Below are 55,413 nucleotides of genomic sequence, written 5' to 3' on the forward strand. Positions count from 1 at the left end.
CCAGTCCGACGAGGCTGATCTTGACCGCCCGGATGCCGATCGCGCTGGATTCCAGGGCGGTGTCCACGCTGTCGGCGATCGTCGCCGGCTACGAGGCCGTCCTGCGGCTGATTCACCCCGTCGCCATCGGCCACGTGGGTTGGGTCGCCGCCGCCGGGCTCATCGGCTTCGCGGGCAACGAGGTCGTCGCCGTCTACCGGATCCGCACCGGCCGCCGGATCGGCTCGGCCGCCCTCGTCGCCGACGGCCTGCACGCTCGCACCGACGGATTCACCTCGCTCGCAGTGCTTTTCGGGGCGGCCGGCGTCGCGCTCGGCTACCCGCTGGCCGACCCGATCGTCGGCCTGATCATCACGGTGGCGATCCTGGCGGTGCTGCGCGGTGCCGTGCGCGACATCTTCCGCCGGCTCATGGACGCGGTGGACCCCGCGCTCGTCGACACGGCGGAAGCGACGCTGGCCGCCCGCCCCGGCGTCCGCAGCGTGCGCAGCATCCGGATGCGCTGGATCGGGCACCGCCTGCACGCCGACGCCGAACTCGACATCGACCCCGGCATCAGCCTCCAGGACGCGCACCGCATCGCCCACGACGCCGAGCACCAGCTGACCCACGCCGTGCCGCGGCTCGACAGCGCCCTGGTGCACGCCTACCCGGCGCACCACCCCTAGGCGTCGATCACCAGGCGACCGCCGTTGGCCCGCGAGACGCAGACCAGCATTTCGCCGTCGCCCTCCGCGGCGCGGCCGCGGCGATCGACCTCCCCGGCAAGCACTTTCACCTTGCAGGTGCCGCAGAAGCCTTGCTGGCAGGAGTACGCGGTCGTCGGGTCGCCGTCCAGCATGACGTCCAGCGCCGACCGGTTCGCAGGCACGCTCAGCACGCGCCGTGAACGGGCAAGCTCCAGCTCGAAGGGGACGCCGTCGACGACGGGCGGCGGCCCGAACCGCTCGTAATGCAGTGGCGCGTCGGCGTGTTGGTCGCGCATCGTGCGCACCGACTCCAGCATCGCGGTCGGGCCGCACACGTAGACGGCCGTCGACGGCCCGGCATCGGCGAGCAGCTCGGAGGCGTCGGGAATGCGGCCACGCTCGTCGTCGGCCCACACGCTGACCCGGTCGGGCGCCACCGCCAATACCTCGTCGAGCAGCGGCATGTACTCCCGGCTGCGGCCGGCATACACGGCACGCCAATCGATTCCGCGCTGCTGGGCGAGTGAGATCATGGGCAGGATCGGAGTCACGCCGATGCCGCCGATCACGAACAGCACCTCGCGCTCGTCGGTGACCAGATAGAACGCGTTGCGGGGCCCCTCGAATTCGATCGTGTCGCCCACGTCGAAGGTGTCGTGCATTTCGATCGAGCCCCCGCCACCGTCGGCGATCCGGCGTACCGCGATCCGGTAGTCGGTGCGCCGCCCGGGCGGACCGCACAGTGAGTACTGGCGGCGGCGGCCCGACGCCAGCCGAATGTCGATGTGCGCGCCGGGAGTCCACGACGGCAGCAATCCACCCTGCGCGTCGCCCAGCGTCAGCGCGACGACGTCGGGCGTGAGGAGTTCGCGCTTGGTGACCACCGCGGTGGTGGTCCGCCGCACCGGCACCACCCGCGAGGGGTCCCAGCGCGACGCCGACGCCAAGCCCCCGAAGAGGGTGCCCACTCCCCACAACGCCGTGTAGAGGCGGTCGCGCTTGCGACGACCGTACAAGTCGGCGGGTCTGCTGCCCCAAATCGTCTGTGCCACAACAAGTCCTACGTCTGACCAATGGTGCTCTGATCGACCCATTCGCTCGTGAGCCGGGCGATGACCTCGGGATGGGAGGACACCACCCAGTGCCCGCCCTCGATGTCGACGACCCTGCCGTTGGGCGGTATCGAGCCGGTGAACCGCTGCAGGGGCGGCGAGACGAAGTAGTCCCAGCGCGCCACCAAGACCTGCACGGGGACCTTGGTCTGCGGCAGCTCCTTCCCGGGCGCCAGGAACGGCCCGGGCATGTTGGCGCGGTACAGGTTCAGCCCGTTGACGTAGTCGCGGGTCGACCGGGTGGTCGCCGCGCGCCGCCGACCGGCCCGGCGTGGCCGGCCGATCAGTTCGACCGCCGCGAAGACCGCAACGGTCGCCCGGGACCAGATCGCCAACTCCGGCACGCCCGGGCACAGAAAGAACCAGATGTAGGTGGAGGCGAGCGCCTGTTTGAGGACGTCGAACACGCCGCGGGGTGAGCGGGCGGACCGCAGGAACTTGCCCGCGTAGTTCAGGTGCGGACCGGAGATCGACGTGAACGAGGCGACCTTGCCCATCACCGACTCGTCGGTGACCGCGGCCCAGGCCTGGATGGAACCCCAGTCGTGGGCGATCAGGTGGACCTCGTTCACCCCGAGGCTGTCGATCACCGCGCCGATGTCCGAAATCAGTTGCGGCAGGCGGTATGCCGCGCGCTTCGCCGGCTTGGACGAATCGCCGGCGCCCCGGACGTCGAAGGCCACGAAGTTGTAGCGCCCACCCAGGGCGTCGGCGACGCCGTCCCACACGTGGTGGTTGTCGGGGTAGCCATGGATCGCCAGAATCGTCGGGCGCCCCGGGTCGATCGGCGAGTGGGCGTGGACGGCCAGCGACACGCCGTCGGACGCGATCACGGTGTTGGACTGAGTCATTCGTGTGCCCCCGACGTTCAGTGCGCCGCGCGGGCCGCGGGCGAGCGGGCCAGGTAGTCGACCGCGCGGCCCACCCCGCCGAGCTTGGACGGGTGGAAACTCGGCGTGTAATAGGCGCCGATGACCCGCAGGAACTGGAACGGCCCGGGCACCAGGCCGCGGCGCGCCGCGCTGAAGTAGTCGCGCCAGCGGGGTTTGGTGCCCGGCGGCAGGTACGGGTCGACCGAGTACATGAACCGCACGCCGCGGACGAACAGCCACAGCAGCGCCGGCGTGATCAGCAGCTGGGTGCGCACCTGGCGCCAGTAGCCGCCGCGCAGGTGCTTCATGGTGTCGAACGCGACCGCCTTGTGTTCGACCTCTTCGGCCCCGTGCCAGCGCAGCAGGTCGAGCATCACCGGGTCGGTGCCGAAGGCGTCGTGCTGCGGGGTGTCCAGGATCCACTCGCCCAGGATGGCGGTGTAGTGCTCGAGCGCGGCCACCATCGACACCCGCTCGAGCAGCCAGCTCTGCCGTCGCCGCCAACCCCACCCGGGCCGGTCCCCGATGAGCTGGGAGAAGAGCCAGGCCATCTGGTCGGTGAACGGCGTGACGTCGACGCCCTTGGCCGCGAAGTGATCCAGCACCCCGGAATGAGCCTGGGAGTGCATGGCCTCCTGGCTGATGAAGCCCTGCACGTCCAGCCGCAGCTGGTCGTCCTTGATCAGCGGCAACGCGTTCTTGAACGCGTCGACGATGAACTCCTCGCCTGCGGGCAGCAGCAGGTGCAGCACGTTGCAGAAATGGGTGGTGAAGGGCTCGTTGGGCACGTAGTAGAACGGCAGCGTCGCCCAGTCGAACTCGACGTCGCGCGCCTGCAGGACGATCCGCTCGTGGTCGAGCGAGGCGTCATGCGGGCCCGTCGCCTGGTCGTCGACGGTGAACATGGAAGAACCCCCTTGGGAAACTAGGCGCTGCGTTGCGCCTCGGCCTCAGCCTCGGTGATCAGGCGCTCACTGCGCAAGAACCGGACGAGATTCTCGACCGTGTCGGTGAGCGACGGCTCACGCAGGCCGACCGAGGCCAGCGCACGCGCACTCCGGTATTGGGAGTTGCCGTAGCGCTTGTCCCGCATCGCCGCGATCTTGTCGGCCGACCGGGTGAGGAAGTCGACCAGCGGGTAGATCGGGTCCCGCGTCGTGCAGCGGCGGTTCATCTCGGCGGCGAATGCCGGGATGTCGTGGTAGTCGAAGCGATAGCCGTAGCGCTCGGAGAGGACGCGGGTGATGTCCATCAGGTTGTAGTAGTCGTCCGCGGTCATGTTGAACACGGTGCCCTCGTCTGCCGGCAGGTCCATCAGCGCGACGATGTGGTCGGCGATCAGGTCCGCAGGCAGCAGGCTGAGCTGGTTGAGCGCGTTGGCGGCGATGCCGTGTTCGATCATGAACGCCACGGTGCGCACCAGGATGTCGTCGCCGCTGCCGAAGCCCGCGCTGGTCGGCGAGATCAGCGAGGGCCGGAAGATGCGCACGTCGAGCCCCTGCCGCTGGGCGGCGAAGGCCAGCTGCTCGGCCACCCACTTGGTCTGCGAGTAGCCGAAGTCCAGGGCGTTCATCTCCAGGTTGGCGTCGGACTCCCCGACCACCGGCTTGACGCTCCACCCGTAGATGAAGGTGCTCGAGACCAGGTGGAAGGTCTTGCGGTGCGCCGTCATCGCCAGCCGCAGCAGCTCGTGCGTCCCGATCACATTGGCCGGGCGCAGGGCGTCGTAGGTCCGAACGTAGTTGACCAGGGCGCCGTTGTGCAGGATGGCGTCGACGCTCTCGGCCAGGCGCCGGAACCCCTCCTCGCCGATGCCGAGCTGCGGCTCGGCGAGGTCGCCGCAGACCACGCGCACCCGCGCCCGGACCTCGGCTTCGAGGGCCGGCGTCCACAGCCGGGCCCGGCGCAGGGACGCGACGATCCGGTCCAGCCCGTGCGCGGGATCCGTGGCGCGGATCAGCGCGTGGACCGTGAGGGACGTCCGGCCGAGCAGGCTGGCGACCAGGAACGGCCCCAGGAAGCCGGTCGCGCCCGTCAGCAGGATGTCGCCGGGGGCCCCCGACCGCGCCGGCGGCAACGCCGGCAGGGGCAGCTGGGCGTCGGCCCGCATCCGCGCGACCTCGTAGGCCTCGTACTCGGTCGAAATCTGGTCCAGCGCCTGACGCAGCGCATCGAGCGGCTGGCCGGACCCCTCGCCGAATTGCCGCATCAGGCGGAAGAATTCGGCCACCGTGAGCCGCTGGAGCAGGCGCGTGTTGACCTCCTCGACCAGCTCCCCCGCGCCATGCTCTTCCAGCAGGGCCTGCAGGTCGGCGCGCAGCTCGGCGAGCGCCAGCGAGTCGATGCCGAGGTCCGCGAAGGAGCAGTCCTCTTCGCCGGTGAGGTCGTAGCTCTCGATCAGGTTGCGGAACCGGTCCAGCGGGCCCGGGTCGGTCTGCGCCCATTCGTGGGCCTGGTGCGTGTAGCTCGCCAGGACGGGCAGCTCGCCGTCCAGCCAAAGCTGACGCGTCGAGGACCGCCGGATCTTGCCCGAGGTGGTCTTGGGGATGCTGTGCGGCGGCACGAACACGATGGTGTGCGGGTCGATGTGGCCATGCCGGCGGATGGCCCGCGCCAGCGCCTTGCCGTCCGGCAGCGCTCCCGCGTCACGGACCTCGGCCACCACGGCCAGCACCTCCTGGTCGTCGCGCTCCACCGCGAACGCGGCCACGCAGCCGCCGCGCACCTGCGGGGCAGACCGCTCCACGATGCCCTCGATGTCGGAGGGGTAGCAGTTGACGCCGCGCACGATGATCAGGTCCTTGCTGCGGCCGCAGACGAACAGCTCGCCCTCGTAGAGGAAGCCGAGGTCGCCGGTTCGCAGGTAGGTGCGCTCGGTGTCGCCGGCGATGCGGGCCGCGAACGCCTCCGCGGTGACGTCGGGGCGGTTCCAGTAGCCGCCGCCCTTGGACGGGCCATCCAGCCAGACCTCGCCGACCCGGCCCTCCCCGAGGGCCTCGCCGGCCTCGGGGTCGACGATGCGGACCACGTTGCCGTCGATCGGCTTGCCGCAGCTGACCACCGGGGCCTGGTTGCTGTTCTCCGGCTGGGCCTTCTCGACCCGCGCGAGGTTCCTCTCCAGCGCACGCTTGTTCAGCGCCAGCGTCTGGCGGCCGCGAAGCGAAACGATCAGGGTGTTCTCGGCCATGCCGTACGCGCCGGTAAGGGCGTTGGGTTCCAGGCCGTAGGGCGCGAACCGCTGCCGGAAGCGCGCAAACGTGCTGGCGCGCAACGGTTCCGCGCCGACGACGATGTTCTCCAGGCTGCTCAGGTCGATCCCGGCGAGCTCGGATGTGGGCAGCTTGTCCTCGCGCAGGCACAACTCGAGGGCGAAGTTGGGCACCGGCGTGTGGGTCGCGCGCACGTCACTGATGAGCCGCAGCCACGACGACGGCCGCTTGAGGAAGTCCAGCGGTGACATGGCGTGCGTGGTGCCGCCGACCAGCAGGATGAACAAGTAGGCGGAGATCAGGCCCATGTCATGGTGCTGTGGGAGCCAGCTGACCAGCACCTCGCCACCCGCGAAGGCCGAGGCGTTGGCGATGACGTTGGCGTGGCTGACCACCACGCCCTTCGGGTCGCTGGTGGATCCGGAGGTGTACTGCAGGAAGAGCACCGGCTCCGGGGTGTCGGGAACGTGGGCGCCGCCGAACTCCTGCGTGCCGTCGGTGCCGAACCAGGGCAGCTCCGGGGGCCGCTGGGCCTCCGCCCACGGCGAGCCGCCGTCAAGGTGGTTGAGCAGCATGCGGTAGTCGTACTCGAACTGTTTGGTCGACAGCACCGCCTTGGCCTGGCAGTCGCGGGCGATGAAGCTGAGCTTGGCCAGACCCGACTCGAACGACATCGGCAGCGGCGGGCTGACCGGCACGGCGATCACCCCGATCCGAGCGCAGGCGTAGAACGCCGCGACCATCTCCAGGCCGGGCGGGTAGACGAGCAACGCTCGATCGCCCGGCCGCAGCCCGGCTTCGGTCGACAGGTACGCGGCCAGCTCGCGCGTCCGCTCGGAGAAGCTCCGATAGGTGTAGTGCTCCAGCTCGCGGCCTTCGTCGTCGACGAAGCGGAAGAGGGTCTTGTCGGGTGTTTGGGCTTCGCGCATGTGCAGATGGTCAATGAGCGTCTCCATCGCAGGAGCCACCCCCTTCCGGGTCAACTATGAGCGATAAGAACTTTTCGGATCAATTGATAACGCCCAATGTAACGCCGTTGATGGATGTTGAGCAAAGCGTGCAAGGCATTTCCGGAGACCGCACATTAATCTCACAGGATGGACTTAACTACCGGCACCCGTCGACAATCATGGGATCCGCATCTACGGACTTCAGTATTCACGTTTATGGGTTGAACAGCGCATTTATCGCCCGGGCCTTGTCGCATCCGTGCGGATACTGAGGTACGTATTTCTCAGCATCATGATTTCTCCTGAGATGACTTCGGCCGAATCCGGGGTGCATTTCGTATTCGCACCGCAAAGGCCATAGCAACCCCAATATCGAGCTTCGCATTCCCGGCGGCGAGTGAGATGCGCCACGGGAGCCGTCTCGCCGCTGCTGACCTACTGAGCTACGGAGTCAGCTCGGCTGGGCAACCCGGATGCGGGGGCCGGCCCGGGCCACCAACCGGGTGATCCCGACGAAGCGTTCGCCGTCGATGATCGGCGAGAGCGGCTCCCCCTCGGCCTCGATGGTCATTTCGCGGCCGTTCACGTCGCGAACCCCGGGACCCCGCAGCGTGCCATTGGTGAGTGCCGCGGGCAGCTGGACCACGATCCGCGAGGGCCGTATCTCGCCGGCCTGGAAATGCAGCGCGCCGGGATTCTCGGCCTTCGGGAAGAGCCGGAACGGTCCCCCGATCCGCAGGTCGATCGCTCCCGCGTGCAGCACGCGGTGCGTCCGCGACGGGACCTCCTCGCCGTCGATGACGACCCGGGCACGCGTTGGGGTGAACAGCACCGACGAGTAACTGGACGCCCGCGAACGGCCGACCTTGGACGCGAGGTAATCGCGGAACGAACGGCCGATCACCCGGGCGACCTCTGTACGGCCGTGGTCGGGCTTTCCGTAATACATGTCGTAGAACCGGTTGCCGACGCCGCCGGCGGCGAGTCCGAAACACAGGCGATGAAACGCCGCGCCGTCCGCGGTCTCGCCGTCGAGTTGCAGGGTGTCCAAACGCATTTCGGGCGGGGGCCGGTTCGCCTCGGCGGCTGCCACCAGGGCGCGGACGATGGCGTCGGGCCGCCCGCGCACCCGCGCCTTGCGCGCGACGGCGTTGACGCTGCCGCCGTTGGACGGCACGAACGTCGGCCAGCGTTCCGGATCGGCTTCGCAGCGCTCGATTTCGTTGATCAACCAGTGCAGCGCGCCGTCGCCGCCGTCGCCCACGAGGTGCGTGACCCGCGGGTGGAGCCCGTCCAGGGTCTTGCCCAGCTCCTCGGTCGAGGCGGTTTCGTGGACCTCGCCCCACGGACCGACGATGCGGCGCAGCTCGGCGACGCGGTCACCGCGCGCGCCGCGATTCCTGCGCGCGAGCGGATTGACGATGACCCCTAAATACATCCGCGGCGTCGGAGTTCCACCGGCCATCCCACGCACGATACCTGCGGCGTTCGGGTGGGAGGCATCACGTAGTTAGGGTGGGCTGCATGCCTGGTTGGACCGCAGCAGACCTGCCCTCCTTCGCCGGACGCACCGTCGTGATCACCGGCGCCAACGCCGGACTGGGGGAAGTGACCGCCCGCGAATTGGCCCGGGCCGGCGCCCGCGTCGTGCTGGCCGTTCGCGACACCGAGAAGGGCAAGGCCGCCGCGGATCGGATGCGCGGTGACGTCGACGTCCGCCACCTCGACCTGCAGGACCTGGGCTCGGTGCGGCGCTTCGCCGACGAGATGACGGCGGTGGACGTGCTGGTCAACAACGCCGGCATCATGGCCACCAAACACGCGGTGACCGCCGACGGCTTCGAGGGCCAGATCGGCACCAACCACCTCGGCCATTTCGCGCTGACCAACCTGTTGCTGCCCAAGCTGACCGACCGGGTGGTGACGGTGTCCTCGCTGATGCACCACTTCGGCTACGTCAGCCTCAAGGACCTGAACTGGCGCTCCCGCCCGTATTCGGCGTGGCTGGCCTACAGCCAGTCGAAGCTGGCCAACCTGCTGTTCACCAAGGAGCTGCAGCGGCGCCTGGACGCCGTCGGTTCTCCACTGCGCGCGCTGGCCGCCCACCCCGGCTGGTCGCACACCAACCTGCAGGGCAACTCCGGACGCAAGCTGGGCGACGCGGCGGTGTTGGCCGTCGACCGCATCGTGTCCACCGACGCCGATTTCGGGGCCAGGCAGACGCTGTACGCGGTCTCGCAGGATCTGCCCGGCGACACCTTCGTCGGCCCGCGCTTCGGTCTGTATGGCCGCACCCAGCCGACCTGGCGTAACTGGCCGGCCAAGCGGGCGGGCACCGCCGCGGCGCTGTGGGACCTTTCCGAGCAGCTCACCGGCACCGCTTTCCCGCTATGAGAATGCTCGACGGGCGGTTTGCCGCAGCCCGACTAGATTGGTGGCATGTCGAGGGCTGATATTGCGGCGATCCTTGCCCTCCTTGCCGCGCTGGCGTCGGCGATCGGCAACGTGGTCCGCCAGCGATCCGCGCAGGAGGTCACCGACAAACCCGTCGGCCACCTCGCGCTGTTCGGCATGCTGTTGCGCGACAGGCGTTGGTGGATGGGCGGTCTCGGCGACATCGCCAGCTACGTGTTGCTGGCCGCCGCCCTGGACAAGGGCTCCGTGCTGTTGGTGATGTCGCTTCAGGTGACGTCGCTGCTGTTCGCGCTGCCGATCTATGCGCGGATGAGCCGACACCCGGTCACGCGCGGGGAGTGGACGTGGGCGGTGTTGCTGACCGCGGCGTTGGTGGTCGTCATCGCGGTCGGCCAGCCGGCGGGCGGCCAGGAGCGCGCCGCGGCCCACGTATGGCTGATCGTGGCCCTGGCCATGGCCCCGCCCCTGCTGTTGGCGATGGCCGGCGCCCGGGTCTGGTCGGACCGCCCGGTGGCGGCGTTGTTGCTCGCGGCGGTCGCCGGTTCGTTGCTGGCCGTCTTCGCGGTGTTGATGAAAGGCGTCGTCGACATCCTCGAACACAACCCCGACCAGTTGTGGACCAGGCCCGAGGTGTACGGCTGGGTGTTCTGCGGGGCGGCCGGGATGGTGATCCACCAGTCGGCGTACCGCGCCGGCGCCTTGACCGCGTCGTTGCCGACGATCATCGCCGCCAAGCCCATCGTGGGTGCGGTCCTCGGGATCACCGTGCTCGGTGAGACGTTGGACGCGCACGGTTTCGACTGGGTCGTGTTGGCGGTGGCCGCGGCGCTGGTGATCATCGCAACGGTGGGCCTGGCTCGCGGCGAGGCCGCCACGGTGTCGGCGGGCGCCGGGCGCGACGTGCGGATCGAGGACGAGCCGAAAGCCGTGAAGCCCGCGCTCTGATGAGGTATCCCGATCGACAACCTGTTATGCGGGAGTCTGGAACCTCGACGGCTGCAGCTGCATACCAAGCTGGGGCAGTTCAAATCGTGACGGTTTGATTAGCTGATGGCCATGCCCGACATTCACGATTTTGCTACCCTCTTCCGCGGCAACGTCCGCGCTCAGCTCAATTGGGCTCGACTCTTGGAGCTTGGGTCTCCCGTTACTCAGATTGTTACGGCAGATCGAAGCATGCTCGGCGGCCTGCGCACCGTCTGGTACTTCAACTCGTTGGGTGACCCTGTCGATTGGTTCACCGAGGGAGCACACCGGAAATCGGTCTATCAAGTAATCGAGTTGCAAGCACAGTGGCCGCAGGAACGCCTTCAGCGGATCGCCTACTTCCGCCAACGTATACGCGAGGCGGTCGATCCGCATGTTGTGCTTCTACCTACCTACAGGTTGCGCGATGGGTTACTCCTACTCGATGCTACGCACCGCGTAGTTGCGGGTCTTCTTGAGTCTGCAGATATTCGGGCGCTGATCATGACGGTAGAGGGGCCCCTCTCGTCAGACTTGCTGCCAGATCTCCACCTTAGTTAGATCACGGTGTGACAACACAAGGGCCGGGCCAGGGCGACAACATCTGCCCCGCAGACGCTAGCGATTGGATCGGGCCTTCCGATCTGTTCCAAGCCTTCGCGGACCGTTTGAAATTCGAGCACGATATCATAGGCCATCGTATGGGGTGGCTGATGACGCTAAACGGATTTTTAGTCGGTGCGGCCGCACTTGTCTTGAGTAATCACACCAACGTGCATGAACCGGCGCTAACCGCTACCCTGCTTTCAATCTGCCTCGCCGGAGCGGTGAGCAATATCTCCTGTTGCTACTCGAATTACTGGTCGGACGTCACAATTAGAGAGGCCGCCTCGGGCCTCGACGAAGCGCTACGGATGGTTAATCGAAGAAATGGTGATCTGACAGATCGAGTAACAGAAGTCAGCCTCGAAGCATACGGCCGTATCTTTGGACGCGACCCCGCAGCATTTCGCCGGAAGAATCGGTTTCACTATTGGGATCTTTTACATCCTTGGTTTCTTCTTCCGCTTCTCTTCGTTGTAGCTTTCTGCATTGCAGCTACCTTTATGGAAAAGATTACCGGCGCAAGTTTCCGCTGGTGGTATCTGGCGCTGCCCGATTTTGTCACAGCGCTATTCATCGCACTCGGTACCCTCGCCGTTACTCGCTACGAGGCGGATAAGAAGAAGCATGCATCCCACGCATAGTCTATCGAGTGCACAGACTACGCCGTTGGTCGCCAACGCGGACTCGCTGTCGACGGAGAGACCGCTTTAGGGCGACTCGAACCCAGCGGGCATCAAATTTGGAGTTCGATCCCGCATTGTTAAAGGGAAGAGCCGAGAAAGACTGTCTTCAGGTCATGCTCCAGGTACAACTTGCAGATCCGTGCTCCCGACCAAGACCATCCTGCTGTGTTTTGAATTGTGCCTCACACAGCTGACAATCAGGTTCCATCTGTGAGTGCCTACCCGAGCTAGGCAACGTTCACTACGTTGGCCGACCGGCAGGAGCCGCCAATACGCACTGCCGGTTGGGTGGTTCGACAGGCTCAACGTAGGCAAAGCTCTGCGGGGGCACTCCGGATGGCAGAAGCTCTTGGAGGGGCATTGGCACCTCAAGGCGAACCACATTTCCAATACGTATTCCGGACCCAACGCTGCTGCCCGCGTAGTACCGGTCAAAGTCAGCGCGGTCTATGCCACCGACGCTGGCGAACTGGCGCCATAGGTCGCGTGGCGGCGCAGTAATAGTTGCGTCTATCTCGAAGCAGCCGACTATTCGTTGAACTGGCGCTGTGGCATACACCCAGACGACGGACACGTCGCAAGCCAGCGGTCGCTTACGAAACTCGACTCTCTTCCGGCCATCCATAATGCCCTCCGCATATCGCGGGTGGACAGACATAACTACCTGTCTGCCAGTTGCTGGTGAACCCATTGTGTGCCAGCCTCCTTCACCTTCTGTACGGTTTGCGGCGGTGCCTTCAACACGTGGTTGGACATTAGCTCGGCCAGTGTCCACGGTGGATCGATCACCCGATCCTGGCGGAACAAGATAACGAGTACCTGCGATCGGTGTCCGGCGAGGGCCTCAATATCGCTCGCACTGTAGACCGTCCGGCCTCCGACCAGGTTCATCACTTCATCGGGTTCAGATGTGCGGTGGGTGTCCTCCGCAACTCCGATCACCTCGACAGTCTGAAACCCAGACCGGTAGAAGAGGATTACGTCTCCTTGGTTCATCTGCTTTGTTGATGCGTTACATAGGTAAGCCTTTCGTAGGGCGTTTCCCCAGGGACGAGTCATCTGACCCGTAATGCCGGGTAGTGCAAGCTGCCCACCAACTCCGGTGGAAGCGCACTCAGGGAACAGTTGGTTGTGCCAATGGTCCTGGATCGGTATGACAAATACCGATGCCGCGGTCGAGACCGCTGGCGGTCCATAGTGGACGTGGAAATCAAGTGGGCTAAGTGAGGCATCTTGCGGCCGGAGAACCTTGACAAGCACGACTTCACCTTTCGGTGATCGACCGCCGTCGAAGTACCCAAACAGGCCGAGGAAATCGATCAATCGTTGGTGACGACCCCAAACCTCCACGTAGGCACTCGCCACTCTGTGATCGTGGTGCGATTGCAGGACAGCCTTGAGGAGAAGCTCACCATAATGGTTACCTGAATATGCTGGTGCCACTTTGAATGTCGAGATCTTGGTGACCGGTCGGATGAAGTTGTAGGCGCAGTCGTGTTCGGTGATCTTCAAAAGAGCGATGGCCGCGTAGGTTCCGTCTTGTTCCTCGACGACGTAACATTCGCGGTTCGTTGAGTCCGCTTGCACCTTGGCAATCCAATCGCCGAACTCTGGATAATCGTCTCGGATACTCTCAAAAATTTCTTGGTCCAGATCCAGTGCGTAGGATGGCACTTCCCTAACCCGAGGCGGAGGAGGGGCAACAGCCGGCGGCTCGAAGCCTTCGAGCATTGCCGCAGCATCCGCAAGCGTTAAGACCCGGTCACCAACGCCAATACGCTTGGCCCTTCGCCGGAGGCGGCCATCGTCACTTACGAGAAAATTGACAGCGTTCGAGTACAGCGCCGCTAAGATCCGGCGATCGCGATGATCGTTGCTGTCCGGCACGACCGCGCCAAGCTCGGTGTCGATATGCGAATTGATCGGGGATTCGGCCAGCACCTCAAACTTGTTTAGTTCCGCCATCCGCTGTTGGACACGGGCGCCGTCCTGGCCTTCTGCCAGTTCGTCTCGACTCGCGGGATGGACGAAGATGCGGTGGCCCTGCTTCATAGCCAGGCGCATGAAGGTGGAGGCAGGAGCCATGCCCGCTTCCAATTGGCCAGCGAATGGCTCTAACGCGATGAAAGCATTCGTATCCAATAGAAAGCGCGTCGGCGAGGCCGTACTACCTGCACCACCCCCATCCGCCACGTTCGGAATTATCGCCTTTTAATTGGCCCCTTCACATGCTGACACGGTCCATAGTCGTGGAGTTTTTGCCGATACTGAGAAAAGCGAGCTTTGCCTGCCGATTCCCGATCCCGACCATCGTAGGCTGCTGTCGCGGCTGAGCCCTGCCGGACTACTGGTATGCAGATCCTCAGCGACTTCGGTGGCCTTCGCCAGCGCCGGTGGTTGATCAGACATGGCCCGCGATCATATCGAGCCTGCGTCGAGATCCTGTCGGGGCTGAATCCGCGGGACGGTGCAGAGGAGGCCCAGCCCGAACAACCGCTCTATCACCGGAGGTTCATGGTCGAAGACCACCGGAGTTGTCTTCGACGTGCCTGCGAGAGACCACCCAGCTCTGTCGTTACGGTTCAGCATGTGAGTGAGCCCACCGAGCCGGAGCCAGGACAAGGACAAGGACAAGGACAAGGACAAGGACAAGGACAAGGACAAGGACAAGGACACACAGCGAGCGCGACGCTGAGCGTCAACGTCAGCTTCAGCGCGTCGGTTTCGGTACGTGACTACATGTCCGCCCAGCATCTATGGAACGCGCGGCGAGAAGCGTGGTTATGCCGGAAACGCGAAGACACGCTGCTGAGTCAGGTCGGCGCAGACCGGCCCCACCGATCACACGCCGTGACGACTGTGCTGTCGTCAGTCGCGTTCTTGGAGGCGGTTGCAAATGAAGTTTGGCAGGACGCCGCTGACAGCAAGCCCGGCGAGCACACGCCTTATACCGAAGGCATCCCCGAGAAGGCCCTCGCGACGATGCGCGAGCTTTGGAACGGCAAGGAGAATGCCGAACGTATGCTGTCGATATTGAGCAAATTCCAGGTGGCGTTGGTGTGCGGCGGACACACCAGAATGGACAAAGGCGCCGAGCCGTTCCAAAGCGCCGACGTGTTAATCGGACTGCGAAACACCTTGGTGCATTTCAAACCTCGCTGGTGGCACGATGACAACAGCGGTGAGGGCAAATTCTTCACCAGCCTGCGGGACAAACTTGCTGGGCGGGAGAATCGTCAGCCACCGACTCAGCCATGGTTCCCGAACCGAGTTCTCGGAGCCGGGTGCGCCGATTGGGCCTGTGAATCGGTTATCGCCTTTGCGCGGGAGTGGCACGGTCGGATGGGCTTGGCATTCGACTTTGACGAGCGCTATCTGATGCCCTCAGACCCATTCGAGGTCCCGTAAAAATGTCAATGTCCAGTGCCCGCCAGCAGGAAGGAACCAGGTCCTTAGGAATGTCAATCGCGCCTGGCTTAGAAAGCGAGGCAAGTCACCGAGGCCTTCGGGGCGTCTTGGATGTGAAACCTACCTGCGCGTGAATTGCTTTGCTGGTCAACGGCCGCCAGAAGCCACTTTGGCTACTACTTTTAAGTCTTGGCCTTACCGACGGCGTTTCAGTACTCTAATACCCTTTGAGTTCTATCGGGCTGACAGGGTTTGAACCTGCGTCACTGCTGCCGAAGCCCCCCCGCGACGAGCCTCACGCTCGCGGACCATAGGACCATAGGTAGGCATGGCGCTAGACAGGTCACACCGTCAGACTAGACGGCTTACAGCGGCTCTCAGGCGTTTGTTTTCGAAAAGCCTGGCACGCGATGCGCTTGCATTCCCTGAAACACATCTCGCCTTATGGCACTTACGGTTTGGGGCAGCAGACTCGAAATCCGATACCTGAGCACTGAGTCATTTGTCTCAGTGGTCGTTCGCTGAACATGCCCGTAACACACTGGCCCCCAACGGTATTGACACGCACTGGTAGATTAGCTTCGTCAACTAAAAACCCTACCGGGTCACAGCGGTCCTGTGTCGTGAAAGGACCGCATGATGAGAGAGTTCCTCAGCCTCGACAACGCAGCCAATGAACTTGGCGTATCCAAACGCACGGTGCGGCGCATGATTTCGAGCGGACAGCTGCCGGCGTACCGGATCGGCAACAGCACACTGGTGCGCGTCAAGCGGTCAGACGTGCTCAACGTCATCAAACCCGTTGTGCCCAGCGGAAGAGTGGGCTGACTGATGAGCAGAAGTAATGTCAACATGCCAGCAGCGCGTGGCCGAATTCCAGGCTTATTCCACGAAGATATCCGAGTCGAATTCTACGTCTTCGACCGCAGCGCCGAACTCGACGTGCCCGATAATGATATTGACCTATGCCTAGCACACTCAGGTGATGTCGTGCGACTAAGCCCGAGTCAGGCGAAGCGTCTGGCGCACAGCCTAATTAAGGCAGCGGACCTGACGACCGGTATGGATCTCCACCGTTGCAGGCTCTCCACTAAGCCGATCCCTTGACTCGCTTGATTTTGCTGTCGGCGACCACCTTGTCCAACTCTTCCAGCTTCTTTTGCATGGCCTTTTTGTGCTCTTCTGTGGTCGCTGGGTTTTTGAGAGCCTCGTTGATTGTCTTGCGTGCGTCGTTGATAGCTGACTCAACACGTCTCCGCTGCCCCCACGACAGGATTAGATCAATCAATTCGCCGAACATGATCCCAATTAGAGGAGCGCCGTACAGCAGGAGGAAACCTGGCCACGTATTGGTGCCGAGGTGCTGCGCAAAGGCGATGAGGGCAGTTCCACCGCCGCCGCCCCCGACACCAGCCGTGACCTTGCTACCGGCGTTCTGCAAAGCCACGTTTCACTCGCTCGCCGCCGGATCTCCGGCCCCGTCGCCACGATGGGGCCTCTTGGGCACTACCTGTGCTTCGGCGCTGAGATTTCCCCGGGCGCTGAGGTCTGCGGCGATCTGGATGATCTCTTCGGCGTCTTGAAGCTTGTTGGGGTCTAACCTGACAGTCGCATCTCCCCGCCGAATGACGATCTCGGTTTTAGCATTCCTGCTAAGGAACCAACTGGTCATCGCCTTCACCAGTGCTGAAACAGCCACGGTGCCACCTACGATGGCCGCCGCCAATTCGATGTTCGCCACCTGTTCAGGATAGGCGGACCTGGCCTCCCGCCGCGCGGGCCGGGGTCGGGGTCGGCACCGATGATCACCAGCCAGAACAGGAGGCTGTCAGGCGGGTGCCAACCGGTGACACGCCTGGGCAAACGGGGAAATTCACAGGTTCCGGCCAGGCCGCCCACCAGCGAATGGAAAACCATAGGATGCGGGAGGGATGCAGGCAACCCACGACGGCACTAAACCATACCCTGAGCTGCTGTTATGGTGGTGGCAGGTACAGGATTCGAACCTGTGAAGCTTTCGCGACGGATTTACAGTCCGCTCCCATTGGCCGCTCGGGCAACCTGCCGCCAGACAGGTTACAACGAGGGGGTAGACAAAGCACAAACGGCCATCACCGGATGAAGGGACGGATCGAATGGCGGACTCATCGTTCGACATTGTCAGCAAAGTCGAGCGCCAGGAGGTCGACAACGCGCTCAACCAGGCCGCCAAGGAGCTGGCCACTCGCTTCGACTTCCGCGGAACCGACACCACGATCGCGTGGAAGGGCGAAGAGGCAATCGAGCTGACGTCGTCCACCGAAGAACGCGTCAAGGCGGCTGTCGACGTCTTCAAGGAGAAGCTGATCCGCCGCGACATCTCGATGAAGGCGTTCGACGCCGGTGAACCGCAGTCCTCCGGCAAGACCTACAAGGTCAGCGGCACCATCAAGCAGGGCATCAGCAGCGAGAACGCCAAGAAGATCACCAAGCTGATCCGCGACGAGGGCCCCAAGAGCGTCAAGACGCAGATCCAGGGCGACGAGATCCGCGTCACCAGCAAGAAGCGCGACGACCTGCAGGCCGTCCAGGCGCTGCTCAAGCAGGCCGACCTGGACGTCGCGCTGCAGTTCGTGAACTACCGGTAGCCCACGGCCGTAAGCGAGGTTCTCAATGGCGATGACCCCTACCGAGGCCGACTACTCCGACGTCATCATCGTCGGTGCCGGCATCTCCGGCATAGATGCGGCCTACCGGATCACCGAGCGCAACCCCCAGCTGACCTACACCATCCTGGAGCGGCGCGCGCAGATCGGCGGCACGTGGGACCTGTTCCGCTACCCCGGGGTGCGCTCGGACAGCAGCATTTTCACGCTGTCGTTCCCGTTCGAGCCGTGGACCCGTAAGGAGGGCGTGGCCGACGGTGTGCACATCCGCGAGTACCTGGCCGCCACGGCGCACAAATACGGGATCGATCGCCACATCCGATTCGACAGTCATGTCCGCTCAGCCGACTGGGATTCGTCCACCGACACCTGGACGGTCACCGTCGAGCAGGACGGCGCGCCGAAGCGCTACCGCGGCCGGTTCCTCTTCTTCGGCAGCGGCTACTACAACTACGACGAGGGGTACACCCCCGACTTCCCGGGCATCGAAACGTTCGGCGGGACCGTGGTGCATCCCCAGCACTGGCCGGAGGACCTCGATTACACCGGCAAGAAGGTCGTGGTGATCGGCAGCGGGGCCACCGCGGTCACCCTGCTGCCGTCGCTGTCGGATCGGGCCGCGAAGGTCACCATGCTGCAGCGCTCGCCCACCTATCTGATCTCGGCGTCGAAATACGGCAGGGTCGCCGCCGTCGCGCGGAAGGTGCTGCCGCGCAAGCCCGCCCATCTGGTTGTCCGGATGTACAGCGCGCTGACCGAGGCGGTGTTCTTCGCGTTGTCCCGCAAGGCTCCCGGGTTGGTGCGGTGGCTGCTGCGGCGCAAGGCGGTCGCCAGCCTGCCCCCCGGCTACGACGTCGACACCCACTTCAAACCGCGGTACGACCCGTGGGACCAGCGGATGTGCCTGATCCCCGACGCCGACCTGTACGGGGCCATCAGCGCCGGCCGCGCCGAGGTGGTCACCGACCACATCGACCATTTCGACGCGACGGGCATCGCGCTCGAATCCGGTGGGCACCTCGACGCCGACATCATCGTCACCGCCACCGGGTTGCAGCTGCAGGCCTTGGGCGGCACCGCGATCAGCCTGGACGGCAACGAGATCAAGACCAACGACCGCTTCGTCTACAAGGCACACATGCTCGAGGACGTGCCCAACCTGTTCTGGTGCGTCGGCTACACCAACGCATCGTGGACGCTGCGCGCGGACATCACCGCCCGGGCGACGGCAAAGCTGCTGGCGCACATGGCCGCCCACGGCTACACGCACGCCTACCCGCACCGCGGCAACGAGCCGATGACCGAGAAGCCCTCGTGGGACATCAACGCCGGCTACGTGCTGCGCTCGGTGCACGCGCTGCCGAAGTCGGGAACCAGGCGGCCGTGGAACGTGCGGCAGAACTACCTGGCCGACGCCATCGATTACCGGTTCGACCGCATCGAGGAGGCGATGGTGTTCGGCCGGGCGTCCGACCGGGCACTCGCCGGGTGAACTGCTTCTAAATCTTCGATGTCGGCAATACGCTGATCGCCATGGCAGCAGAGATGCGTGAACCCAAGGTCGTTGTCCTCGGTGGCGGTTCCTGGGGGACCACGGTTGCCTCCATCTGCGCGCGACGAGGACCGACGCTGCAGTGGGTGCGCTCGGAGGAGACCGCGAAGGACATCAACGAAAACCACCGCAACAGCCGCTACCTCGGCGACGAGGCGGTGCTGAGCGACACCCTGCGCGCCACCACCGACTTCGCCGAGGCGGCCAACTGCGCCGACGTCGTGGTCATGGGCGTGCCCTCACACGGGTTCCGCGGGGTGCTGACCGAGCTGGCGAAGGAACTGCGGCCCTGGGTACCGGTGGTGTCCCTGGTCAAGGGGCTCGAGCAGGGCACCAACATGCGGATGTCGCAGATCATCGAGGAGGTCCTGCCCGGTCATCCGGCCGGCATCCTGGCGGGGCCCAACATCGCCCGCGAGGTCGGCGAGGGTTACGCCGCCGCGGCGGTGCTGGCCATGCCCGACCAGCACCTGGCGACCCGGCTTTCCGGGCTGTTCCGCACCCGGCGTTTCCGGGTGTACACCACCGACGACGTCATCGGGGTGGAGATGGCCGGGGCGCTGAAGAACGTCTATGCCATCTCGGTGGGAATGGGCTACTCGCTGGGCATCGGTGAGAACACCCGCGCGCTGGTGATCGCGCGCGCGCTGCGGGAGATGACCAAGCTCGGCGTGGCCCTGGGCGGCAACCCCGAGACCTTCCCGGGCCTGGCCGGCCTGGGTGACCTGATCGTCACCTGCACCAGCCAGCGCAGCCGCAACCGCCACGTCGGTGAACAACTCGGCGCGGGCAAGCCGATCGACGAGATCATCGCCTCGATGAACCAGGTCGCCGAAGGCGTCAAGGCCGCCAGCGTGATCATGGAATTCGCCAATGAGTTCGGCCTGAACATGCCGATCGCCCGCGAGGTCGACGCGGTGATCAACCACGGTGCGACGGTCGAGGACGCCTACCGCGGCCTGATGGTCGAGGTACCCGGGCACGAGGTGCACGGCTCGGGCTTCTGACGGGCCGTCCGACACCGGTCGAATTCAAATCTTTGCATTCCATATGGGCCGGGCCCGTCCGCTTGACCCTCGGTTCGCCAGCAAAATACCGTCGATGCAGCAGCCAGGGATTCCCGGCCGTGCCAGTGTGGGTCCGGCCGGGTCGTAACCGTTTGTGCGCCAAGAGTTTACGCCGACGTAATACAGCGCCATATGGGGCGGACATCGGAACATCCCCCGCAAACATCTAACGAGGGAAGCGACCGATGCAACACATCGAACAGCTCGGCAACCAACCTCACGACCAGACCGCCAGCCCGCGCAAAGACCGCGTGCGGTCGATCATCCGGCACGACCTCCCTTCGTCGCTCGTCGTTTTCCTGGTCGCGCTCCCGTTGTCCCTGGGGATCGCGATCGCATCCAACGCCCCGGTGCTGGCCGGCCTGATCGCCGCCATCGTCGGCGGCATCGTGGTCGGCGCCATCGGCGGGTCGCCGCTACAGGTCAGCGGCCCAGCGGCCGGGCTGACGGTGGTGGTAGCCGACTTGGTATCCGACTTCGGTTGGGGCGTAACGTGTTTCATCACCGTGGCCGCCGGCGCCCTGCAGGTGCTGTTGGGGCTCAGCCGCGTCGCGCGGGCGGCGCTGGCGATCTCGCCGGTGGTCGTGCACGCCATGCTGGCCGGCATCGGCATCACGATCGCGCTGCAACAGGCGCACGTTCTGCTGGGCGGAAAATCCAAGAGCACGGCCTGGCACAACGTCATCGAGCTGCCGGGGCAGATCATCGGCGCGCACCGGCCGGGGGTCATCTTGGGCGCATTGGTGATCGCCATCCTCGTCTGCTGGCGGTGGGTTCCCACCAAGTTGCGCCGCGTTCCCGGCCCGTTGGTCGCGATCGTGGTCGTGACGGTGGTGTCGGTCGTCTTTCCGTTCCACGTGCGCCGCATCGACCTCGAGGGCTCGCCGTTGGACGCGTTGCAGCTGCCCGACATTCCGCACGACGGCTGGGGCGCGGTCGCGATCGGCGTGATCACCGTCGCGCTCATCGCCAGCGTCGAAAGCCTGCTGTCGGCGGTGTCGGTCGACCGGATGCACAACGGGCCACGCACCGACTTCGACCGGGAATTGGTCGGGCAGGGCGCCGCCAACATGGTGTCGGGCACGATCGGCGGGCTGCCGGTCACCGGCGTCATCGTCCGCAGCTCGACCAACGTCAACGCGGGCGCCAAGTCGCGCGCCTCGGCGTTCCTGCACGGCGTGTGGATCCTGCTGTTCACCATCCCGTTCGCCGGGCTGGTCGACGAAATCCCCACCGCCGCGCTCGCCGGGCTGCTCATCGTCATCGGCATCCAGTTGCTCAAGCCGGCCCATATCGAAACCGCGATGAAGCACGGCGATCTCGCCGTGTACGTCGTGACCGCCGTCAGTGTGGTGTTCCTCAACCTGCTGCACGGGGTGATGATCGGCCTCGCGCTGGCCATCGCGCTGACCGGTTGGCGGGTGATTCGGGCCAAGGTCGACGCCACGTCCGTCGACGGCGACTGGCAGGTGCAGATCGAGGGCGCCGCGTGCACGTTCCTGGCGCTCCCGCGACTCACCCGGGTCCTGGCCTCGATTCCCACCGGAACCGTTGTCACCGTGGATGTTTCGGTGCACTACCTGGACCACGCGGCGCATCAGACGATCAGCGACTGGCAGCGCCAGCACGAAGCCAACGGCGGCACGGTGAACATCCGCGGGAGGTTCGAGACCGGCCATGCCGCTGGCAAAAATGCGAGTGAGGTCGTCGAGCCCGAAAGGCCCGAGGCCGCTGCCTGATTGGCGTGCTCAATCCCACCCGGAAAGCCCGAAGGTGCCGCTCGGCGCCCTCCCGCTGAGCTTCTGGACGATCCACTAATTCATCGGCACACCCTGCTCGGTGGCCTCCAGCGCGAGGCGGGCATGCAACTCCGGCGAGGTTCTCACCAGGAATCGCCCGCCGTAGTGGCGCCGCGACAGCGGTTCGGGAACTTCGTCGCCGCAGGCGCGCAGGACCTCCACATGCTCGGTGACGGCGTCCTCGATGGCGGCCACCGCTTGGGGCGCGGTGGGCGCTTGGCGCCTCAGGTACGGCAATTCGACGCATACGCCAAGGTATTCGTCGTAGTCGGGCAACCACTGCGCTCGGTAGGTGTAGTGGTCCACGCGCAATGTGATAGCACGGGTGATATCAAATCCGGGAGTCACTCATCCCCAGGGACGGGCCTCTCCGCACCATATGGCTCTCGCCGGATTTGATAGCGCGGGCGATATCAAATCCCGCGACGGACTCATGCTCGGCTAGCCGCGCGCCATCGCCTCCAGCCGGCGGATGCGGTCCTCGATCGGCGGGTGCGTCGAGAACAGCGACCCGATCCGCTCGCCCGCGCGGAACGGGTTGGCGATCATCAGGTGGGCCTGGCTGGCCAGCTGCGGCTCCGGCGGCAGCGGGGCCGCCTGGACGCCGCCCGAGATCTTGCGCAGCGCCGACGCCAAGGCCAGGGGGTCGCCCGTCAGCACCGCACCCGATTCATCCGCCTGGTACTCGCGCGACCGCGACACCGCCAGCCGCACCACGGTGGCGGCGATCGGACCCAGCAGCGAAACCAACAGCAGCGCAAAGGGATTGCCCTCGTCGTCGCGGTTGCCGCCGAAGAACATCGCCATGTAGGACAGGGCGGTGATGATCGACGCCATCGCTCCGGCGATGCAGGAGATGAGGATGTCGCGGTTGTAGACGTGGGACAGCTCGTGCCCCAGGACCGCCCGCAGCTCGCGTTCGCTGAGGATTCCCAAAATGCCGGTGGTGCAACACACGGCGGCGTTGCGCGGGTTACGGCCGGTCGCGAACGCGTTGGGCGCGTTGGTGTCGCTGATGTACAGCCGGGGCATCGGCTGGTGCGCGGCGGTGGCGAGTTCGCGCACGATCCGGTACATCGCCGGCGCCTGCAGCTCGGACACCGGCTGCGCGTGCATCGCCCGCAGCGCCAGCTTGTCGCTGTTGTAGTAGGTGTAGACGTTCATGCCGATGGCGAACAGCACCGACAGGAACATCGCGGTCCTGCCGAACAGCGAGCCCACGAACACGATCAACGCGGACATACCGACCAACAGGGCGAAGGTCTTCAGCCTGTTGGCATGGGGATGCCAGGTCATCGGGTCCTCCTTGGAGCGTCGACTATCGCTCATTGAACGCCTGAAAAGGCGCCAAAGGTTCCCTCGACGCGCTAACCGTGCCGGCTGATGGTGTAGTCGACCAGCGTCTGCAGCGCCTGCCGGCCGGGGACATCGGGCAGCAGGGCCAGCTCGTCGCGCGCCTGCCCCGCGTATTCGGCCAGCGTCTGCTTGGCCTTGGCCATCCCGGGGGACGCCCGCAACAGCGCCAGCGCCTCGGCCACCGCCGCGTCGTCGTCGATGGGCCCGGCCAGCAGCTCACGCAGCCGCACCGCGTCGGCCCCGGGTTCGCGCAGCGCGTAGAGCATCGGCAGCGTGTGCACGCCCTCACGCACGTCGGTGCCGGGCAGCTTGCCGGACTCATGCGAGTCGCTGTCGATGTCGATGATGTCGTCGGAGATCTGGAAGGCGGTGCCCACGATGCCGCCGAGCCGGCTGAGCCGCTCGACCTGCTCGGCGTCGGCGCCGGAGAACATGGCGCCGAACCGGCCCGCCGCGGCGATCAGGCAGGCGGTCTTCTCGTACACCACCTTCAGGTAGTGCTCGATCGGATCGGCCCCCTCGGCCGGGCCCGTCAGGCCGCGCGTCTCCCGCATCTGCCCGGTCACCAGCTGGGCGAACGTCTCGGCGATCAGGCGCACCGCCTCGGGTCCGAGCCGCGACACCAGCCGCGACGCCGTGGCGAACAGGTAGTCCCCCGCCAGGATCGCGACGTTGTTCCCCCAGCGGACGTTCGCGGTGGGCGCGCCCCGGCGCACCTCCGCCTCGTCCATCACGTCGTCGTGATAGAGGGTGGCCAGGTGCACCAGCTCGATGACCGAGCCGGCGATCGTCACCTCGTGCGCGTCGGGGTTCGGCCCGATCTGGGCGGACAGGACGGTGAACAACGGCCGGAATCGCTTGCCGCCGGCCTTGAATAGGTGGGTCAGCGAGTCGGTCATCACGTCGTCGGCGCTGCGCAGCTCGGTGTCCATGAGCCGTTCGATCCGCCCGACGCCGTCGCGCACCGTGGCGGCGAAGGCGGGGTCGCCGAAGTCGATGCCCGCCACCACCGTCGCCGGAGTACTCACCCGACCAACATACTGGTGAGCGTGGAGACCAAAGCCGACCTGGTGGTCGTGGGCGCCGGACCCGCGGGTTCGGCGGCGGCCGCGTGGGCCGCGCGCGCGGGCCACGACGTGCTGGTCATCGACTCCGCCAGCTTCCCCCGGGACAAGGCGTGCGGTGATGGGCTGACGCCGCGCGCGGTCGCCGAGTGCGAGCGCCTCGGGCTGGGCGACTGGCTGGACACCCGCATCCGGCATCGCGGCCTGCGGATGAGCGGTTTCGGCGGCGAGGTCCAGGTCGACTGGCCGGGCCCGTCGTTTCCGTCGACCGGTAGCGCCGTGGCCCGACTCGAGTTGGACGACCGGATCCGCAAGGTCGCCGAGGATTCCGGCGCGCGAATGATGTTGGGAACGAAAGCCGTTGCGGTGCATCATGACTCGTCGAGGCGGGTGGCATCGCTGACCTTGGCCGACGGCACGGAGGTGGCTTGCCGGCAGCTGATCGTAGCCGACGGGGCCCGCTCTTCGCTGGGTCGCAAACTAGGCCGGCGTTGGCACCAGGAGACGGTGTACGGCGTCGCCGCCCGCGGGTATCTGGCCACCCCGCGCGCCGACGACCCGTGGCTGACGTCGCACCTGGAGCTTCGTTCGCCGGACGGCGCGGTGCTACCCGGCTACGGCTGGATCTTCCCGCTCGGCAATGGCGAGGTGAACATCGGCGTCGGGGCCTTGTCGACGTCGAAACGGCCGGCCGACCTGGCGCTGCGCCCGCTGATCGACTACTACACCGACCTGCGGCGCGACGAATGGGGCTTCGAAGGCCCGCCGCGGGCGGTGGCGTCGGCGCTCCTGCCGATGGGCGGCGCGGTGTCCGGGGTGGCCGGGCCCAACTGGATGCTGATCGGCGACGCCGCGGCCTGCGTCAACCCGTTGAACGGGGAGGGCATCGACTACGGGATGGAGACGGGACGGTTGGCCGCCGAGCTGCTGGACTGCCGCGAACTGTCTCAAGACCTGTCGCGGGTGTGGCCGTCGCTGCTGCAGCAGCACTACGGCCGGGGCTTCTCGGTCGCGCGCCGGCTGGCGCTGTTGCTGACCTTTCAGCGCTTCCTGCCCGCGACCGGACCGATCGCGATGCGCTCGCCGCGGCTGATGACGATCGCCGTGCGGGTGATGGCCAACCTGGTCACCGACGACGACGCGGACTGGGTCGCGCGGGCCTGGCGGGGCGGCGGCCGGCTGTCGCGGCTGATCGATCGCCGGGTGCCGTTCACCTGAGCCGACTGACCTGCGCAAACGGTCATCCGGCCGGATCGGGGCAGTGGACATTTTTCCGCGCGCTTCAGATGAGCGGTGTATAGTCCGGCTAATGAAGGGAACGAAGCTGGCTACTATCGGCGGCCTGGCCGCCGCCGCCATCGCGCTGGCCGCGCCGGCGCTGGCCTCGCCGCCGCCGTCGAACGATTACGACGCCCCGTTCAAGAACACCGTCAACGGCTTCGGTATCTACCAGCCGCAGGACCAGCTCGCGTGGCTGGGCAAGATCACCTGCGACCGGATCGGCCGGGGCGTGGACGGCGACCCGTACAAGTCGGCCAACTTCATCCAGCACAACCTGCCGCGCGGCACCACCCAGGGCCAGGCGTTCCAGTTCCTCGGGGCCGCTGTGGACCACTACTGCCCCGACCAGGTCGGCTTCGTTCAGCGGGCCGGCACCCACTAGCCCGTTTTCAGCGCAGCGGCTTGTAGGCCGCATGCAGCGCCACGATGCCGCCGGTCAGGTTGCGCCACCGCACCGCCGCCCATCCGGCCCGCGAAATCTCGTGCGCCAATTTGGTCTGGTCCGGCCACGCCCTGATCGACTCCGCGAGGTAGACGTAGGCGTCGGGATTGCTGGACACCGCGCGGGCCACCCGCGGCAGCGCCCGCATCAGGTACTCCTTGTAGACGGTGGCGAACAGCCCGTTGGTCGGCGTGGAGAATTCGCACACCACCAACCGGCCCCCCGGGCGAGTGACGCGGGCCATCTCGCGCAGCGCCGCCTGCGGGTCGACGACGTTGCGCAACCCGAAACTGATTGTGACCGCGTCGAATACGTCGTCCCCAAACGGCAGCCGGGTGGCGTCGGCGGCGACCTTCGGGACGTTGCGCGCGGCACCCGCGGCGAGCATCCCGACCGAGAAGTCGGCCGCCACGCACCATGCCCCGGATTTCCTGAGCTCGACAGTGGACACCGCGGTGCCGGCGGCCAGGTCCAACACCTTCTGGTCGGGTCCGATCGCCAGTGCCGACCGGGTGGCGGCCCGCCAATACCGGTCCTGCCCCAGCGACAGCACGGTGTTGGTCAGGTCGTAGCGGCGGGCGACGCCGTCGAACATCGACGCGACGTCCCGGGGGTCCTTGTCCAACGCCGCACGACTCACGAGGGAAACGCTACCGTCCGGGAATTACGCGGTGACGGCGGCGTTGCAACACTGCGTGACTGAAAAAGTTTGGTTTATCACCGGTACATCGCGAGGCTTCGGGCGCGCGTGGGCGATCGCGGCGCTCGAGCGCGGCGACAAGGTCGCCGCCACCGCCCGCAACACGGCATCGCTCGACGACCTGGCCGAGAAGTACGGCGACGCGCTGTTGCCGATCCGATTGGACGTCACCGATCGGGACGCCGACTTCGCCGCGGTCAAGCAGGCGCACGACCACTTCTGGCGGCTGGACATCGTGGTCAACAACGCCGGTTACGGGCAGTTCGGGTTCGTCGAGGAGTTGTCCGAACAAGACGCACGGGATCAGATCGAGACCAACGTCTTTGGGGCGCTGTGGATCACCCAGGCGGCGTTGCCGTACCTGCGCGACCAGCGCAGCGGCCACATCATTCAGGTGTCCTCGATCGGGGGCATCACCGCTTTCCCATTGGTCGGCATGTACCACGCGTCCAAGTGGGCCCTGGAAGGCTTTTCGCAGGCGCTGGCCCAAGAGGTCGCCCCGTTCGGTGTGCACGTCACGTTGATCGAGCCGGGCGGCTTCGACACCGACTGGGCCGGGGATTCGGCCAGGCACGCCGATCCGCTGCCGGCGTACGACGATGTTCGTGCCGCCGTGCAGGCCGAGCGCAGCAAGCGCTGGGCCAGCCCGGGCAGTCCGGAGGCGTCCGCCACGGCGCTGCTGAAGGTGGTCGACGCCGAAAAGCCGCCGCTGCGAGTCTTTTTCGGCGCTTCACCGCTGGCGACGGCCAAGGCCGACTACGAGAGCCGGCTGCGCACCTGGGAGGAATGGCAGCCGGTCGCCGAGTTGGCCCAGGGGTAGCGAGCCGCGGACGTCGGCGCCTACCAGTGAGGTAGTCGATTACGCATGTCGGCAGCCCGGTGCGGACCCATAATTGTGGGCATCTGCGAGGAAAGGCGGTCCGATGTCCGCACCCCAGTCCGCGCCGGTGGCAACCAGCGACGTGTGCATCGTCGGCGCCGGCATCGCCGGGTTGAATGCCTCGTTCGCCGCCAGCCGATACCTATCGCGTGAGCAGACGGTGGTCCTGATCGACCGCCGTAGACGCGTCGGCGGCATGTGGGTCGACGTCTACCCCTATGTCCGCCTGCACCAGCCGCACCCCATGTTCACGGCGGGCAACATCGAGTGGACGCTCGCCAAGGAGCGCAGTTATCTGGCGACCAAGGGCGAGGTGCTCGCCCACTTCGAGCACTGCGTCGACGTGATCAGGCAGCGGGTCGGAGTCGAGGAGTATCTCGGCTGGGACTTCGAGGCCGCAGAAGAGACGAACGGCATCGTGCGGGTCACCTGCAGGGCCCCCGACGGGCGGCAGCTCGTCGTCGAGACCACGCGTTTGATCAAGGCCTTCGGCCTCGGGATCACCCCGAACGAACCGCTGGCCATCTCGAGCAAGCGCGTCCATTCGGTGTCGCCCGACTACTGCGACGTGCGGGCCGGCGACATCAGGGAGAGCGACGCGCCCGTGTGGGTCGTCGGCGGCGGAAAAACCGCGATGGACACCGCGCACGCGCTGATCACGAGCTACCCCGGCCGCGAGGTCAACATGGTCGCCGGCCGCGGCACGTTCTTCTCCTGCCGCGACGACCTGCTGCCGAGCGGCGCCCGGCGCTGGTGGGCGGGCACGCCGCCGAGCGCGGTCGCCACCCAGTTGAGTCACCGGTACGACGGCACGAACGAATCAGAGGTGCAGGCTTGGTATCGCGCCACGCACGGCACCTTCCTGACCCCCCAGGCGGACAACTTCGTGTTGGGAGTGTTGTCCGAGGCCGAGAACCGCACGATCTCCGCCGGGCTGAACGACGTCGTGATGGACTATTTCGAGGATGCGGTCGATCGCAACGGCACGACCGAGTTGGTGTTCCGGAGCGGATCGACGAAGACGATCGAACCGGGTAGCTGGATAATCAACTGCACCGGATACGTCAAGTTCCCAGACGAATACCCGTATGAGCCGTACGTTTCACCCAGCGGCGCAGTCGTTTCCATCAATGTGCGGTCGGCCATGCTGCACTTGCCTGCGTTCATGGGGTACTTCCTGGGCCACCTGATGTTCCTGGGCAAGCTCACGGATATTCCGCTCTACGAAATAGATTGGATGAATCTGAGGCAGAAGGCGCCGCTGGCGTTTCCCTACGTGCTCTTCGCCCTCGTTCAGCACAATCTCAGCCTGATCTACGACGACGTCCCCCGTCGCGTATTCACCGACAACAACCTCGATTTCGATAAGTGGTACCCGTTGCCGCGACGGGTGCCGGGCATGGCGCGGTTCATGCTCACGCACCGCCGGGAGTGCGAGCGCCAACGCCGGGTTCTCGACACGGTGCGGGAGCGTCTCGAAATCCGTTGCGGCCCGCTCAGCGGGTAAGGCACATACCGGGGGAACGGCTTCCGTCATCCGGCACCGCCACTCCCGGCGCACGGGCGCGACCGGCTTCACACCGCCTGGTGAGCCCAACCACTTCGCGAAAGTACCGGTACCGCAAGACAGGTAGTCGACTACGCGTGTGGGGTGGTCTAGCGCAAACAAGACTTGGTGGCGAAACCACTCAACCGACGCCCTTGGGGAGCACCACCATGACACTCACGGTTGACACGTCGGCCTGCCCGAGCGTCTTCGATGCCGGCCTGCCGACGATTGATTACGAGCACTGCCAGAGCCCCGAAGAGGCTCACCTGATTCTCCACGAGGCGCGCCGCCGGGCACCGATTGCGATCGGCCCGCATGGGCCGGAAGTGCTGACCTACGAACTGGTCCGAAGTGTGCTGCGCGACCCGCGCTTCCGCGTGCCCCAGGGGATGTTCCTTGCCTCCCAGGGCATCACGACCGGCCCATTGTGGGAGCGCGTCGCCACCAACCTGATCAGCCTCGACGGGGCCGAGCACCACCGGCTGCGCCGCCTGGTGTCCAAGGCGTTCACACCGCGCGCCACCGCGCGGCTGGGCGCAACGATCGACGGGGTGATCAACGGACTGCTGGACCACCACACCGCAATTGGGCGCTGCGACGTGGTCGCCGACATCGCCCGGCAATACCCGATCCCGATCATCTGTGCGCTGTTGGGCGCCCCGGCCGAAGATTGGAAGCTGTTCTCCGAGTGGACCGACGACATCTTCAAGGCCTTCAGCTGGGAGGTCGCCGCTCATCAGAACAACATCTTGGCCGCATGGGACGAGCTCGACGCCTACATCGACGACATGGTCGCGCAGCGACGCCACCGGCTGACCGACGACCTCATCTCCGACCTGATCCGCGCCGAGGACGACGGCGACCACCTGAGCGCCGACGAGCTACGCATGCTGGCCGCGGGCCTGCTGATGGCCGGCACCGACACCACCCGCAACCAGCTGGCCGCCTCCGTGCACGTGCTGTGCGACCGTCCCGGGCAGTGGCGGTTGCTGGGCGAGCACCCAGAAGTCGCGAACAGTGCGGTTGAAGAGACGATGCGGCATTCGCCCATCGCCGCCGCGACGTTGCGCATCGCTCTCGAGGACGTCGAAGTCGCCGGGGTGGTGATCCCCGCGGGCACCGTGGTCATCGCAAACACCGCCGCAGCCAACCGCGACCCCGCCGTCTACGACGACCCCGACCGACTCGACATCACCCGAGTGGGGGCCCCGCCGATTCAGACGTTCGGCGCCGGCATGCACTACTGCCTGGGCGCGAACCTGGCCCGACTCGAGCTCGCCGAAGCCCTGGCGACCATGGCGCGGCGCATGCCCGACGCGCGCCGCACCGGACCCGCGCCGTGGAAGCCGCTGACCGGGCTGAGCGGACCCGCCACGCTGCCAGTCGAATTCACGCCCGAGATCGATGTCGCCGCGACTAGCGCACGGTGCGGATGACGAAGGCGTCGATGTTCTCGTCGTAATCGACCGATTCGTCCACGAAGAGTTCGCCCACCGGGTGACCGTCCTTGGCGACGGCAATGAAGGTCGATTCCTCGGGGTTGTACGTCACCGCGCCTTCAACGAACATCGCCGCGACCTCGTGCCCGTCGGCCCCGAACACGACGAGCTTCAATCCTCCGGCATCCTTGACGTATTCCGCTGCCTCAGCACGCGTCGTGACCATCCTTGCGAGTCCTTTCTCTGTTGCCGAGCCGTCAGGGCGTGGGCTGGGAAACCCTTGTCTGTACGAGGAATTCGTGTAGGACATCCGCCATCCGCGCCCGCACCGGTGCGCCCGAGATGACCACGTCGACCATCGGCACCGATAGGTGGGTGTGACCGCGGGCGCCGACATGCTCGGTCGGCACCCCCGCCGCCTGCAGCGCGGCGGCGTAGGCCTCGCCGACATCGCGCAGGGGATCGAACTCGGCGGTCACCACGAGGGCCGGCGGCAGCCCGGACAGGTCGGCGGCATTCAAGGGGGCGAATCGGGGGTCTTCTCGATCCGCAGCGTCGATGTAATGGTCGTAGCACCACCGAAGTAGCGGCGTCGTCAGACCGTAGCCATCGGCGTTCTCGGTGAACGACGCGCGCGTCATCTCGCCGGACGTCAAGGGCGTCAACAACACCTGGCCCACGATGGTCGGGCCGCCCATGTCCCTCGCCAGCCGGCACACCACCGCCGCGAGTCCCCCGCCCGCGCTCCAGCCGCACACCGCCAACCGACCCGGGATGCCGCCGAGCGCCTCGGCGTTGTCGGCGACCCACCGCACCGCGGCCATCGCGTCATCGACGGCCGCAGGAAAGCGGTTCTCGGGCGAATGGCGGTAGTCAGCTGAGACCACCATGGCGCCGCTCCGCACGCAAAGATCCCGGCACAGCGGATCATCCGCGACGGCGTCGCCGAGAACGTAGCCGCCGCCATGGAAATACACGACCACCGGATGCGGACCCGGGGTGGCAGGCCGATAAAGCCGGTACGCCAAATCGCTGGCGGGGCCGGGCAGCACGCCGTCGACGATCTCGCCGACATCCGGTCCCGGCGGCCGCGCCATCGACATCTGCGCGTACAACGCGCGAGCCTCCTGGACGCCCATCGATTCCATCGGCGGCAGATTCAGCGCCGCCACCTCGTTGAGGACCATCTCGACGTCCGGCTGCAACCGGCGCACCACTCCGTCGTTGCAGCGTGAGCCGGCGGGGCCAGATCTCCTGTAGCCCAGGTAATCGCGGGCGACCACCTCGTCGCAGCCGGCACGGTAGAAGTCGAAGCCCGCGCAGTACGGCAGGAAAACCCGGGATTTGCCGGGCACATTGGCGCCCATGTACCACGAGTTCGCCTGGGGGTAGAGGGTGATGTCGGCGCAGTCGTTGACGTGCTGCATCCACCCGGCCTCCGCCAGTTCGGTGGGCTCGATGACCTCGAAGCCGTCCGCGCTCAGTTGGCCGAGGCAGTCGAGCACCCAATCCGCATGCTGTTCGATCGACACGACCATGTTGGTCAACACCGAGGGGCTGCCGGGACCGGTGATGAAGAACAAGTTGGGAAAACCGGCCGTGGTCAAGCCGAGGTAGGTCCGCGGTCCGTCGGCCCATTTGCCCTTGAGCGCCAGACCATTACGGCCCCTGATGTCGACCGCCGTGATCGCGCCCGTCACCGCATCGAAACCGGTCGCGAAGACGATCGCATCGAAAGCGAACGACTCGCCGGTGGTGTCGATCCCCGTCGCCGTGATTTCCCGGATGGGATGTTTGCGGACGTTGACCAGGCGCACGTGCGGCAGGTTGTAGGTGGCGTAGTAGTTCGTGTCCAGGCACGGCCGTTTCGTCGCCAGCGGGTGATCAGTGGGGCAGAGTTCGGCGGCGGTGTCGGGATCGTCGACGATCGAGCGGATCTTGTTGCGGAAGAACTCGGCATATTCGTGATTGGCGGCGGGATTGCTCAGCACGTCGGCGAAGACGTTGATGGCCTCGAACAGCAAGCCGTCAGCCCAGGCGCGCTCGTAGCGGCGTTGGCGTTCGGCCTCCGAAACGCCGAAGGTGGGAGTGATGTCGCGCTCCATCGGGATGCCGCCGAACGAAAGCTTCGCGGCCGCACGGTATTCCGCCTCATTCGTCAGTTGCGCGACCTTCGAGGGCGGCACCGGACCATTGTGCGCCGGGATCGAGAAGTTCGGCGTCCGCTGGAACACCACCAGCTGCGCCGCCTCCCGTGCGATCACCGGAATCGATTGCACCCCGGAGGAACCCGTGCCGATGACGGCCACCCGCTTGCCGGTGAAATCGACCGGCTCGTGCGGCCAGGCGCTGGTGAAGTAGATTTCGCCGGCGAACCGCTCGAGCCCCCGGACCTCGGCCTGCTTGGGCATGGACAGGCAGCCGGTGGCCATCACGACGAAACGACTGGTGAGTTCGTCCCCGCGGTCGGTGCCCACCCGCCATAGCGAGGCATCGTCGTCCCAGCCTGCGCGCTGCACCCGCGTCGAGAAGGTGAGGTGGCGGCGCAGGTCGTGCTTGTCCGCGACGTGATTGAGATAGCGCAGGATCTCCGGCTGGGTGGCGTACTTCTCCGACCACCGCCAGTCGCGGTGCCAGTCGGGATCAAAGCTGTACATGTAGTCGACGCTGGGCACGTCAACCCGGGCGCCCGGGTAGCGGTTCCAGTACCACGTGCCGCCGAGGTCGTCGCCCGCCTCGAAGACGCGGAACCGGTATCCGGCGCGGCTTAGCCGGTAGGCGAGGTACAGGCCCGCGATACCCGCGCCCACCACGACGACGTCGACGTCCGGCAGCGGCCGGTCTGTGCTGGCTGCATGGGTCATCGTCTGATGATCCCGCCGCGCCCACCGGCTGTCTTGAGTACGGCGATACTCGATTTGCTGACGACCGGCCGCGGCCCGGCATGCCCGGGCCTTACCAAATGGGTAGGAAACCCTTCCCTTCCGAGAGAAGAAAGTGGCCCCCACGGTAATTACCTGATCGCCGATAATCCCCGAGCATTTCGGTCATGACTTCCACGACCACACTGCCGAACCGCAGCATCCTCAGCGACGCAGACCTCGCCCGGGCCGCGGCGGCCGGTGATCGCGCGGCGCTGGCCGATATCTACCACCGCTACGCGGGCCCACTGCACGCCTACTGCGTCGGCATGCTGCGTGATCGCCACGCCGCCTCGGACTGCGTGCAGGATGTCTTCTGCACCGCCACCACACAGTTGCCGAAGCTGCGTGACGCGGACAAGCTGAGGCCGTGGCTCTACGCCATCGCCCGCCGCAGCGCGCTGCGGGCCTTGTCCGAACGCCGCCGCGAGGCCGCCTGCGACGAGCTGCCCGACGATGCGGCGACCGATCCCGGGCCGTTCACGCTGACCGCCCAGAACGAACTCCGTCAACTGATCAACCAGGCGGCCGACGGATTGTGCGAGCGCGACCGGCGGGTGCTGGAGCTTGCCTACCGCCACGGCGCGACCGGAACCGAGCTCGCGCAAGCGTTGGGCATCAGCTACGACTCCACCAAGAAGGTCCTGCAGCGGCTGCGCGACACCATCGAACGCTCACTGGGCGCCCTGTTGGTGGCCCGCCGCGCGACCCAACACGGCTGCCCGCGGCTCGCCGCGGACCTGACCGGCTGGGACCATCAATTCACCGTCCTGATGCGGAAACGCATTGCGCGCCACATCGAGTCGTGCCCCACATGCGACGGGTACCGCCGCAGCGCCCTCAATGCCGTTGCCCTGCTTGGCGGCGGGGTACTCGACGAGCTGGCCAAGCCACACGGCGGGTAACGAAATATCCGCGGGCTCACTTCTGCTGGGTGCGACGGTCACGCAGCATGGAGCGGTTGACGGCCCCGAGCCGGATGGCCGCGTTGGCCAGCCGGACCCGGCGATCCCCCTCGGCCGTGATGCCGAACTTGTCGTACAGGTGCTGCAGGTGTTGCTTGACGGCCGCCTCCGTGACGAAGAGTTCCTGGGCCATCCGGCGGACCGATGCGGGCTCGGGGAACGGGTCGTCGGCGACGAACGGGCGGCACAGAACCTTGAGGACATCGAGTTCGCGCGCGGTCATGCGGGGCGGCCGCAGGATGGACTTGCCGGTTTCGGTCTCTTGGTCGCCCGGCGCTTCGCCAGCCCCTTTTGTCATCCAGAACACCAACCGCGAACTGCCGAGCCGCAATTCGTCTCCCGACCGCAGGATCCGTTCCGCCGCGATCCTTTCCCCGTTGACGTAGGTGCCGTTGCGGCTTCCCAAATCACGCACGGACCAGGCTTGCCCGAAATTCTCCAGGACGGCGTGTACCCGCGACACGGTCGGGTCGTGCTCCAACGACACCGCGTTGGTCAAGGACTTGCCGAGGGTCACCCGTTCACCACTGAGCGCGACCAGCTCCCGCCCCGACGGCTTCCACACTTCCAAATGGGACGACATATCGACGCCTCCTATCACGGCCCATTCTGACCCCGCGGCGCAAAGAATGGCCGGAGAACGGTCCGCTGAGCCGAAAATCGCGTGCTCGGCTGCCGAGATTCCCCCGGTATTCGGGTCCACGACGCCCGGTTGCGGTTGGACCGTGGTGACGCATCACCGGTAGCCGTTTTCCCTGCCGGCGAGAAGCCATAGGATCTACGAGCATGCGTCGCCGCATCCCTAACCCGACTTCGTGATGGCAATCACCAATGTTGAGCTCAGCTTCCTGCTGGAGGCGTCGCGCCGCGGGCTGCTTCCTCAGCAAGGCCGCCTCCTGGAATTCGGCGAAGCCGAGACCATGATCGATGTGGTGCAGGCGATCCCGCTCCTTCTCGCCGAAGGGCCACGGCGCGACGCGTTGCTGGCCGAGACGCCGCCGGACGGTGTGGCCCAGGTCTACGCCGACGCCAAGCGAATCTACCGAGCCCTGTTCGACTTCCGCAGCTACAACGCCATCGACCTGCTCCCACCCAATCACTACCGTCTGCAGCAGGATCTCAACCTGCCCTTCGACCTTGGGACAAGGTTCGACGTCTGCATCAACAACGGCACGACCGAGCACGTCTTCAATCAGGCCAATTGCTTCAAGGCGATTCATGATCACACCGCCCCGGGGGGCGTGATGATCCACTGGACGCCGTGCCTGGGATGGGTCGACCATGGCCTTTACAACATCCAGCCGGGGTTCTTCCACGACCTGGCCGCCGCGAACGGCTACGAGGTCCTGCTCGCCGTGCTGTCGAGCGACAGCATGATGATGCCGATCATCCCAGGCCAGATCACTTCCGAGTTGGTTGCCGCCAATCCGGGCATCCGAGACAGTCTCGCGTGCGCCGTGCTGCGCAAGACGACGGATGAACCCTTCCGCTTTCCCCTGCAGGGGGTCTATTCCTTTCTCAAGGAACTGGCGGCTGTGGGGGATCCGCAACGTATTACGCATCTGCTGGCGGCGCGCTCCGGCCAGGCACCAGAGCAACCACACACGGGGCGACCCGACAACCCGATCCAGGATCCCCCGCCCGGGCACGACCACTGACGTCAGCGCCTGGGGTTGGTCCCGCGGGCGGACCGTTAGTTCACTGGCCCTGCGCGTAGCGCTTGGCGAACATCCGCCTGCGGGAGAACGGCGACAGCACCGCCTCGTAGTGACCGAGCAGCTCGTCACAGATGACCGGCCAACTGCGGCCGAGCACGCTGCGCCGGGCGGCCAATGCGTAGCGGTGGCGTTCGTCGATCAAATGGGTGACGGCCTCAGGCAACCTCGCCTCGAATTCGTCGACGCCCAGTAACAAACCGGTGCGCCACGGCGTGACGAGGTCGCGTGGGCCGCCGGCGTCGGGGGCGATCACCGGCAACCCCGACGCCAGCGCTTCCTGCACGACTTGGCAAAACGTCTCATGCTCGCCGGGATGCACGAAGACATCCATGCTGGCGTACGCCACGGCGAGTTCGTCGCCGTACAGCGCGCCGGTGAAAACCGCTGTCGGCATTGCCTTTTGCAGTTTGCCGCGGTCGACGCCGTCGCCGACGATGACGAGTTGCACGTCGTCGCGCGCCGCCAGCGGGATCAGCCGCTCCACGTGCTTCTCCGGGGCCAACCGGCCCACAAAGCCGACGATCGGCTTGCCCCGCGGTGACCATCGGCGCCGGAGCGCCTCGTCGCGCCCCGACGGGGCGAACCGCAGCACGTCGACGCCGCGCGCCCAGCGATGCACGCGCGGGAAGCGGTGCTCTACAAGCGATTCCATCGTCACGGTGGACGGCGCCAGGGTTCGGTCGGCGAGGCTGTGCAGATGCCGGAACCAGGCCCACGCGACCCGCTGCGTCATCGGGATGCCATAGCTCGCAGCGAAACCCGGTACGTCCGTTTGATATACGGCGACGGTCGGCACCCCCAGCCAGCGCGCCGCCTTGACGCCGCCGTAACCCAGTAAGGCCGGCGAGGCCAAATGCACTACGTCCGGGTCGAATCCGCGCAGCACGCTCACCATCCGGGGCATCGGCACGCCGAGTGGCAACGTGGTGACCTTCGGAAACATCCGCGAGGGAACCCGATGCACGCGGATCCCGTCGTGGACGCGATCCGCCGGGGTCACGCCCGGTGGGGTGTCCGGGGCGATGACGAGGGCTTCGTGACCGGTCCGGCGCAGATGCTCGAGTACCCGGAGCACCGAGTTGCTGACACCATTGACTTCCGGCAGGAACGATTCGGCGACGATTGCAACGCGCACACCACTACGGTGTCAGCGCCGGCTGTCGCGAAGGTTGCCTGCGGGCATACGTCGCGCGAAATCTGCTGGTCGGACGCTTCCAACCCCGGCTATGCCGGTGCCGCCGCGGCCTCGTCGCGGCGATCGAGCAGCTTGTCCAGCACCGCCAGCCCGATCAGGAGGGCCGTCGCGGCCAGCCAGCACACCACGGCGATGGAGCCGGCCGGGATGATGGCCAGCCCGGCATTGCGGTGCTGCACCCGAACCAGATTGGGATCATTCTTGTTGTACTCGACGTAGATACGCATGCCCGTGGCCAGATGCGACGGGTACAGCACGCCGAGCTCCGGGCGGTAGGTGACCCGCTCGGGTGTGACGAATTCGATGGTGGAGCGGCGCGGCCCGGCGCTGAGCACCTCGGCCTGCGCCACCCCCATGTTGTGTCGAATCGCAAGGTCATCGCGCCAGGCGCCGGCCACCAGCAAGACCGACTGCAGGGTGACCAAGCCGGTCACGATGAGCACCGTCACGCGGGCCCAGCGCAGTGCGATCCGGGGCCTGGTGTTGGGCGGCTTGTCACTGCGACCGTGAATCAATATGTGCAGCAATGCCTTTGGGTCGATCAAAGGGCCGCCTTGATGGCGGCGTGCAGCTGCCGAAGCGACGACCGGTCGGCCTTGACCTCCAGCACCCGCATACCGGGCGCGGGTTCGTCGAGCGCCGCGCCGAGCTGGTCGACCTCGATCTGCCGGCTCTCGACGTGGTAGGCGCGGCACAGCGCACCCACGTCGACGTCGTGCGGCGTCCCGAAGATCCGCGACGACACGTCGGAGAATCGCGGGTCGCCCTGCTCGAGCAACTCGAAGATGCCACCGCCGTTGTCATTGGAGACCACGATGGTCAACTGCCGCGGGGTCGGCTCGGTGGGCCCGATCAGCAGCCCGGAGCTGTCGTGGACGAACGTCAGGTCGCCGATCAGCGCGACGGTGCGGCCCTCGTAGGCGAGCGCGGCCCCGATCGCGGTGGACACCGTGCCGTCGATACCTGCCACCCCGCGGTTGGAGCGGACGCGGATGCCGTGGGTGTCCAGGCCGACCAGGGCGGCGTCGCGGACCGGGTTGGACGCCCCCAGCACCAGCTGGTCACCCGGCCGAAGGGCGTCGGCGACGGCCGCCGCCACGTGCAAGCCGGTGGTCAGCGGGTGCGCCTTTAGCTGGTTGCGCACCGCGTCGTTGGCGTGCCGGTTGACCTCCGCGCAGCGCTTCAACCAGGCCGCACTCGGCGTGCCGGTGGTGACCGCTCGCGTCCCGGTGGCCTGCGAGTTGCCCGAGACGTCGGGCCAGCGCGGTCCGGTGGTCAACGCGTACACCGGCACCTGCGGATCGGCCAGCAGCGCCGACACCGGCCGGTGCAGGGTGGGCCGCCCGAGCATGATCACCTGCTTCGGGCGCAGCAGCGGCAGGGCCAGCGGGTGCAGCGGGTTTTCCGGTGCCGGTGCCGTCGATTCGGCGACGGTCGGCAACTGCGCGAGGTTGGGGTGCACGCCCGCGCCGTGCCCGGCGATCACGACGGTGTCGGGCGACAGGTCGATGTCCAGCGGCTGGTCGAACGTGACCGGCGGCGTGTAGGTCCACGGCCGCCCGCCGGGCCGCCCCTGCGGCACGGCGGCGCCCCGGGGTTCGGGATCGGGCACCAGGGGCTCGCGCAGCGGGATGTCGAACTGCACCGGGCCGGCGTTGGCGGTGCGGGATCCCGTCGCGGCCGCCAGGACCCGGCAGGTGGCCGATCGCCACGTCGCGTTGAAGGACTCCAGCCGCTCGGGTGCGTCCTCGGCCAGGCCCAGGCTGATAGCGGCGCGGACCTGGGTGCCGAAGTAACCCAGCTGCTCCATGGTCTGGTTGGCCCCGGTGCCCAGCATCTCGTAGGGCCGGTTGGCCGACAGCACGATCAGCGGCACCCGCGCGTAGTTGGCCTCCACCACGGCCGGCCCCAGGTTGGCAACGGCGGTGCCCGACGTCATCGCGACACACACCGGGGCGCCGGCGGCGATCGCCAGCCCGATGGCCAGGTAGCCGGCGGTGCGCTCGTCGATGCGGACGTGCAGCCGGATCCGGCCGGCGCGGTCGGCGTCGTGCAGCGCGAAGGCCAGCGGCGCGTTGCGCGACCCGGGGCACAGCACCACGTCGCGGACGCCGCCGCGAATCAGCTCGTCAACGACGACGCGGGCCTGAGTCGTCGAGGGGTTCACTCCTACAGCCTGTCACAGCCCGCCGACCGGGGGCCGAACGTGGAGTTGGCGGGCTGGTCCGCCCGGAATTCGCCCGGAAAGCCGGCGTTGGGCGCGCCCTCAGTTGCCGGCGAAGAACTTCAGCGCCGCCTCGTTGACGGCGTCCGGGCGTTCGAAGAACCCGAGGTGGCCGGCGTCGGGAATCTGCACATAACGCCCGTTGGGCAGCGCGTCGGCGACCTCGCGCCCCAGGTAGGGCGGTGTCAGCACGTCGTCGGAGAAGCCGATCACCAGCACCGGCGTCGCGATGCTGCGGTAGGCCGGCAGCCGGTTGGTGTACGGGGCGACGTCCAGCTGGCAGCGGGTGCCCGGGGTGGACTTGATCGGCCACATGGAGAACATCGCGATCCAGTCCGCGACGGCGACGTCGTCGTTGAGCGTCTTGCGCGAGAAGTTCTCCAGCAGGCGGATTTTGGCGTCGTAGGAGTTCGGCAGCTGGACCCCGGCGTCGGCGAGCTCGGCCTCGGCGTCGCGAAAGAACTGGCGCGCCTTGTCCATCCGGCCACGGGTGCCCATCAACACCGCGGAGTGCACCAGTTCCGGTCGCGCCAACATGAGTTCCTGGGCGATGAAGGCGCCCATCGACATGCCGACGACGCGGGCCGGTGCGGCGTTGAGCCCTTCGATCAGCGCCGCGGTGTCGGCCACCATGGTCTGCGTGGTGAAACCCTGGGCGTTCTCGGTGGCGCCGATCCCGCGGTTGTCGAAAGTGATGACGCGATAGCCGGCGGCCAGGAACGCGGGGAGCTGATACGGGTGCCAGGTCCGCCCGGCGCCGCCGTGGCCGCTGATGAAAACCACGGGCTCGCCGGAGCCGCGGTCGTCGTAAGCCAGGTTGATCACTCGGACGACGGTACAAGGAGCGGGTGGCAGGCCGTGACCCGGTCGATCCACCACTGCCGCCGCTCCGGGGGCGCGGCCAGGGCCCGCAACCGCGCCGGATCCGGGGTCACCGCCCCCGCCGCCAGGGTGCCGTCGACGGGCGCTGCGACCTCGGCCACGTCCTCGACGAACAACCCGCCGGTGCCCAGCCCACACGCGTGGCGCAACACCGGCAACGCCGCCGCGGCGGCCAGCCCGGCCGCGATGCCCACCGCCGAGTCGATCGCGCTGGACACCACGACCGGGATGTCGATCTGCGCGGCGATCGAGAGCATGGGCGAAATACCGCCCAGCGGAGCGACTTTGAGCACCGCGATATCGGCGGCGTGGGCGCGGACGACCGCGAGCGGGTCGTCGGCCTTGCGGATGCTTTCGTCGGCGGCGATCGGCACGTCCGGCAGCTCTGGCCGCCGGCGCAGCGCCGCGAGTTCCTCGACGGTCGCGCAGGGTTGTTCGAGGTATTCCAGCGGGCCGTCGGCGGTCAGGGCTTGAGCTGCTCGCACCGCCTGCTCGACGCTCCAGCCGCCGTTGGCGTCCACGCGCACGGTCGGCACGAGGTCGCGCACGGCGTTGACCCGGTCCACGTCGTCGGCCAGGGTCTGGCCGGGCTCGGCGACCTTCACCTTGGCCGTGCGGGCGCCCGGGAATCGGGCCAGCACCTCGCCCACCCGGGCGGCGTCGACGGCCGGGACGGTGGCGTTGATCGGGATGCGGTCCCGGCGCGGCGGCGGTGGCGGGCGATAGGCGGCCTCGATGCCGGCCGCCAGCCAGTGCGCGGCCTCCGGCGGGGCGTACTCCAGGAAGGCGCCGAACTCGCCCCAGCCCGCGGGGCCCTCGATCAGCGCGACCTCGCGGGTGGTGATGCCGCGGAACCGCACCCGCATCGGCAACGCGACCACGTGCAGGCGGTCCAAGAGGTCTTGCAGGCGGGGCGGGCGCGTGGGCGTCACTGCCCGTAGACCTGGCGGCCCGCGAGAAACGTCGCGCGCACGTCCAGATCGGCGATCTGCTCAGGCGGCACGGTCCGCGGATCGGCCGACAGCACCACCAGGTCGGCGTACTTGCCCACCTCCAGCGAGCCGGTCACGTCGTCGGCGAACAACTGCCAGGCCGCGTCGATGGTCTGCGCGCGGATGGCCTGCTCGACGGTCAACCGCTCCTCGGGCGCCAGCACCCGGCCGCTGGGCGCCGTGCGCGTGACCGCGACGCTGATGTTGCGCAGCGGCTCCTCGGGCGTGACCGGGGGGTCGTTGTGCAACGAGATGCGCATGCCGGTCGCGACCGCGGAACCGGCTGGCATCCAACGGGATCCGCGCTCGGGACCGAACAGGCCGTCGACGATGATGTCGCCCCAGTAGTGGATCTGGTCCACGAAGATGCTGCAGGTGACCCCGAGGTCGGCGGCGCGCCGCAGCTGCTCGGGCCGGATGGCGCCGACGTGCTCGAGCCGCAGCCGGTGGTCGTCGCGGGGGTGTCGGCGCAGGGCCTCCTCGTAGACGTCGAGGATGGTGTCCACCCCGGCGTCGCCCTGTACGTGGCAGGCCATCGGCCAGCCCAGCGGGAAGTAGGCGCCGACGATTTCGCTCAGCTGTTCGCGGGTGTAGTTGGCGTGCCCGCAGGAACCGGGCGGCACCCCGATGGTGCGGGTGGCGTCGGTGTCCAGGTAGGGGAAGGACAGGGCGATGTTGCCGACCCACGGCGAGCCGTCGACCCAGATCTTGATGCCGACCTGGCGCAGCATGTCGTCACCCTGGCCGGGGGTGGCGTCGGTGCGCATCTGCGGGTTGGAGATCTCGTAGGTGCGCAACCGGACCGTCAGCTGGTCGCGCAGCCGCTCGACGACCGGCCCGAACGCCGGGTCGAAGGCCATCTCGGAGCAGGTGGTCAGGCCGGCGCGGTTGAGCCGCGCGCATTCGGCGAGCAGCATCGCCGGGTAGTCGCCGGGCGCGATGGCCCCGGCCAGCAGCGGGAACACCGCGCCGGTCTCCTCGGCAGTGCCGTCCAGCTCGCCGTGCACGTCGCGGCCATACCGCGCGCCCTTGGGATCGGGGGTGTCGCGGGTCAGGCCGGCGCGGCGGGCCGCGTGCGAGTTGAAGTACGCCTTGTGCCCGGAGTTGTGGATGATGATCAGCGGCCCGTCCGGCGCGATCTCGTCCAGCCACGCCAGCGTCGGCTGCGGCAGCCCGGACTGCAGCAGCGGGTCCCACCCGTTCAGGTAGGCGCCGTCCGCTCCCCTGGCGGCGACCTCGCGCCGCACCGCGGCGACGACGTCTTCGGCGGCCGGCAACGTGACGGGCCGGATGTCGACGATCCGGTCCGACAGCGCCAGCGCCTCCATCAGCGGATGCCCATGCGCCTCAACGAATCCCGGCATGACGCAGCCGTCCCCGACGTCGAGCGTTTTGGTGTCGGGCCCGATGTGGTCGTTCATTTCCGAACGGCTGCCGACGGCGACGATCCGGCCGTCGGCTACGGCGAGCGCCTCGGCGGTGGGCCGCGTGTCGTCGACGGTGAGCACGGTTCCGGTGACGACGAGATCTGCAGCGGCCATGTGCAGGGATGCTAGTGCTCCGGGGTGTCGTCGAGGGGGTGGCTGACTGGAACTGCAACACGTTCTAGTCTTGGCCACATGAGTGACGAGCTGCTGCGCCATCCCATTCATTCCGGACACCTGACCGTCGGTGCGCTCAAGCGCAACAAGGACAAGCCGGTGCTATACCTCGGCGACACCACGCTGACCGGCGGACAGCTCGCCGAGCGGATCAGCCAGTACACCCAGGCGTTCGAGGCGCTCGGTGCGGGCACCGGCGCGACCGTCGGGCTGCTGTCGCTGAACCGGCCCGAGGTTTTGATGATCATCGGCGCCGGCCAGACCCAGGGCTACCGGCGGGTGGCCCTGCATCCGCTGGGCTCCCTGGACGACCACGCCTACGTGCTGAACGACGCCGGCGTGACGTCGCTGATCATCGACCCCAACCCGATGTTCGTCGAGCGGGCGCTGGGCCTGCTGGAGAAGGTGCCCGGCCTCAAGCAGGTCCTGACCATCGGGCCGGTCCCCGAGGCGCTCGGGGATTCCGCGGTGGACCTGGTGGCCGAGGCGGCGAAGTATCCGCCGAAGCCGTTGGTGGCGGCCGAGTTGCCGCCCGATCACATCGGGGGGATGGCCTACACCGGTGGAACCACTGGCAAGCCCAAGGGCGTGCTGGGCACCGCGCAGTCGATCACCACGATGACCACGATCCAGTTAGCCGAGTGGGAGTGGCCGGAGAACCCGCGCTTTTTGATGTGCACCCCGCTGTCGCATGCCGGGGCGGCGTTCTTCGTGCCGACGATCATCAAGGGCGGCGAGCTGGTGGTGCTGACCAAGTTCGACCCCGCCGAGGTGCTGCGGGTGATCGAGGAACAGAAGATCACCGCGACCATGCTGGTGCCGTCGATGATCTACGCGCTGATGGACCACCCGGATTCGCACACCCGTGACCTGTCGTCGCTGGAGACGGTCTATTACGGCGCCTCGGCGATGAACCCGGTGCGGCTGGCCGAGGCCATCCGCCGCTTCGGGCCGATCTTCGCCCAGTACTACGGGCAGTCCGAGGCCCCGATGGTGATCTCGTATCTGGCCAAGAAGGACCACGACGAGAAGCGGCTCACCTCCTGCGGGCGGCCCACCCTGTTCGCCCGCACGGCGCTGCTGGGCGCCGACGGCAAGCCGGTGCCGCAGGGTGAGGTCGGCGAGATCTGCGTGTCCGGGCCGCTTTTGAGCGGCGGGTACTGGAACCTGCCGGAGGAGACCGCCAAGACGTTCAAGGACGGCTGGCTGCACACCGGTGACATGGCCCGCGAGGACGAGGACGGCTTCTGGTTCATCGTCGACCGGGTCAAGGACATGATCGTCACCGGCGGGTTCAACGTGTTCCCGCGCGAGGTCGAGGACGTCGTCGCCGAGCACCCGGCCGTCGCGCAGGTGTGCGTGATCGGCACCCCGGACGAGAAGTGGGGCGAGGCCGTCACCGCCGTGATCGTGCTGCGGCCCGACCACCCCTCCGATGAGGAGTCGGTGACGCGGGTGACCGTCGAGATCCAGTCCGCCGTCAAGGAGCGCAAGGGTTCGGTGCAATCGCCCAAGCAGGTGATCGTCGTCGACTCGGTGCCGGTGACCGCGCTGGGCAAGCCGGACAAGAAGGCCGTGCGCGCGCGGTTCTGGGAGGGCGCCGACCGCGCTGTCGGCTGAGGCTTGCTCAGGCGAGCGTCACGCCAGCGTGGCGCTCGCCGGCTGCCGTCACGCTGGCGTGACGCTCGGTGATCAGGCGGCGGCGATGCCGGCGACGAGCAGGTCGAGCATGCGGCCGGTCTGCTCCGGCGAGCCGCTGGCCAAAAAGATGCCGATCAGGCTCGACACCACGTCGTCGGCCTGCACGTCGGCGCGCAGGCTGCCGTCCTCGGCGCCGGCCCGCAACAGCAGGTCGACCGCGCCGACGATGCTGTCCCGAGTCTGGCTGGCCTGCATGGCGCCGGAGGCGAAGATCGCCTGCAACGACTCCGCCATCCCACGCTTGGCGGCCACGAATGACGCGTAGCGGTCCATCCAGCGGCGCAACGCCGTCTCGGGCGGGTGGCGCTTGAGCAGCCGTTCGGCCGTCGCGGCCACTTCGTCGAGCTCGGCGCGGTAGATCGCCTCCACCAGCGCCTCTCGATTCGGGAAATGGCGGTAGAGCGTGCCGATCCCGACGCACGCCTCGCGGGCGATGGCCTCCAGCGACACCGGTCGCCCGTCGGCGGTGGCGAACGCCGCCGTCGCCACCTCGAGGAGCCGCTCGCGATTGCGGCGCGCGTCCGATCGGATCTCGGCCAAGCGGAGGCTCCTCCGTTTCTGCTACGCTCGAATAAGCGGAGGACCCTCCGCATCTTCTCCAGTGTGGCACGAGGGAGCACTCATGACGGACACACCACGGCCCGGCGGTCCCGGCAGCATAGGCGGGTCGACCGTCGCTCGCATCGGCTACGGCGCAATGCAGTTGTTCGAGGCCCCATCCGTCGAGGACGCGGCCGCGGTGCTGCGCCGCGCGGTCGAGCTCGGGGTCAACCACGTCGACACGGCGTCGTTCTACGGCCCGGGCGAGGTGAACCGGCGGATCCGGGCGGCGCTGTTCCCCTACGCCGACGACCTCGTCATCGTCAGCAAGGTCGGCGCGCGCTTCACCGGCGAACAGCCCATGCCGCTGGCGGCGGCGCAAAAGCCCGCCGAGCTGCGCGCCGCGGTCGAGGACGACCTGCGTCAGCTCGGCCTGGACTGCGTCCCGGTGGTCAACCTGCGGCGCATGGACCTCGGCCCCGGCGTGGCCGCCGAGGGCGATCAGCAGGTGGACGTCGACGACCAGCTCGCCGAGATGATCGCGCTGCGCGACGAGGGCAAGATCGGCGCGATCGGCATCAGCGCCGTGCCGGTGGACGTGGTGCGGCGCGCGCTGCCGGCGGGCATCGTCTGCGTACAGAACGCTTACAGCGCGCTGGACCGCTCGCAGGAGGACACGTTGCAGCTCTGCGCCGCAGCGGGTGTCGCGTGGGTGCCCTACTTCCCGCTGGGATCGTCGTTTCCCGGTTTCCCGAAGGTCGCCGACCATCCGGTGGTGGCCGAGATCGCCGGCCGGCTCGGGGTCACCGGCGCCCAGGTCGGCTTGGCGTGGCTGCTGGCGCACGCGCCGAACACGTTGCTGATCCCGGGCACGCGATCCGTCGGGCACCTCGAGGAAAACCTCGGCGCCGGCGACGTCACCCTGGATGCCCAGGCGCTGGAAAGGCTGGACGCCATCGGCACAACCGAGCCCCAGCCCCATCGTGTCGAGTCCGTCCAGAGGTAACGTCGCTGGGTATGGGAAGCGGCAAATCGACCAAACCGCCGTGGTGGCTGAAGCCGGCCAACAAGGTCTTCATCCAGATGTCGCGGCTGGGTATGAGTTTCGGCGGCGAGAGCCCCGTCGTGCTGACGGTGAAGGGCCGCAAGTCCGGTGCGCCGCGCTCGACCCCGGTGACCCCGATGACGGTCGACGGCCGGCAGTACGTCGTCGCCGGGTTCCCGGGCGCCGACTGGGTCGCCAACGTGCGGGCCGCCGGTGAGGCGACGATCGCGCGCGGCCGGCACGTGCAGAAGGTGCGGGTGGCCGAGCTGCCGGCCGAGGACGCGCGTCCGATCCTGCGGCTCTTTCCGACCGAGGTGCCGACGGGCGTCGGCTTCATGAAGCGGGCGGGGCTGGTCACCGAGGGCCGCCCCGAGGAGTTCGAGGCCCTGGCCGGCCGCTGCGCGGTGTTTCGCTTCGAGCCGATTGAAACGCCATGAGCGACAATCCCTTTGACGCGACGGCCTGGCGGCCCGTGGACGGGTTCGACGGGCTGATCGACATCACCTATCACCGCCACGTCACCGACGCGACGGTCCGGGTGGCGTTCGACCGGCCCGAGGTGCGCAACGCGTTCCGTCCGCACACCGTCGACGAGCTCTACCGCGTGCTCGACCACGCCCGGATGTCCCCCGACGTCGGGGTGGTCCTGCTGACCGGTAACGGCCCGTCGCCCAAGGACGGCGGCTGGGCGTTCTGCTCCGGCGGCGACCAGCGCATCCGCGGGCGCAGCGGTTACCAGTACGCAAGCGGCGACACGGCGGACACCGTGGACACCGCCCGCGCCGGGCGGCTGCACATCCTCGAGGTGCAGCGGCTGATCCGGTTCATGCCCAAGGTGGTCATCTGCCTGGTCAACGGGTGGGCGGCCGGCGGCGGGCACAGCCTGCACGTGGTGTGCGACCTCACCCTGGCCAGCCGCGAGCACGCCCGGTTCAAGCAGACCGACGCCGACGTCGGCAGCTTCGACGGCGGCTACGGCAGCGCGTATCTGGCGCGCCAGGTGGGCCAGAAGTTCGCCCGCGAGATCTTCTTCCTCGGCCGCGCGTACACCGCCGAGCAGATGCACCAGATGGGCGCGGTCAACGCCGTCATCGACCACGCCGACCTGGAGCGGGCGGGCATCGAGTGGGCGGCCGAGATCAACGCCAAATCGCCTCAGGCGCAACGGATGCTCAAGTTCGCCTTCAACCTGCTCGACGACGGGCTGGTGGGTCAGCAGCTGTTCGCGGGTGAGGCCACCCGGCTCGCGTACATGACCGACGAGGCAGTCGAGGGCCGCGACGCCTTCCTGGAGAAGCGGCCGCCCGACTGGAGCCGGTTCCCCCGCTACTTCTAGGAGGGTCACGATTTAGGAGGGTCACGCTGGCGTGACGCTCGACGGCCAACGCCACGCTGGCGTGACGCTCGGCCAATGCGCGCCCGCCCCTAGACTCCCCCCGTGAGCAAGAGTCCCCTTCGCCGTTTCACCGATCAGCTGGTGCTGGCCACCATGCGGCCGCCGATGGCCCCGCAGGTCTTGGTCAACCGGCCCGCCATCAAGCCGGTCGACCTCGACGGCAAGCGCATCCTGCTCACCGGGGCGTCGTCGGGCATCGGCGAGGCCGCGGCCGAACTGCTGGCCCGCGAGGGCGCGACGGTCGCCGTCGTCGCCCGGCGTGAGGACCTGCTCGACGCGCTCGCGGAACGGATCACCGCGGCGGGCGGCAGCGCGGTCGCGTTGCCGTGCGACGTTTCCGACATGGACGCCGTCGACGCGCTGGTCGCCGACGTCGAAAAGCGCCTCGGCGGGGTCGACATCCTGATCAACAACGCCGGCCGTTCGATCCGGCGGCCGCTGGCCGAGTCGCTGGAGCGCTGGCACGACGTCGAACGGACCATCACGCTCAACTACTACGCGCCGCTGCGGCTGATCCGCGGGCTGGCGCCCGGGATGCTCGAACGGGGCGACGGTCACGTCATCAACGTCTCCACCTGGGGAGTGCTGTCGGAGGCGTCGCCGCTGTTCGCGGTCTACAACGCGTCGAAGGCGGCGCTGTCGGCGGTGAGCCGCGTCGTGGAGACGGAGTGGGGCCCCAAGGGTGTGCATTCGACGACGCTGTACTACCCGCTGGTGGCCACGCCGATGATCGCGCCGACGAAGGCGTACGAGGGCATGCCGGCGCTCACGTCGGAGGAGGCCGCCGAATGGATGCTGACTGCGGCCCGCACCCGGCCGGTGCGGATCGCGCCGCGGATGGCGATCGCGGCCAAGGCCCTGGACACCTTCGGCCCACGGCTGGTCAACACGCTCATGCAGCGGCAGCGGATCCAGCCGAATCGCGCGGAAGGCGACTGAGCCCACAGCGACGTGATAGACACGACGCTATGGAGATCCTGGCCAGCCGGATGCTGTTCCGGCCGGCGGACTATCAGCAGTCGTTGGCCTTCTACCGGGACCAGATCGGGCTCGCGATAGCCCGCGAGTACGGCGGCGGCACAGTGTTTTTCGCGGGCCAGTCGTTGCTGGAGCTCGCCGGCTACGGATCACCGGACCACTCCCGCGGCCCCTTCCCCGGCGCGCTGTGGCTGCAGGTGCGCGACATCGAGGCCACCCAGGCCGAGTTGCAGAGCCGGGGCGTGGCGATCGCCCGCGAGGCGCGCCAAGAGCCATGGGGCCTATACGAAATGCACGTGACCGACCCGGACGGAATCACGCTGATCTTCGTCCAGATCCCGCCGGACCACCCGTTACGGCGCGACACCCGGGGTGAACGAGCGGGAAAGTCCGGTTAACTGAGAGGTAACATCTGGCGACGAGTCTAGGTACATCCGCGATTCGGGTCTTGCTGCATTCGACAATGGAATCCCCCTACCACCAGAATCGGGCGCTGTGAACATCCAATTGTTCCTTCTGATCATTGTCGTAATCACGGCACTGGCTTTCGATTTCACGAACGGCTTCCACGACACCGGCAACGCGATGGCGACCTCGATCGCCAGCGGCGCGCTCAAGCCCAAGGCGGCCGTCGCGCTGTCCGCGGTGCTCAATCTCGTGGGCGCGTTCATGTCCACCGCCGTCGCCGCCACGATTGCCAAGGGCTTGATCGACGGGCACATCGTGACGCTCGAGCTGGTCTTCGCGGGCCTGGTCGGCGGCATCGTGTGGAACCTGCTGACCTGGCTCCTCGGCATCCCTTCGAGCTCGTCGCACGCCCTGATCGGCGGCATCGTCGGCGCCACCATCGCGGCCGTCGGCGCGCACGGGGTGATCTGGAAGGGCGTGGTCTCCAAGGCGATCATCCCCGCCGTCGTTTCCGCGATCCTGGCCATCGTGGTCGGGGCGGTGGCGACCTGGCTGGTGTACCGGATCACCCGCGGCATCCCCACCAAGCGCACCGAGGCCGGCTTCCGGTACGGCCAATGGGGGTCGGCGTCGCTGGTCTCGCTGGCGCACGGCACCAACGACGCCCAGAAGACGATGGGCATCATCTTCCTGGCGCTGATGTCCTACGGCTCGGTCAGCAAGAACGCCTCCATGCCGCCGCTGTGGGTCATCGTCGGTTGCGCGGTGTCGATGGCGTTGGGCACTTACCTGGGCGGCTGGCGGATCATCCGCACGCTGGGCAAGGGCCTGGTCGAGATCCAGTCGCCGCAGGGCATGGCGGCCGAGTCCTCCTCGGCCGCGGTGATTTTGCTGTCGGCCCACTTCGGCTACGCGCTGTCGACCACGCAGGTGTGCACCGGCTCGGTGCTGGGCAGCGGGCTCGGCAAGCCCGGCGGCGAGGTCCGCTGGGGAGTCGCCGGCCGCATGGGCGTCGCCTGGCTGGTGACGCTGCCGCTGGCCGGGTTGGTCGGTGCGGTCACCTACTGGATCGTGCACCTGATCGGCGGCTACCCCGGCGCCATCGTCGGCTTCGCGCTGCTGGTCGCGGTCTCCGCCACCATCTACATCCGGTCGCGCAAGGTCAAGGTCGACCACAACAACGTCAACGCCGAATGGAAGGGCGACCTGACCGCCGGGCTGGAGGACTCCGCCGAGCACCGGCCGCCATCGAGCGTTCCCCCGACGAACGGCAGCGGCACGACCGGCCGGTACGACTCCGACGACCCCACGATGAAGGCGAACGCTTGATGAGTCACTTCGGCGATTGGTTCAACTACCAGGCCTCCCTCAAGATCCTGCTCTTCTCGATGCTGGCCGGCGCCGCCTTGCCGGGGCTGTTCGCCCTGGGGCTGCGGTTCCACGCGGTGGGCGCCGGGCAGGCCGGCACCGAGGGCGGCTCGTCACAGAAGAATCCGGCACTGCTGGCGCTCGCCTGGCTGATCTATGCGGTGGTGATCGTGGCGATCGCCTTCGCCCTGGCGTACATCTCCCGGGACTTCATCGCCCACCACACCGGTGTCGCCTTCCTCGGAGCCAAGCCCAAGTAGCATCGAATGATGCCCACCGCGTCACCGAGCCGGACACCGGGGGGAGCTGTACCAGCGTGAACGGATTTCTCAATTCGATCGTCTCGTGGCTGCGCGCGGGATACCCGGAAGGCGTCCCGCCGACGGACACCTTCCCGGTGCTCGCGCTGCTGGCCCGCCGGCTGTCCAACGACGAGGTCAAGGCCGTCGCCTGCGAGCTGATCAGCCGGGGCGAGTTCGACGACGTCGACATCGGCGTCCTGATCACACAGATCACCGACAACCTGCCCTCGCCCGACGACGTCGAGCGGGTGCGGGTGCGGTTGGCGGCCCAGGGGTGGCCGTTCGACGACGCGGACGAGGTCGAGGACCCCGCATAGCCCTACTGCGCGCACTCACCGTCCCGCCGGGCTCGGCCGTCTCGTCGCTGTTACCCGCCCTGGAACGCGTGCTGGACGGGCGCGGCCCCGCTCTGGTCGCGCTCGCGCCCGGCTCGGAGGAGCTGACGGCCGGGCTGCGGGTCGGTGAACCCATCGACGACGACGTCGCCCTGGTGGTGACGACGTCGGGGACCACGGGCGCCCCCAAGGGGGCGCTGCTCAGCGCCGCCGCGTTGACGGCCAGCGCGACGGCCACCCATGACCGCCTCGGCGGCCCGGGCCGCTGGCTGCTGGCGCTGCCGCCGCATCACATCGCCGGGCTGCAGGTGCTGGTGCGCAGCGCGCTGGCCGGCTCGCCGCCCGTCGAGCTGGACGTCTCCGCAGGCTTCGATGTCGCCGAATTACCCAGCGCGATAGGACGATTGGGATCGGGCCGGCGATACACCTCGCTGGTGGCCACGCAGCTGGCCAAGGCGCTGACCGACCCGGCGGCCGCCGCCGCGCTCGCCGAACTGGACGCCGTCCTGCTCGGCGGCGGCCCGGCCCCGCAGGGGGTGCTCGACGCCGCCGCGGCGGCCGGCGTCGCCGTGGTGCGCACCTACGGGATGAGCGAAACCGCGGGCGGTTGCGTGTACGACGGCGTGCCGCTGGACGGCGTCCTGGTCCAGGTCGCCGCCGGCGGCCGCGTCCTCCTCGGCGGCGCGACCCTGGCCAAGGGTTACCGCAACCCGGTGCAGCCCGACCCGTTCGCCGAGCCCGGCTGGTTCCGCACCGACGACCTCGGCGCCGTCGACGAGGCGGGTGTGCTGACCGTGCTGGGCCGCGCGGACGACGCGATCAGCACGGGCGGGCTCACCGTGCTGCCGCAACTGGTCGAGGCGGCGCTGGGCACCCACCCCGCCGTCGCCGACTGCGCGGTGTTCGGACTGCCCGACGACCGGCTGGGCCAGCGGGTGGTCGCCGCGATCGTGCTGGCCGAGGGCCACGCGGCTCCGACGCCGGACGAGCTGCGCGCCCACGTGGCAGGCACCCTGGACACCACCGCCGCCCCGCGCGAACTGCACGTCGTCGAGGCGTTGCCGCGGCGCGGCATCGGCAAGGTCGACCGGTCGGGGTTGGTGCGCCGGTTCGCCGGGCCGGCCGATCAATAGGCTGGTCGACCGTGAGGCTGGCACGTCGGGAGTTTGTGGCCGCCGCGGTCGGGGCGGTGCTGGTGGGCGCGGCGTTCGTGCTGCCGCGGCTGCACTGGGGTGTGCGGCCGAGGACCGACGTCGGCCAGGAGCGGTTCGGCACACACACCGGGGCCGCCCCGATCTTCGGCGCCTGGGAGATTCACGCCAGCTGGGGCACCGGGCCTGCCATCGCCATCGCGATCGCCGCGGTGGTGTGGGGACCACTTCTGGCGCAACGCCTTTCGTGGCGACTCCTGACGCTGAGCACGTGGGCCACCGCCTGCGGGTGGGCCTTCGCGCTGGCGATGATCGACGGCTGGCAGCGCGGCTTCGCCGGCCGGCTGACCACCCGCGACGAGTACCTGTCGCAGGTGCCGGGCATCACCGACATCCCCGCCACGCTGCGCACCTTCGCGAGCCGGATCGTCGACTACCAACCGAACTCCTGGACCACCCACGTCTCCGGGCACCCGCCCGGGGCGCTGCTGACGTTCGTCTGGCTGGACCGGATCGGCCTGCACGGGGGCGCCTGGGCGGGGTTGCTGTGCCTGCTGGCCGGGTCCAGCGCGGCGGCCGCGGTGCTGATCGCCGTCCGCGCACTGGCCGACGAGCGGACCGCGCGGCGCGCCGCGCCGTTCGTGGCGGTGGCGCCGACGGCGATCTGGATCGCGGTCTCCGCCGACGGGTACTTCGCCGGGGTGGCGGCATGGGGCATCGCGCTGCTGGCCGTGGCGGCGCACCGCGGAACCCGCTTCCCCGCGCTGGTGGCCGCCGCCGCGGGGCTGCTGCTGGGCTGGGGCGTGTTCTGCAACTACGGCCTGATGTTGATGGGCCTGCCGGCGCTGGCGGTGCTGGCCTCGGCCGCCGACTGGCGCGCGGCGCTGCGGGCGCTCGGCCCGGCCACGCTGGCAGCCGTGGCCGTGGCGTCAACCTTCGCGGTGGCGGGGTTCTACTGGTTCGACGGCTATAACCTTGTGCAGCAACGGTATTGGCAGGGCATCGCCAAGGACCGCCCGTTTCAGTATTGGAGCTGGGCCAACCTGGCGTCCGTCGTGTGTGCGATCGGCCTGGGCAGCGTCGCCGGCGTCAGCCGGGTGTTCGACGCGGCGGCCATCCGCCGCCGCTCCGGGTTTCACCTGCTGCTGCTGGGCGTGCTGGCCGCCATCGCGTGCGCCGACCTGAGCATGCTCAGCAAGGCCGAGGTGGAGCGCATCTGGCTGCCATTCACGATCTGGCTCACGGCTTCGCCCGCGCTGCTGCCCGTCCGGTCGCACCGGGTGTGGCTGGCGCTCAACGCCGCCGGCGCCGTGCTGCTGAACACCGTCATCGTGACGAACTGGTAGGCGGCCCCGGCGGTTCGCGGGCTACAGCCCGGCCGCGCGGGTGACCTCCGCGAAGCGGCTGGACGGGCCGCAGGCCGCGCGCACCACGGCCACGTCGTCGGCGACGTCGAAGTCGGCGAGCACCGGCGCCGCGTAGGGCTCGATTCCCATGTCGTGCAACGCTCGATACGTCAGCAATCCGGTATCCGGCTGGGACATCGGGACGGCGCGCAGGCATTCGGCCGCCGCCGGGCTGCGCAGACCAAGCACCCACCAGCCGCCGTCGACGGCCGGCCCGAGCACGGCCGGCACCTCCCGCAGCCGGTGGGCACAGTCGGTCAGCAGGTCGGCGGTCACCTGCGGGGTGTCCATCCCGATCTGCACCACCGGATAGCCGTCGGCGGCGTCGGCGTGGGCGTTGGCCAGCCGGTCGGCGAAGTCGGCACCGCGCTGCGGAATCACCGTAAAAGCCTGCAGCCGTTGCCGAATCTCGGCGGCCCCGGCCGCCGCATCCAGATCGCCGGTCATGGCCACCACGCGGTTCGCCGCCGGCGCGGCGGCGACCGCGTCCAGCGTGTCCAACAGCGCGGCCGCGGCGATCTCGGCGGCCACCAAGTCCCCCACGGTGGCCGCGAGCCGGGTCTTGGCCAGGCCCGGCTCCGGCGCCTTGGCCACCACCAGCAGCGTCACCGGCAAGGTCACGAGATCACCTTCCAGAAGTCCAGGATCGCCGTGACGCTCCCCCGCAGGGACCCGCTGACCTTCGACGTCCCGCCGGTGCGGGGACCGTAGCTGACGTCGAGCTCGACCACGCGCCAACCGGCTGCCGCCGCGCGCACCAGCAGCTCCAGCGGATAGCCCGAGCGCCGGTCGGCGACGCCGAGGTTCAGCAGCGCCTCGCGCCGCGCCACCCGCATCGGCGCGATGTCGTGCACCGGCAATCCGTGGCGGGTGCGCAGCCGCCAGCTCATTACCACGGTGCCGACCCGGGCCACCCACGGCCAATGCAGCCCGGGCACCGGCCGGCGCCGGCCGATCACCAGGTCGGCGCCCTGCTCGAGCGCGGCGACCAGGCGCGGCAGGTCACCGGCGTCCATCGAGCCGTCGGCGTCGATGACCGCGACGATCGGGGTGGTCGCGGCGAGCACGCCCGCGTGCACCGCCGAGCCGTACCCGGCCCGCGGCTCGGCGACCACCTCGGCGCCGTGCCGCCGCGCCACCGCGGCGGTGTCGTCGGTGCTGTTGTTGTCGACCACCAACGCCCGGTATTCGGCGGGGATGGCCGCCAGCACGGCCGGCAGTGACTCCTCCTCGTTCAGGCAGGGCAGCACCACCGTGACCGCGTCGGGCATCACCGGCTCAGAACCCGCGATGGGGGTGAGGCTGCTGCGGGGCGAGCGTCTGCGGTTGCTGGGTCTGCGGTTGCTGGGTCTGCGTGTGCGGCGGCGCCACCGTCGTTTCGTGGGTGCTGGGCGGGGGCGCCGCGGTGGTCGGCGTTTGCGTCGAGGTGAGCGGGGTCTTGGTGTTCGTCGGCGGCGTCGTGGTCGTCACCGTAGGCGGGGTGGTCGTCGTCGGCACCGTCGTGGTGGGCGTGGTGGTGGACGGCTCCGTGGTCGTGGGCGTCGTTGTGGTGGTGGTGATCGTCGGCGTCGTGGTGGTGGTGGTGGTGGTGGTTGTGGTCG

At 67.8% G+C, this 55,413-nt stretch carries 55 protein-coding genes and 1 tRNA gene; 30 read left to right on the forward strand and 26 right to left on the reverse strand.

Translation table 11 applies throughout. The features are described 5' to 3' along the window. The coding region (locus tag A5691_RS03575; RefSeq protein WP_197504921.1) for a cation diffusion facilitator family transporter at positions 1-668 on the forward strand (668 nt) is incomplete at its 5' end. Here the strand turns inward: A5691_RS03575 and A5691_RS03580 are convergent. The 5 genes from A5691_RS03580 to A5691_RS03600 all read right to left on the reverse strand — a co-directional run bounded on the left by A5691_RS03580 (position 665) and on the right by A5691_RS03600 (position 8,270). Continuing rightward, entirely contained in the window at positions 665-1,783 is a 1,119-nt protein-coding gene (locus A5691_RS03580) for a PDR/VanB family oxidoreductase (protein ID WP_068017682.1), read from the reverse strand. The two genes, A5691_RS03575 and A5691_RS03580, sit on opposite strands and share 4 nt — an antisense overlap. Continuing rightward, positions 1,750-2,652: an alpha/beta fold hydrolase gene (locus A5691_RS03585; RefSeq protein ID WP_197694428.1), complete on the reverse strand. Its 903-nt coding sequence runs from the start codon at positions 2,650-2,652 to the stop codon at positions 1,750-1,752. Before A5691_RS03585 ends, A5691_RS03580 begins: the two co-directional genes overlap by 34 nt. 17 nt (positions 2,653-2,669) lie before the next feature. Continuing rightward, on the reverse strand, positions 2,670-3,578 hold the full coding sequence (locus tag A5691_RS03590; protein WP_067749294.1) for a metal-dependent hydrolase: 909 nt from the start codon (positions 3,576-3,578) through the stop codon (positions 2,670-2,672). 20 nt (positions 3,579-3,598) lie between these two features. Beyond that, a complete protein-coding gene (locus tag A5691_RS03595; RefSeq protein ID WP_068017685.1) occupies positions 3,599-6,838 on the reverse strand; it encodes a thioester reductase domain-containing protein in 3,240 nt (1,079 codons plus the stop codon). Between the two features lie 445 nt (positions 6,839-7,283). Further along, a complete protein-coding gene (locus tag A5691_RS03600) occupies positions 7,284-8,270 on the reverse strand; it encodes a diacylglycerol kinase family protein (protein ID WP_067749288.1) in 987 nt (328 codons plus the stop codon). A gap of 86 nt (positions 8,271-8,356) precedes the next feature. On the opposite strand from A5691_RS03600, the gene A5691_RS03605 reads away from it, so the two are divergent. The 4 genes from A5691_RS03605 (at position 8,357) to A5691_RS27820 (ending at position 11,460) form a co-directional block, all read left to right on the forward strand. Next, entirely contained in the window at positions 8,357-9,226 is an 870-nt protein-coding gene (locus A5691_RS03605) for an oxidoreductase (protein WP_067749275.1), read from the forward strand. A gap of 45 nt (positions 9,227-9,271) precedes the next feature. Continuing rightward, positions 9,272-10,192 (forward strand): DMT family transporter, encoded by a 921-nt coding sequence (locus tag A5691_RS03610; protein ID WP_068017688.1) that lies wholly within the window; start codon positions 9,272-9,274, stop codon positions 10,190-10,192. Positions 10,193-10,297: 105 nt separating this feature from the next. Continuing rightward, the gene (locus A5691_RS03615; RefSeq protein WP_068017691.1) at positions 10,298-10,774 is read left to right on the forward strand and encodes a hypothetical protein; all 477 of its coding nucleotides are present in this window, start codon (positions 10,298-10,300) and stop codon (positions 10,772-10,774) included. 8 nt (positions 10,775-10,782) lie between these two features. Continuing rightward, entirely contained in the window at positions 10,783-11,460 is a 678-nt protein-coding gene (locus A5691_RS27820; protein WP_156675664.1) for a hypothetical protein, read from the forward strand. A gap of 283 nt (positions 11,461-11,743) precedes the next feature. On the opposite strand, the gene A5691_RS27085 is transcribed toward A5691_RS27820, so the two are convergent. Continuing rightward, a complete protein-coding gene (locus tag A5691_RS27085) occupies positions 11,744-12,193 on the reverse strand; it encodes an ASCH domain-containing protein (RefSeq protein WP_082950117.1) in 450 nt (149 codons plus the stop codon). Then, the gene (locus A5691_RS03620) at positions 12,163-13,695 is read right to left on the reverse strand and encodes a GNAT family N-acetyltransferase (RefSeq protein ID WP_231981017.1); all 1,533 of its coding nucleotides are present in this window, start codon (positions 13,693-13,695) and stop codon (positions 12,163-12,165) included. The genes A5691_RS27085 and A5691_RS03620 overlap by 31 nt, the downstream gene beginning before the upstream one ends. Positions 13,696-14,352: 657 nt before the next feature. On the opposite strand from A5691_RS03620, the gene A5691_RS03625 reads away from it, so the two are divergent. Together A5691_RS03625 and A5691_RS03630 are read left to right on the forward strand one after the other, a co-directional pair. Beyond that, positions 14,353-14,910, forward strand: a complete 558-nt coding sequence (locus A5691_RS03625; protein WP_082950119.1) for a hypothetical protein — start codon at positions 14,353-14,355, stop codon at positions 14,908-14,910. Between the two features lie 639 nt (positions 14,911-15,549). Further along, entirely contained in the window at positions 15,550-15,738 is a 189-nt protein-coding gene (locus A5691_RS03630) for an excisionase family DNA-binding protein (RefSeq protein ID WP_156675665.1), read from the forward strand. 262 nt (positions 15,739-16,000) lie between these two features. Here A5691_RS03630 and A5691_RS03635 read toward each other — a convergent pair whose 3' ends face one another. The 3 genes from A5691_RS03635 to A5691_RS03645 form a co-directional block, all read right to left on the reverse strand. Further along, a complete protein-coding gene (locus tag A5691_RS03635; protein WP_068017700.1) occupies positions 16,001-16,357 on the reverse strand; it encodes a hypothetical protein in 357 nt (118 codons plus the stop codon). A gap of 3 nt (positions 16,358-16,360) precedes the next feature. Beyond that, positions 16,361-16,726 (reverse strand): hypothetical protein, encoded by a 366-nt coding sequence (locus A5691_RS03640; protein ID WP_255392566.1) that lies wholly within the window; start codon positions 16,724-16,726, stop codon positions 16,361-16,363. A 166-nt stretch (positions 16,727-16,892) separates the two neighbouring features. Next, positions 16,893-16,976: transfer RNA gene (locus tag A5691_RS03645), tRNA-Tyr, on the reverse strand. A 69-nt stretch (positions 16,977-17,045) separates the two neighbouring features. Between A5691_RS03645 and A5691_RS03650 the strand changes: the two genes are divergently transcribed. The 4 genes from A5691_RS03650 (at position 17,046) to A5691_RS03665 (ending at position 21,913) form a co-directional block, all read left to right on the forward strand. Further along, positions 17,046-17,537, forward strand: coding sequence for a YajQ family cyclic di-GMP-binding protein (locus A5691_RS03650; RefSeq protein WP_068017706.1), 492 nt, complete (start codon positions 17,046-17,048; stop codon positions 17,535-17,537). Positions 17,538-17,562: 25 nt separating this feature from the next. Continuing rightward, on the forward strand, positions 17,563-19,047 hold the full coding sequence (locus A5691_RS03655; protein ID WP_068017709.1) for an NAD(P)/FAD-dependent oxidoreductase: 1,485 nt from the start codon (positions 17,563-17,565) through the stop codon (positions 19,045-19,047). A 41-nt stretch (positions 19,048-19,088) separates the two neighbouring features. Next, the gene (locus tag A5691_RS03660) at positions 19,089-20,114 is read left to right on the forward strand and encodes an NAD(P)H-dependent glycerol-3-phosphate dehydrogenase (protein WP_067749252.1); all 1,026 of its coding nucleotides are present in this window, start codon (positions 19,089-19,091) and stop codon (positions 20,112-20,114) included. 245 nt (positions 20,115-20,359) lie between these two features. After that, positions 20,360-21,913, forward strand: coding sequence for a SulP family inorganic anion transporter (locus A5691_RS03665; protein ID WP_068017712.1), 1,554 nt, complete (start codon positions 20,360-20,362; stop codon positions 21,911-21,913). A 75-nt stretch (positions 21,914-21,988) separates the two neighbouring features. On the opposite strand, the gene A5691_RS03670 is transcribed toward A5691_RS03665, so the two are convergent. From A5691_RS03670 to grcC1, 3 genes are all read right to left on the reverse strand, one after another. Continuing rightward, positions 21,989-22,279: a toxin-antitoxin system HicB family antitoxin gene (locus A5691_RS03670; protein WP_068017714.1), complete on the reverse strand. Its 291-nt coding sequence runs from the start codon at positions 22,277-22,279 to the stop codon at positions 21,989-21,991. A gap of 135 nt (positions 22,280-22,414) precedes the next feature. After that, positions 22,415-23,269, reverse strand: coding sequence for a zinc metalloprotease HtpX (htpX, locus tag A5691_RS03675; RefSeq protein WP_067749241.1), 855 nt, complete (start codon positions 23,267-23,269; stop codon positions 22,415-22,417). Between the two features lie 71 nt (positions 23,270-23,340). Further along, on the reverse strand, positions 23,341-24,357 hold the full coding sequence (gene grcC1, locus A5691_RS03680) for a nonaprenyl/(2E,6E)-farnesyl/geranylgeranyl diphosphat synthase (RefSeq protein WP_067749238.1): 1,017 nt from the start codon (positions 24,355-24,357) through the stop codon (positions 23,341-23,343). Positions 24,358-24,372: 15 nt separating this feature from the next. On the opposite strand from grcC1, the gene menJ reads away from it, so the two are divergent. Both menJ and A5691_RS03690 read left to right on the forward strand, forming a co-directional pair. Then, the gene (menJ, locus tag A5691_RS03685) at positions 24,373-25,611 is read left to right on the forward strand and encodes a menaquinone reductase (RefSeq protein ID WP_197498994.1); all 1,239 of its coding nucleotides are present in this window, start codon (positions 24,373-24,375) and stop codon (positions 25,609-25,611) included. Between the two features lie 91 nt (positions 25,612-25,702). Beyond that, positions 25,703-26,056 (forward strand): DUF732 domain-containing protein, encoded by a 354-nt coding sequence (locus A5691_RS03690; protein ID WP_067213104.1) that lies wholly within the window; start codon positions 25,703-25,705, stop codon positions 26,054-26,056. A gap of 7 nt (positions 26,057-26,063) precedes the next feature. Here A5691_RS03690 and A5691_RS03695 read toward each other — a convergent pair whose 3' ends face one another. Beyond that, positions 26,064-26,756 carry a demethylmenaquinone methyltransferase gene (locus A5691_RS03695; protein WP_067749232.1) on the reverse strand — a complete coding sequence of 231 codons (693 nt, stop codon included), beginning with the start codon at positions 26,754-26,756 and terminating at the stop codon, positions 26,064-26,066. A 55-nt stretch (positions 26,757-26,811) separates the two neighbouring features. Between A5691_RS03695 and A5691_RS03700 the strand changes: the two genes are divergently transcribed. The 3 genes from A5691_RS03700 to A5691_RS03710 all read left to right on the forward strand — a co-directional run bounded on the left by A5691_RS03700 (position 26,812) and on the right by A5691_RS03710 (position 30,681). Continuing rightward, positions 26,812-27,636, forward strand: a complete 825-nt coding sequence (locus A5691_RS03700; RefSeq protein WP_068017761.1) for an SDR family oxidoreductase — start codon at positions 26,812-26,814, stop codon at positions 27,634-27,636. A 103-nt stretch (positions 27,637-27,739) separates the two neighbouring features. Then, a complete protein-coding gene (locus A5691_RS03705) occupies positions 27,740-29,203 on the forward strand; it encodes an FAD-dependent oxidoreductase (RefSeq protein ID WP_068017718.1) in 1,464 nt (487 codons plus the stop codon). Positions 29,204-29,412: 209 nt separating this feature from the next. Continuing rightward, complete coding sequence (locus A5691_RS03710) at positions 29,413-30,681, forward strand: cytochrome P450 (protein WP_068017720.1); 1,269 nt, start codon at positions 29,413-29,415, stop codon at positions 30,679-30,681. Here the strand turns inward: A5691_RS03710 and A5691_RS03715 are convergent. Both A5691_RS03715 and A5691_RS03720 read right to left on the reverse strand, forming a co-directional pair. After that, a complete protein-coding gene (locus A5691_RS03715) occupies positions 30,662-30,910 on the reverse strand; it encodes a hypothetical protein (RefSeq protein ID WP_068017724.1) in 249 nt (82 codons plus the stop codon). The two genes, A5691_RS03710 and A5691_RS03715, sit on opposite strands and share 20 nt — an antisense overlap. Positions 30,911-30,941: 31 nt before the next feature. Beyond that, entirely contained in the window at positions 30,942-33,548 is a 2,607-nt protein-coding gene (locus A5691_RS03720) for an FAD-dependent oxidoreductase (protein WP_068017727.1), read from the reverse strand. Between the two features lie 185 nt (positions 33,549-33,733). On the opposite strand from A5691_RS03720, the gene A5691_RS03725 reads away from it, so the two are divergent. Then, positions 33,734-34,510, forward strand: a complete 777-nt coding sequence (locus tag A5691_RS03725; RefSeq protein ID WP_068017730.1) for an RNA polymerase sigma factor — start codon at positions 33,734-33,736, stop codon at positions 34,508-34,510. Between the two features lie 16 nt (positions 34,511-34,526). Here the strand turns inward: A5691_RS03725 and A5691_RS03730 are convergent, their stop codons facing one another. Beyond that, positions 34,527-35,153 carry an FHA domain-containing protein gene (locus tag A5691_RS03730; RefSeq protein ID WP_067749221.1) on the reverse strand — a complete coding sequence of 209 codons (627 nt, stop codon included), beginning with the start codon at positions 35,151-35,153 and terminating at the stop codon, positions 34,527-34,529. Between the two features lie 232 nt (positions 35,154-35,385). Between A5691_RS03730 and A5691_RS03735 the strand changes: the two genes are divergently transcribed. Next, positions 35,386-36,228 carry a class I SAM-dependent methyltransferase gene (locus tag A5691_RS03735; RefSeq protein ID WP_156669911.1) on the forward strand — a complete coding sequence of 281 codons (843 nt, stop codon included), beginning with the start codon at positions 35,386-35,388 and terminating at the stop codon, positions 36,226-36,228. 40 nt (positions 36,229-36,268) lie between these two features. Here A5691_RS03735 and A5691_RS03740 read toward each other — a convergent pair whose 3' ends face one another. From A5691_RS03740 to A5691_RS03765, 6 genes are all read right to left on the reverse strand, one after another. Continuing rightward, on the reverse strand, positions 36,269-37,423 hold the full coding sequence (locus A5691_RS03740) for a glycosyltransferase family 1 protein (RefSeq protein WP_067749215.1): 1,155 nt from the start codon (positions 37,421-37,423) through the stop codon (positions 36,269-36,271). A gap of 89 nt (positions 37,424-37,512) precedes the next feature. Further along, positions 37,513-38,028: a DUF3592 domain-containing protein gene (locus A5691_RS03745; protein ID WP_068017732.1), complete on the reverse strand. Its 516-nt coding sequence runs from the start codon at positions 38,026-38,028 to the stop codon at positions 37,513-37,515. Further along, on the reverse strand, positions 38,025-39,650 hold the full coding sequence (gene menD, locus A5691_RS03750) for a 2-succinyl-5-enolpyruvyl-6-hydroxy-3-cyclohexene-1-carboxylic-acid synthase (protein WP_068017734.1): 1,626 nt from the start codon (positions 39,648-39,650) through the stop codon (positions 38,025-38,027). Before menD ends, A5691_RS03745 begins: the two co-directional genes overlap by 4 nt. Positions 39,651-39,749: 99 nt before the next feature. After that, positions 39,750-40,532 carry an alpha/beta fold hydrolase gene (locus A5691_RS03755; protein ID WP_068017737.1) on the reverse strand — a complete coding sequence of 261 codons (783 nt, stop codon included), beginning with the start codon at positions 40,530-40,532 and terminating at the stop codon, positions 39,750-39,752. After that, positions 40,529-41,455, reverse strand: a complete 927-nt coding sequence (locus A5691_RS03760; protein ID WP_369827116.1) for an o-succinylbenzoate synthase — start codon at positions 41,453-41,455, stop codon at positions 40,529-40,531. Before A5691_RS03760 ends, A5691_RS03755 begins: the two co-directional genes overlap by 4 nt. Positions 41,456-41,517: 62 nt before the next feature. Further along, positions 41,518-43,122 (reverse strand): amidohydrolase, encoded by a 1,605-nt coding sequence (locus tag A5691_RS03765; protein ID WP_068017742.1) that lies wholly within the window; start codon positions 43,120-43,122, stop codon positions 41,518-41,520. Between the two features lie 78 nt (positions 43,123-43,200). Here A5691_RS03765 and fadD8 point away from each other — a divergent pair, with 78 nt between their 5' ends. Further along, a complete protein-coding gene (gene fadD8 / locus A5691_RS03770) occupies positions 43,201-44,802 on the forward strand; it encodes a fatty-acid--CoA ligase FadD8 (protein ID WP_068017745.1) in 1,602 nt (533 codons plus the stop codon). A 72-nt stretch (positions 44,803-44,874) separates the two neighbouring features. Here the strand turns inward: fadD8 and A5691_RS03775 are convergent, their stop codons facing one another. Next, positions 44,875-45,423, reverse strand: coding sequence for a TetR/AcrR family transcriptional regulator (locus tag A5691_RS03775; protein WP_068017748.1), 549 nt, complete (start codon positions 45,421-45,423; stop codon positions 44,875-44,877). Between the two features lie 82 nt (positions 45,424-45,505). On the opposite strand from A5691_RS03775, the gene A5691_RS03780 reads away from it, so the two are divergent. The 10 genes from A5691_RS03780 (at position 45,506) to A5691_RS03825 (ending at position 53,752) form a co-directional block, all read left to right on the forward strand. Next, on the forward strand, positions 45,506-46,429 hold the full coding sequence (locus A5691_RS03780) for an aldo/keto reductase (protein ID WP_068017750.1): 924 nt from the start codon (positions 45,506-45,508) through the stop codon (positions 46,427-46,429). Between the two features lie 11 nt (positions 46,430-46,440). Continuing rightward, entirely contained in the window at positions 46,441-46,905 is a 465-nt protein-coding gene (locus A5691_RS03785) for a nitroreductase family deazaflavin-dependent oxidoreductase (protein WP_068017752.1), read from the forward strand. Then, positions 46,902-47,804: a 1,4-dihydroxy-2-naphthoyl-CoA synthase gene (locus A5691_RS03790; RefSeq protein WP_067749172.1), complete on the forward strand. Its 903-nt coding sequence runs from the start codon at positions 46,902-46,904 to the stop codon at positions 47,802-47,804. Before A5691_RS03785 ends, A5691_RS03790 begins: the two co-directional genes overlap by 4 nt. A 102-nt stretch (positions 47,805-47,906) precedes the next feature. Next, complete coding sequence (locus A5691_RS03795; RefSeq protein ID WP_067782441.1) at positions 47,907-48,803, forward strand: SDR family oxidoreductase; 897 nt, start codon at positions 47,907-47,909, stop codon at positions 48,801-48,803. Between the two features lie 29 nt (positions 48,804-48,832). Further along, entirely contained in the window at positions 48,833-49,240 is a 408-nt protein-coding gene (locus A5691_RS03800) for a VOC family protein (protein WP_067749167.1), read from the forward strand. Between the two features lie 97 nt (positions 49,241-49,337). Further along, a complete protein-coding gene (locus tag A5691_RS03805; RefSeq protein WP_067749164.1) occupies positions 49,338-50,579 on the forward strand; it encodes an inorganic phosphate transporter in 1,242 nt (413 codons plus the stop codon). Continuing rightward, the gene (locus A5691_RS03810; RefSeq protein ID WP_067749160.1) at positions 50,579-50,878 is read left to right on the forward strand and encodes a hypothetical protein; all 300 of its coding nucleotides are present in this window, start codon (positions 50,579-50,581) and stop codon (positions 50,876-50,878) included. Before A5691_RS03805 ends, A5691_RS03810 begins: the two co-directional genes overlap by 1 nt. A 56-nt stretch (positions 50,879-50,934) precedes the next feature. Beyond that, complete coding sequence (locus tag A5691_RS03815; RefSeq protein ID WP_067275226.1) at positions 50,935-51,237, forward strand: DUF3349 domain-containing protein; 303 nt, start codon at positions 50,935-50,937, stop codon at positions 51,235-51,237. A 68-nt stretch (positions 51,238-51,305) separates the two neighbouring features. Then, positions 51,306-52,388, forward strand: a complete 1,083-nt coding sequence (gene menE / locus A5691_RS03820; protein WP_068266425.1) for an o-succinylbenzoate--CoA ligase — start codon at positions 51,306-51,308, stop codon at positions 52,386-52,388. Positions 52,389-52,399: 11 nt separating this feature from the next. Continuing rightward, positions 52,400-53,752 carry a hypothetical protein gene (locus tag A5691_RS03825; protein ID WP_068017118.1) on the forward strand — a complete coding sequence of 451 codons (1,353 nt, stop codon included), beginning with the start codon at positions 52,400-52,402 and terminating at the stop codon, positions 53,750-53,752. A 21-nt stretch (positions 53,753-53,773) separates the two neighbouring features. Here A5691_RS03825 and A5691_RS03830 read toward each other — a convergent pair whose 3' ends face one another. After that, complete coding sequence (locus tag A5691_RS03830) at positions 53,774-54,433, reverse strand: DUF2064 domain-containing protein (RefSeq protein WP_067887664.1); 660 nt, start codon at positions 54,431-54,433, stop codon at positions 53,774-53,776. Beyond that, positions 54,430-55,083 (reverse strand): glycosyltransferase family 2 protein, encoded by a 654-nt coding sequence (locus tag A5691_RS03835; protein WP_067887666.1) that lies wholly within the window; start codon positions 55,081-55,083, stop codon positions 54,430-54,432. The genes A5691_RS03830 and A5691_RS03835 overlap by 4 nt, the downstream gene beginning before the upstream one ends. 83 nt (positions 55,084-55,166) lie before the next feature. Here A5691_RS03835 and A5691_RS03840 point away from each other — a divergent pair. Further along, a partial coding sequence (locus A5691_RS03840; protein ID WP_068266428.1) for a hypothetical protein occupies positions 55,167-55,413 on the forward strand: 247 nt, incomplete at its 3' end.

Source organism: Mycobacterium sp. E183 (genome assembly GCF_001667735.1).
GTDB lineage: Bacteria > Actinomycetota > Actinomycetes > Mycobacteriales > Mycobacteriaceae > Mycobacterium.

Excerpts from the sequence above, each read along its gene's own strand:
- A5691_RS03580 (WP_068017682.1), bottom strand. The coding sequence starts at position 1,783 with ATGGGTCGATCAGAGCACCATTGGTCAGACGTAGGACTTGTTGTGGCA.
- A5691_RS03585 (WP_197694428.1), bottom strand. The coding sequence starts at position 2,652 with ATGACTCAGTCCAACACCGTGATCGCGTCCGACGGCGTGTCGCTGGCC.
- A5691_RS03590 (WP_067749294.1), bottom strand. The coding sequence starts at position 3,578 with ATGTTCACCGTCGACGACCAGGCGACGGGCCCGCATGACGCCTCGCTC.
- A5691_RS03595 (WP_068017685.1), bottom strand. The coding sequence starts at position 6,838 with ATGGAGACGCTCATTGACCATCTGCACATGCGCGAAGCCCAAACACCC.
- A5691_RS03600 (WP_067749288.1), bottom strand. The coding sequence starts at position 8,270 with ATGTATTTAGGGGTCATCGTCAATCCGCTCGCGCGCAGGAATCGCGGC.
- A5691_RS03605 (WP_067749275.1), top strand. The coding sequence starts at position 8,357 with ATGCCTGGTTGGACCGCAGCAGACCTGCCCTCCTTCGCCGGACGCACC.
- A5691_RS03610 (WP_068017688.1), top strand. The coding sequence starts at position 9,272 with ATGTCGAGGGCTGATATTGCGGCGATCCTTGCCCTCCTTGCCGCGCTG.
- A5691_RS03615 (WP_068017691.1), top strand. The coding sequence starts at position 10,298 with ATGGCCATGCCCGACATTCACGATTTTGCTACCCTCTTCCGCGGCAAC.
- A5691_RS27085 (WP_082950117.1), bottom strand. The coding sequence starts at position 12,193 with ATGGGTTCACCAGCAACTGGCAGACAGGTAGTTATGTCTGTCCACCCG.
- A5691_RS03630 (WP_156675665.1), top strand. The coding sequence starts at position 15,550 with ATGAGAGAGTTCCTCAGCCTCGACAACGCAGCCAATGAACTTGGCGTA.
- A5691_RS03650 (WP_068017706.1), top strand. The coding sequence starts at position 17,046 with ATGGCGGACTCATCGTTCGACATTGTCAGCAAAGTCGAGCGCCAGGAG.
- A5691_RS03655 (WP_068017709.1), top strand. The coding sequence starts at position 17,563 with ATGGCGATGACCCCTACCGAGGCCGACTACTCCGACGTCATCATCGTC.
- A5691_RS03660 (WP_067749252.1), top strand. The coding sequence starts at position 19,089 with ATGGCAGCAGAGATGCGTGAACCCAAGGTCGTTGTCCTCGGTGGCGGT.
- A5691_RS03665 (WP_068017712.1), top strand. The coding sequence starts at position 20,360 with ATGCAACACATCGAACAGCTCGGCAACCAACCTCACGACCAGACCGCC.
- htpX (WP_067749241.1), bottom strand. The coding sequence starts at position 23,269 with ATGACCTGGCATCCCCATGCCAACAGGCTGAAGACCTTCGCCCTGTTG.
- A5691_RS03690 (WP_067213104.1), top strand. The coding sequence starts at position 25,703 with ATGAAGGGAACGAAGCTGGCTACTATCGGCGGCCTGGCCGCCGCCGCC.
- A5691_RS03705 (WP_068017718.1), top strand. The coding sequence starts at position 27,740 with ATGTCCGCACCCCAGTCCGCGCCGGTGGCAACCAGCGACGTGTGCATC.
- A5691_RS03710 (WP_068017720.1), top strand. The coding sequence starts at position 29,413 with ATGACACTCACGGTTGACACGTCGGCCTGCCCGAGCGTCTTCGATGCC.
- A5691_RS03715 (WP_068017724.1), bottom strand. The coding sequence starts at position 30,910 with ATGGTCACGACGCGTGCTGAGGCAGCGGAATACGTCAAGGATGCCGGA.
- A5691_RS03720 (WP_068017727.1), bottom strand. The coding sequence starts at position 33,548 with ATGACCCATGCAGCCAGCACAGACCGGCCGCTGCCGGACGTCGACGTC.
- A5691_RS03725 (WP_068017730.1), top strand. The coding sequence starts at position 33,734 with ATGACTTCCACGACCACACTGCCGAACCGCAGCATCCTCAGCGACGCA.
- A5691_RS03730 (WP_067749221.1), bottom strand. The coding sequence starts at position 35,153 with ATGTCGTCCCATTTGGAAGTGTGGAAGCCGTCGGGGCGGGAGCTGGTC.
- A5691_RS03760 (WP_369827116.1), bottom strand. The coding sequence starts at position 41,455 with ATGCGGGTGCGGTTCCGCGGCATCACCACCCGCGAGGTCGCGCTGATC.
- A5691_RS03765 (WP_068017742.1), bottom strand. The coding sequence starts at position 43,122 with ATGGCCGCTGCAGATCTCGTCGTCACCGGAACCGTGCTCACCGTCGAC.
- fadD8 (WP_068017745.1), top strand. The coding sequence starts at position 43,201 with ATGAGTGACGAGCTGCTGCGCCATCCCATTCATTCCGGACACCTGACC.
- A5691_RS03780 (WP_068017750.1), top strand. The coding sequence starts at position 45,506 with ATGACGGACACACCACGGCCCGGCGGTCCCGGCAGCATAGGCGGGTCG.
- A5691_RS03785 (WP_068017752.1), top strand. The coding sequence starts at position 46,441 with ATGGGAAGCGGCAAATCGACCAAACCGCCGTGGTGGCTGAAGCCGGCC.
- A5691_RS03790 (WP_067749172.1), top strand. The coding sequence starts at position 46,902 with ATGAGCGACAATCCCTTTGACGCGACGGCCTGGCGGCCCGTGGACGGG.
- A5691_RS03800 (WP_067749167.1), top strand. The coding sequence starts at position 48,833 with ATGGAGATCCTGGCCAGCCGGATGCTGTTCCGGCCGGCGGACTATCAG.
- A5691_RS03810 (WP_067749160.1), top strand. The coding sequence starts at position 50,579 with ATGAGTCACTTCGGCGATTGGTTCAACTACCAGGCCTCCCTCAAGATC.
- A5691_RS03835 (WP_067887666.1), bottom strand. The coding sequence starts at position 55,083 with ATGCCCGACGCGGTCACGGTGGTGCTGCCCTGCCTGAACGAGGAGGAG.